Here is a 42515-nt window from a genome sequence, read left to right as displayed (position 1 = left end):
AAGTACACCATGACCCGGGCGGGCAGCATGCGGACGCGCTGTTGGGTTCGGCGGGTCAGCGACAGTACCTGGTCGACCAGGGCGGGAGTGACGAGCTGGGTGAGTTCACCCAGGTGTCCCGGGGCGAACACCCCGGCGCTGTCCGGTGGGGTGTGGGGCATGACAGACTGGTATGGCAACGGAGTTCCCGAACAGAGTGATCTTGGTCGACACTCGTTCTACAGGAACTCCGTTGTCTGCTTTTCAACCCCCTCAGACGCACCTCGCCCACCACCTCTTGACGCCGGCCACCAACACCTAACTTCCCGGCATTGCTTTGCAAAGTCGACTCGCGAGAGTGGGGGTCAGGTGGCGGGGGCGGGGGTGGGGTCGGTGGTGGCGGGGCGGTGGCCGAGGCGGCGGGCCAGCGGGATCAGCGCGATGGCCACGGCGCCGATCAGGCCGGCGACGGCGAAGGCGGTGAAACCCCAGCTCTGGTTGCCCGCCGACACCAGCAGGCCGCCCAGCCACGGGCCGAACACCGCGCCGAGGCGGCCCACCCCGGCCGCCCAGCCCAGACCGGTGGCGCGCTGCGCCGGCCGGTACACCGTGTCCAGCGCCGCGTAGGCCATCACCTGCGCGCTGAACAGGAACACGCCGGTCAGGCCGACCACCGCGTAGGTGATGGCTAGCGGCAGGTGCGCGCCCATCAGCAGGGCACCGACCCCGGTGACCGCGAACCAGATCGCCGCCACCCGCACCGCGCCGAACCGGGTCGCGGTCCGGCCGGCCACGAACATGCCCACGATGCCACCGGCGTTGATCACCAGCAGGAAGCTCACCGACGAGGTCAGCCCGTAGCCGGAGGCGCGCATCAGCTGCGGCAGCCACGTGCTCACCCCGTAGACCAGCAGCAGCCCGCAGAACGAGGCCAGCCACAGCAGCGGGGTCGACCACCGGAACTCCGGGCGGAACAGCGACAGCACCGCCTGCCACCGGCCGCCGGCCCCCGCCTTGGGCACCTCCCTCGGCACCGGCGGCTCCAGCCCGTGCCGCCGCGCCACCGCGTTCGCCTCGGCCACCCGGCCCTTGGCCAGCAGCACCACCGGTGACTCCGGCAGGTGGCGCAGCACCAGCGGCACGGCCAGGACCAGCGGGATCACGCCGGCCCAGAACACCCAGCGCCACCCGGCCGCCGGCGCCAGGGACAGGCCGAGGCCGGTGGCCAGCATGCCGCCCGCGTGGTAGGAGGTCATCATCACCGCCGAGGCCAGCGCGCGGCGGCGCGGCGCGCTGAACTCCATGACGATCGCCAGGCAGGTGGGCATCAGCCCGCCGAGGCCGAGCCCGGCGACCAGGCGCCCCGCCCCGAACAGGCCGGGGTCCGGTGCGATCGCGCACACCGCCGAGCCCAGCGAGAACACCGCCAGGCAGCACGACACCACCGAGCGGCGGCCCAGCCAGTCGGTGAGCGTGCCCGCGACGAGCGCGCCGAGCAGCATGCCGAACGTGGTCCAGCTGCCGATGGTGCCTGCGGTCGCCGTGGTCAGGCCGAACCCGTGGTCGTCGATCATGTGCGGCATGACCGCGCCGTAGATGTTGACGTCCATGCCGTCGAAGAAGACGGCGAGCCAGCACAGGGCGATGACGACCGCGACCCGGCGGCGCACCGCGGGATCGGCGGTCACCGCCTGCTCGGGGGAATCGCTGGGGGACATGGGGCCGCCTCTCAGGAGTGTGGTGGCCGCGGCGCTGCGGCCGGACAAGGGGCGCCGAATAAATCCACTGTGGATGGTTGGAAGTGCTGGTGGTGCGGGGAAAGCGGCTAGCCGATCGGCAGGCCGGTGTAGTTCTCGGCCAGTTCGGCGGCCGCGGTGGTGGCGCTGGCGATGCGGTCGAGTTGGGCCAGTTGCAACCGGGTGTCGAACTCGCTCTGCTCGGGATCGGTGTGCAGGGTGGTGGTCATGGAGTACGAGAAGTGCTCGGCCCGCCAGACACGGCGCAGGCAGGTGTCCGAGTAGGCGTCGAGCAGGTCGGTGGCACCGGTGGCGTACCGGTGCACCAGGGCGCGGGCCAGCACCACCACGTCGGCGACGGCGAGGTTGAGGCCCTTGGCCCCGGTCGGCGGCACGATGTGCGCGGCGTCGCCGGCCAGGAACACCCGGCCGTACCGCATGGGCTCGGTCACGAAGCTGCGCATCGGCAGCACGGACTTGGCGGTGATCGGGCCGCGCTCCAGCGTCCAGTCACCGTCCACGGCGAAGCGCTGGTCCAGTTCGTCCCAGACGCGCTCGTCCGGCCAGTCCGCGGGGTCCGCGCCGTTGGGCACCTGCAGGTACAGCCGGCTGACCGTGCGGCTGCGCATGCTGTGCAGGGCGAAACCGCGCGGCGAGTGCGCGTAGATCAGCTCGTCGCAGGAGGGCGGCACGTCGGCGAGCACGCCCAGCCAGGAGTACGGGTAGGTCCGCTCGTAGGTGCGCCGCACCGCCTCGGGCACGGCCGCGCGCGCCACCCCGTGGAAGCCGTCGCAGCCGACCACGTAGTCGCAGGTCAGCGTGTGCTCACGGCCCTGGTGGGTGAAGTGGACGACGGGCTGGTCGGTGTCCGCGCCGCTGATCCCGCTCACCCGTGCCTCGAACAGCAGTGGGGCGTTGTCGGCCAGGCGCAGCGCGATCAGGTCCTTGACCACCTCGGTCTGCGCGTAGACCATCACGGTGCGCCCGCCGGTCAGGGCCGGGAAGTCGACGCGGTGCGCGCGGCGGTCGAAGCGCAGTTCGATGCCCTCGTGGACCAGGCCCTCCCGGTCCATCCGCGCGCCGGCACCGCACTCGCGCAGCACCTCGACCGTGCCCTGTTCCAGGATGCCGGCCCGCTGGCGTCCCTCCACATAGGACCGGTCGCGGCTTTCCAGCACCACGCAGTCGATGCCGGCGTTGTGCAGCAGTCGGGCGAGCAGCAGTCCGGCGGGTCCGCCGCCGACAATGCCCACGGTGGTGCGCATCAGTTCCTCCCGACCGAGTCGTCGGTGTCCGAGCCGTCACCGGCCCCATCGCCGAGCGGCTGTCCGCTGCTGATTTGTCCATTGTGGATCGCTCCGGCCTCGCGCAGCACCCGGTCGGCCACGGCGAACGCGGCGTTGGCCGCGGGCACCCCGCAGTACACCGCGGTCTGCAGCAGGACCTCCTGGATCTCCTCGGCGGTGAGGCCGTTGCGCAGCGCGGCCCGCACGTGCATGGCCAGCTCGTCCAGGTGGCCGCGGGCGACCAGCGCGGTCAGCGTGACGCAGCTGCGGGTGTGCCGGCTCAACCCCGGCCGGGTCCAGATCTCGCCCCAGGCGTAGCGGGTGATGAAGTCCTGGAACGGCGCGGTGAACGCGTTGGCGCGGGCGATCGCCCGGTCCACGTGGTCGTCGCCGAGCACGGCCCGGCGCACGTCCGTGCCGGCCGCGCGCCGCGCGTCGTCACCAGCGGGTGGTGGCGGCGGTGCTACCGACTCCACAGTGGACAGGTGGTCGAGCAGCGCGGACAGCACCGGTTCGGGGCGTTCGACCGGGGCGAGGTGCGCGGCACCGGCGAGTTCGACCAGGCTGGCGCCGGGGATGCCGTCGACCAGTTCCCGGCCGTGCGCCGGCGGGGTGGCCGGGTCGTCGCGGCCGGCGATCACCAGGGTGGGCGCGCTGATCCTGGGCAGGTCCGCGCGCAGGTCGTAGCCGGCGAGCGCGTCGCAGCAGGCCGCGTAGCCGGCCGGGTCGGCGGCGCGCAGGTCGGCCAGGCGCGCGCGGGCGGCCGGTGTCCCGGCGAAGCCCGGGGTGAACCAGCGGGTGGGTGTGGCCGCCAGCAGCGCGTCGGTGCCCTGGCCGCGCACCAGTTCGGCTCGTTCGTGCCAGGCCGCGGGCGCACCGAACCGGGCCGACGAGCAGACCATGACCAGCGCGCTGATCCGGTCGGGGTGGTGCACGGCCAGCCAGGCGCCGACCGCGCCGCCCAGCGAGATGCCGGCGTGGGCGAAGCGGTCGATGCCCAGTGCGTCGGCCAGGTCGAGCACCAGCCGGCCCAGGTCGGCCACGGTGGTGGCGCCGGGCCCGCCGGGCAGCACGTCGGCCGGGGTGGCGCCGTGGCCGGGCAGGTCCCAGCGCACCACCCGGTGGTGCCGGGCCAGCGCCGGCACCTGGGCCTGCCACACCGCCAGTGACGTGCCCAGGGACGGTCCGAGCAGCAGCGGGGCCGCGCCGTCCGGGCCGTCGACCCGGTGGTGGAGCAGCCGCCGGGCCCCGCCCTGTTCAGCGAAACTCAAGGAACACGGTCTCCTCGTGCGGGCCGCCCTCGGCGGCTTGGAGGCGGATGTCGAACCGGTACACGCCGGGTCGCTCGGGCTGGGCGACGAGGGTGGCCCTGCGGGCCGGCGGCAGCTGGGCGAGCAGCGGGTCAGCCGCGTTGGCCTCGGCGTGTTCGGGCAGGTAGACGCGGGTGTACAGGTGGTGCAGCAGGCCGCGGGCGAACACGCACACGGCCAGGTGCGGTGCGGCGTCCGGCCGGCTGGCCGGCGGCACCGGTGGCAGGGTGCGCAGCACGTAGCCGCCGTCGGCGTCGGTGGCGACCCGGGCGAAGCCGGTGAAGTCCACGCCGGTGCGGCCGAGCACCGCGCCGGTCACCGGGTCGCGGCGCAGCGAGCCGGGCGCGCCGGTGAGGCTGCCGTCCGGGCCGGCCTGCCAGAACTCCAGCAGCGCGTCCGGGATGGGCGCGCCAGCCCCGTCGTAGACGGTGCCGCGCACGGTGATGGCGTCCGGGTGGCCGACCGGGGCCAGCTCGCCGCCGCCGGGAAACGGCAGGGCGTAGCCGTAGAACGGGCCGACCGTCTGCGACGGGGTGGGCGCCAGTTCGGTCATCGGCCCTCCTCGATCCAGGTGGCGCTGGGGCCGTCGAGCACGATGTCCCAGGTGTAGCCGAGCGACCACTCGGGGCTGGACAGGTCGTGCTGGTAGTCGGCGATCAGCCGCTGGCGGGCCCGGTCGTCCGGGATGGAGTTGAAGATCGGGTCGTGGCGGAACAGCGGGTCGTTCGGGAAGTACATCTGGGTGACCAGCCGCTGGGTGAACGCGGTGCCGAACAGGGAGAAGTGGATGTGCGCCGGACGCCACGCGTTGAGGTGGTTGCGCCACGGGTAGGCGCCGGGCTTGATCGTGGTGAAGTGGTAGCGGCCCTCGTCGTCGGTGAGGCAGCGGCCCACGCCGGTGAAGTTGGGGTCCAGCGGCGCCGGGTGCTGGTCGCGCTGGTGGGCGTACCGGCCCGAGGCGTTGGCCTGCCAGATCTCCACGAGCTGGCCGCGCACGGGCCGGCCGTCGCGGTCGAGCACCCGCCCGGACACGGTGATCCGCTCGCCAAGCGGCTCGCCAAGGTGCTGCCGGGTGAGGTCGGCGTCCAGCGCGGTCACGTCGGTGACGCCGAAGACCGGGCCGTGCAGCTCGACCGCGTCCGGGTCACCGCCCACCGCGACCAGCGGCTGCCTGGGGTGGCGCAGCAGGCTGCTGCGGTAGGGGGCGTAGTCGCGGGGCGGGTGGTGCAGCACGGCTCCGGCGCTGATCCGCTGCTGGGCGGCGGCGTGCAGCTCGGCCATCTCCCGGTCGATGTCGGCCTGGGTGAGCGGGGCGGGTGCGGTGACCGGCGACGGCACGGCCGCGCTGGGCTGGGCGGACGGCGGTCGAGCGGCTGCCGGCTGGACCGGGGTCTGGAACGACGCGGATCGGTCAGCGTGCTGACCGAGAGCCTCAGATGACGCAGCTCGGTCAGCGTGCTGACCGAGAGCCTGGAACGACGAGGTCATGGGGTCTCCCACGGGTGCTGCGCACGGCGGTGTGCTCACAAACCGAGCTGTGTTCGCCTGGTGAACTTTCGTTCATAATGTGGCAACAGAGTGTGGACCCGGCCGGCGGGAGTGTCAACGGTCACGTGGTTACCGTTAGCGCCTGACCAGCCAGAACCCCGTGGAGTCACGCATGCCGCACACCGCCCCCGCCGCCGCCCAGGACGAGGCGGTGGGCCCGCTGGTGCGCGGGCTGGCCGTGCTGCGCGCGCTGGTCGGCGCCGGCGGCCAGGCCAGCCCGGGCGAGTTGGTGCGCGGCACCGGCCTGGCCCGCTCCACCGTGGACCGGGTGCTGAGCACCCTGGCGCGCGTCGGCTACCTGCGGCTGACCGGGCGGGACGCGGAACTCACGCCCCGGCTGATGGAACTGGGCAACGCCTACCTGGCGGCCTGTCGGCTGCCGGACACCCTCGGCCCGCTGGCCGAGCGCCTCGGCGCGGACCTGGACGAGTCGGTGTCGCTGGCCGTGCCGGACGGCACCGGCGCCCGGTTCGTCTACCAGTCGCCGCGGCGCCGCACCATGTCCCTGGTCTTCCACATCGGCGACCTGCTGCCGGCCGACCGGGGCGCGCCGGGTGCGCTGTTCGCGGTGCACTGGGGTGAGGCCGACTGGCGGCGCTGGCGCGAGCGGGCCGACGACGAGTCCGGCTACGCCGTGCCGCCCGCCCCCGAGCACACCCGGTTCGCCGAGCGCGTGGCCCAGGCCCGCCAGGCCGGTGTGGCCGTGGACGACCAGGTGGTCGAGCCCGGACTGCTCGCCGTGGCCGTGCCAGTGCGCGACCCGGCCGGACGGGTGGTGAGCGCGTTGAGCGCGGTCAGCCACACCAGCCGGCACGACGCGGCCTCGCTGGTCAGCACGGCGTTACCGGGTCTGCGGCAGACCGTGGCGGCCATGGAGCCGGCGCTGGCCGCCGCACTGGCCGAGCCCGCCGCGCCGGCACCCGCCCAGCCGACGGGGGCGGCCGCCGCCAGCCAGCCGCCCGAAGTGGCTGCCGCCACCTGGCTGCGCGCGTCCAAGCAGGAGTTGGGGCCGGAGTTCGTCGAGTCGCTGGGTCGGGGGCTGGCCGTGCTCACCGCGTTCGACGAGCACCGCCCGGCGCTGTCGCTGTCCGCCGTGGCCGAGGCGACCGGCCTGGCCAGGGCCACCGCGCGGCGCGCCCTGCTCACCTTGGCGCAGCTGGGTTACGTGACCCAGCACGGCCGGCTGTTCCGGCCCACGCCCCGGGTGTTGGACCTGGGCTTCGCCCGGCTGTCCACGCTCACCCTGGCCCAGATCGCCCAGCCGCACCTGGCCGAACTGGTGGCGCGGGTGCACGACTCGGCGTCCATGGCGGTGCTGGCCGGCGACGACATCCGGTACGTGGCCCGGGTGCACACCGTGCGGATCATGAGCGTGTCCATCACCCTGGGCACCCGGTTCCCCGCGTACGCCACCGCGCTGGGCCGGGTGCTGCTGGCCGGCCTGCCCGAGGCCGAGCGGGCGCGGCGGCTGGCCGCGCTGCGTCCACAGCCGCTGACCAGGCACACGGTCACCGACACCGCGCGGTTGGCGGAGATCCTGGCCGAGGTGGACCGCGCCGGCTACGCCCTGGTCGACCAGGAGCTGGAGGACGGGCTGCGGTCGATCGCCGTGCCCGTGCGCGACCGCGCCGGCCGGGTGGTGGCCGCGATCAACGTGTCCCTGCACGCCGCCCGCCAGTCCGCCGAGGCGTCCAGGGCCGACCTGCTGCCGGCGCTGCGCCGCACCGCCGAGCGCGTCACCGCCGACCTGGCCGTGGCCAGCCGATTCGCCCGGATCAACCCGGCGTGAGCCGCGGCCGCGACGCGGGCGAGAGCCGCAATGGGCACCGCGTAGCCGGCGGATCGGCCGCGCCCGCGCGGACGAGAGCCGCAACAGACACTGATCACGCTCAGGAGGCTGTGCAGCGGGTGCCCTCGGCCGGCAGCTGCAGGTCGATCAGGTACTTGGTGCCGGCGTCGTCCACGCACTTGTTGCCCATCAGGAACGCGGTGTGCTGGGTGCCCTCGTAGGTGAGCATGCCGCCGTTCAACGCCTTGGCCAGGTCAACGCCGGCCTGGTACGGGGTGGCCGGGTCACCGGTGGTGGACACCACCAGCACGGGCGGCAGCCCCTGCACCGACGGCTGGTGCGGCTGGCTGGTGTTGGGCACCGGCCAGAACGCGCACGCGTCCAGCACCGCGGCCGGCTGCTGGCCGTCGTCGAGGAACGGGGCGGCCTGCTGGTAGCGGCGGGCCGCCTCCAGCAGCACGTTCCGGTCGGTCAGCCGCGGGTCGTCCACGCAGCGCACCGCGTTGAACGCGTCCATGATCGACGAGTAGTGCCCGTCCAGGCCGCGCCCGTAGTAGCTGTCGGCGAGCAGCAGCAGGGTGTTGCCGGTGCCCTCGCGCAGCTCGCCCAGGCCGGTGTTCAGGTACTGCCACAGCTCCTGCGCGTACATGGCCTGGATCGCGGCGGTGCTGGCGTCGGAGTAGGACAGCTGGCGGTTGCCCACCCGCACCGGGTTGTCGATCAGCGGGCGGGTCAGGTCCTGGAACGCCTTGGTGGCGCCGGCCGGGTCGTGGCCGAGCGCGCACTCCTCCTGCTTGGCGCACCACGCGGAGAAGTCCTCGAACGCCTTCTGGAACCCGGCGCCCTGGGCGACCAGCTCGTCCACCGGGTTCTGCAGCGGGTCCACGGCCCCGTCCAGCACCAACGCGCGCACGTTGTTCGGGAACGCCTCGGCGTAGGCGGTGCCGATCCGGGTGCCGTAGGAGAAGCCCGCGTAGGTCAGCTTCTCGTCGCCCAGGGCCGAGCGCAGCACGTCCATGTCCCTGGCCACGTCCCGGGTGCCCACGTTGGCCAGCACGTCGGTGCCGGTCCGCTCGGCGCACTTGGCCGCGTAGTCCTTGTTCTCCTGCTCGGTCTGGGCCACCCCCTCGGGTGAGGTGTCCACGTCGTTGTCCTGCCGGTCGGCGTCGCGCTCGGCGTCGGTCAGGCAGTTGACCGCCGGCTGGCTGGCGCCGATCCCGCGCGGGTCGAACCCGACCAGGTCGAACCGCTTGCCCAGGTCGTTCTTGCGGACCTGGTCGGTCCAGCCGGCGGCGGCCTGCATGCCGGAGCCGCCCGGCCCACCCGGGTTGACGATGAGCGAGCCGATCCGCTGCGCCGGGTCGGTGGCCTTGGCGCGCAGCAGGCCGATGGTGGCGGTCCTGCCGTCGGGGTTGGCGTAGTCCAGCGGCACGGTCAGCCGGGCGCAGTCGAACTTCTTGTCCCGGTCGCCCTTGGCGAAGGTCGCCTTGGCGTCGTTGGTGGTGCCGTACGGCTCGCACGCGCCCCAGCTCAGCGCCTGCCCGTAGAACCGCTCCAGACCGGGGGGCACGGACCCGGCCGGGCCGCGCTGTTCCTGGGTGACGGCGGGCGTGGCCGTGCCGGGCTGGGTGGCGGTGCAGGCGGTGGTGATCCCCACCAGCCCGACGCAGGCGGCGGCGACCAGGCGGACCAGCGCGGGGCGCGAACGAAACGGGTGCACCCCCCGATGGTGCCATCAGCGGCCGACATCTCGGTCAGGCCGCACCCCGCTCACCCGTCCGCACGCGCGCCCCACCAGGCACAGCCACCCCGAGTGCACCAGCTACCTGCCGTTCCGGCCGGCCGTGCGACGGACCTGGCCATTCGTGTGGCTCATCCGTCACACAGATCCCACGGCTCCCGCGTCCTGGGAGAAGATGTAGGCATGCCGCAACTGCGCCTAGCCCTGGCCCAGGTCAACGCGAGAGTCGGTGACCTGGCAGGCAACGCTGACCTGATCGTGGAGTGGGCAGGCCGGGCCGCGCGCTCCGACGCCCATCTCGTGGTCTTCCCGGAGATGGTGCTCACCGGCTACCCCGTGGAGGACCTGGCCCTGCGGGTGTCCTTCGCCAAGGCGTCCAGGCAGGCCCTGCAGGACCTGGCCACCCGGCTGGTCGAGGCGGGCGCCGGCGAGGTCGCCGCCTTCGTCGGCTACCTGGACATCGACGAGGACGGCCCGCGCAACGCCGCGGCCGTGCTCTACCGCGGCGAGGTGGTGGCCACCCAGTACAAGCACCACCTGCCCAACTACGGGGTGTTCGACGAGCGCCGCTACTTCAAGCCGGGGCGGACCCTGGACGTGGTGCGCCTGCACGGCGTGGACATCGGCATGGTGATCTGCGAGGACCTGTGGCAGGACGGCGGACCGGTCGCCGCGCTCGGCCAGCTCGGCGTGGACCTGGTCGTCTCCCCCAACGCCTCGCCCTACGAGCGCAACAAGGACGACGTGCGGCTGCCGCTGGTGGCCGGCCGGGCCAGGGAGGCGGGCGCGCCACTGGCCTACGTCAACCTGGTCGGCGGCCAGGACGAGCTGGTCTTCGACGGTGACTCCATGCTGGTCGGCGCGGACGGCACGCTGCTCACCCGGGCCGCCCAGTTCGTGGAGCAGCTGCTCGTGGTCGACCTGGACCTGCCTGGCACGGCCGAGCCGAGCCAGGCCACCGCCGCCGACCACTTCACCGTGCGCCGCGTGGTGCTCTCCGAGGCGCCGCTGCCCGCCTACGAGCCGCAGCCGGTGCCGCCGCCGGCCGAGCCGCTGTCCGACGAGGCCGAGGTGTGGACCGCGCTGGTGCTGGGCCTGCGCGACTACGTGCGCAAGAACGGGTTCCGCTCGGTGGTGCTCGGCCTGTCCGGTGGAATCGACTCGGCCGTGGTGGCCGCGCTTGCCGTGGACGCGCTGGGCGCGGACGCCGTGCACGGGGTGTCCATGCCGTCCAGCTACTCCTCGGAGCACTCCCGCTCGGACGCGGCCGACTCGGCCAGCCGCACCGGCCTGCACTACCAGGTGCAGCCGATCGCCGACATGGTTGAGGTGTTCGTCAACCAGCTCGGGCTGACCGGTCTCGCCGAGGAGAACGTGCAGGCGCGCTGCCGCGGCGTGATCCTCATGGGACTGTCCAACCAGTACGGACACCTGGTGTTGACCACCGGCAACAAGACCGAGTTGGCGGTGGGTTACTCCACCATCTACGGCGACTCGGTCGGCGGCTACGCGCCGATCAAGGACGTGCCCAAGACCCTGGTGTGGGCGCTGGCGCGGTGGCGCAACGCCGAGGCGGAGAAGCGCGGCGAGGTGCCGCCGATCCCGGAGAACTCGATCACCAAGCCGCCGTCGGCGGAGCTGCGGCCGGGCCAGCTGGACACCGACTCGCTGCCCGACTACGAGCTGCTGGACGTGGTGGTGGACAACTACGTCGAGGGCGACAAGGGCTACCACGACCTGCTGGCCGCCGGTTTCGACCGCGAACTGGTGGAGCGGGTGCTGCGCATGATCGACCTGGCCGAGTACAAGCGGCGGCAGTACCCGCCGGGCACCAAGATCACCTTCAAGGCGTTCGGCCGGGACCGCCGGCTGCCCATCACCAACGCCTGGCGCGAGGGCTGACCTCGGCGCGCCCCGGGGTGGGGGCTGGAATGTGTGACCCTGCTTTCACCCCGGCGGCGCGGCCGGCGCGACAGTGCCACGCTCGACGGTGACACCATCCGCGAAAGTCCCAGGGACCCGCCCGGCGCGGGCCTTGAGGAAGGAAGGTCCACCGTGGCAACGACGCCAACCCCCGGGCAGAGCCCTGCCCACACCACCGCTCCCGCCGAGGAGCCCGCCCCCTACGGCACCGGCCCGTCCGCCCCGGCCTCGGCCCTCGGTTCCGCGAGGCCGACCGGCGCCCCCAAGCGGGTCCGCGTCCACCACCTGCGGGAACTCAAGGAACGCGGCGAGCCGTGGCCCATGCTCACCGCCTACGACATGTACACCGCGGAACTGTTCGACCAGGCCGGCATCCCGGTGCTGCTGGTCGGCGACTCGGCCGCGAACAACGTGTTCGGCTACGACACCTCCCTGCCGGTGACCCTCGACGAACTGGTGCCGCTGGTGCGCGCGGTGACCCGGTCGGTGCGCCGCGCCCTGGTCGTGGCCGACCTGCCGTTCGGCAGCTACCAGGTGTCGGTGGAACAGGCCGTGGCCTCGGCTGTGCGGCTGATGAAGGAGGGCCGCGCGCACGCCGTGAAACTGGAGGGCGGCCGGCGGTTCGCCCCGCACGTCAACGCCCTGACCACCGCGGGCATCCCGGTGATGGGCCACATCGGGTTCACCCCGCAGAGCGAGCACAACCTGGGCGGCTACCGCGTCCAGGGCCGCGGCGACGCGGCCGACACCCTGCTCGACGACGCCCTGTCGCTGCAGGCGGCCGGCGCGTTCGCCGTGGTCATGGAGATGGTCCCGGCCGAGGCGGCCAAGCGCGTCACCCACGAACTGCGCATCCCCACCGTGGGCATCGGCGCCGGCCCGGACTGCGACGCCCAGGTGCTGGTCTGGCAGGACATGGCCGGCCTGCGCCGGGGCAAGGCCCCCCGGTTCGTCAAGCGCTACGCCGACCTGGCCGGCACCCTGACCGACGCGGCCACCGCCTTCGCCGACGAGGTCCGCGCCCGCCAGTTCCCCGGCCCGGAACACTCCTTCCACTGAGGCACCACGAGGTGACGCCCGGCCACCGGTCGGGCGTCACCAGCGCCTGCCGGGCTCAGCGGAACTCGACGCCGAGGTGGTCGTCGGCCGTGCCGGAGAACACCAGGCCGAGTTCGTAGGCGCGCACCACGGCCTGGGTGCGGTCCCGTGCCTGGAGCTTCGCCAACAGGTTTCGCACGTGCGTCTTGACCGTCTCGCGGGAGACGACGAGCGCGGCGGCGATCTCGCCGTTGGACAGCCCCCGCGCGAGCAGCCGGAGCACATCGGACTCCCTGGCCGTGAGGTCGACCGCGGACCGCGGGGCGGCGGCGTGGGCGTGTCGCGCGGCGATGCGGCGGACCGCGTCCGGGAACAACACCGATTCCCTGGCGTGCGCCACCCTGATCGCGTTGACCAGGGTCTCGACGGGTGAGCGCTTGAGCACGAATCCGGCCGCGCCCGCCCGCAGCGCGCCCCAGACGAGCTGGTCGTGCTCGAAGGTGGTGACGACGACAACCCGGGTGTCCGGCGCGAGCGCGGTCAGTTCCCGGGTCGCGGCCAGACCGTCCACGCCGGGCATCCGGATGTCCATCAACACGACGTCGGCGCGTGCCCCCAGGGCGACCGCCTGGCGACCGTCCTCGGCCTCACCGACGACGGTGATGTCCGGGTGGATCGACAGCATGGTCGCCCACCCCGACCGGATCAGCTTCTCGTCATCGGCCAGCACCACCCGGATCGCGTCCTGGCCAGGGGCAGCCTCGCCCGGATTCGCCACTGTCGGCCCCCCTTCTCGATTTCGCAGGCACCACCGACCAGTTTCGCGCGCAGCCGCATGCCGGTGAGGCCGCGGCCCGTCCGCCTCGACTCGCCCACCGGGTCACCCGCCACGGCGTTGCACACCGTGATCACCAGGTCGTCGCCCACCTCGACGCGCAGTCCCGGCCGTCCCGCACCGTGCCGGAGCGCGTTGGTCAGCGCCTCACGCGCGATCGCGTAGCCCACGCGGGAGATCCGCGCGGGAACCGCGTCAACCGGGTCGCAGTGCCAGGTCACGTCCATGCCGCTGACGAGGGACTCCAGCGCCGCCAGCGTGGGCGTGTGCGCGTCGTCCCCGGAGTCGAGCACGCCCAGCAGGACGTCGAGTTCCTCCTGGGTGTCGTGCGCGGTGGTGATCAGCTGGGCGAGCGACCGCTCGGCCGCGCCCGGGTCGCCGCGCAGCGCCGATCGCGCCGCCATGGCCTGGACGAGCACGACGCTGAGCGCGTGACCGACCGAGTCGTGCAGTTCGAGCGCGAGTGCCTGCCGGTGCCCCAGCTCCTCGATCAGCCGGCTCGGGTCGGCGCGCAGCAACCGCTCGGCGAGCCACCGCTGCGCGCTACCGGCGGCGGTGGTCACCAGCCCGGCCGCGACCACCACGACGCCGGGGAACACCAGGGCCGACGGCTCGCCCCAGGACTGTCCGATGTGGAGGAACGCGGGCAGCACCGCGAGCACCGCGCCACCGGGGACGGCCCCGGCGAACAGGTGGGACGTGGTGAGCAGCCACAGGTAGAGGCGATTGGGGCGGCTTGGCACGTCGATGCCGAGCAGTCCGGCGAGCGCGGTGGCCTCGATCTGCCGCACGATCGGCAGTGCGGCGACAACCGCGGCCGCCGGCAGGCACACCGCCGCCAGCACCACCAGCCGTCCCAGGGAGCGTTCGGCGAGCAGCCACACGGCCAGCACGGCCACGGCGGGCGTCAACAACGCCGCGCCCAGCAACTGGTACACCCAGGTGGTCCAGATGCGACCGACCCAACTGGCCACCTCGCCCGCCTCCGTGTCGTCGTGCCCACGCCGTGTCCTCCCGGTTGCCCGCCGGACCGCGCCGTGACGCTACCCCGCCGGCTTCCCGCGAACCTCCCTCCCGGGAGGGAGGTGGGCCCCGCGCGTCCTGCCTAGCGTCGGAACCGGTCAGTCGCCGACTCAGCAGGGGAGCATCATGGGTGTGACAGCAGGCGTTCCGTCTTCTCGCGCCGAATTCGCGCGCGAGCCGTCAGCACCGGCACGGTGGCCGGAGGCGCTCGGGGTGGCGGTGTCGGCGGTGACAGCCGTCGTTGGCGCGCTGTGGTGGGCGCGCCCGTCCAGTTACCCGTTCGGGCCAGGGGACCGGGTCACCGTCACGCTCTCGCACTTCCTCGACCACGACGTCGCTGGACCGGTGGTGCTCCTGGCCGGACTGCTCGGACTGGTCGCGGCCGGCCTGGCACTGCGCCGGCCGGGCTCGCCGTGCTGGTTCCTCCGGGTGGTGGCTCTCCTCGAAGTCGGCCTGTTCGGGCTGGTGCTGTCCGACGCGGGCGTCATGTCCCTGTTCGGGTACCTGGCGGCCGTGGCGACACCCGCCGTCGTCCTCGCGGTCGTGGTGATGTCCTGTCTGAAGCGGCAGTGGCCCGGCCTGCTCGTGCTCAGTGTGGTGGCCGTGCTGATCGCGGTCGGCGTGACCACCGGGCTGCTCAGCGCGGACACGCTGGCCTCGTTCGCACACAACCTCGCGGCAGCCTTCAGCCTCTATCTGACGCGTCTGATGTGGACGGCGGCCAACGCCGTGGTGGCCGTGCACTGGCTGTTCCACGCGTTGCGCAGTTGGGGGGTGGGGCGGGGCCGGCGTGCCGCGCTGCCCGACTGGGCCACGCCCGGATCCGCGGCCCGGTGGGGTCGGATCGCGACGATCGGCGCCGCCCTGTGCCCGCTGCCCTACGCCCTGTACCGGTTGACCTGGCTGACGCCGTGGCCCGTTGGCGGAACCGAAGCGGGCCCCGCCGATCTGGGCACCCGGTTGCAGGGTTCCCTCATCGGTGTCGCCGCCCTGCTGGCGTGTGTGCCCATCCTCGGCCTGATCAGCAGGTGGGGTGAGGTGTTCCCCGGGTGGGTGCCGCGACTGCGCGGCCGACCGGTCCCGCCGATGCTGGCGGTCATCCCCGGTGGCGTGGTGGCGCTCGCGTGCTGCCTGTCGGCGCCCGGCGTCGTGGTCGGCAGTGTCCTGTCCGGTTCCCCGTTGGTACTGCTGTTCCCGTACCCGGTCTGGGGCCCGCTGCTCGGCGCGGCCGTGCTGGCCTACTGGCTGCGGCGGCGACAGGGCCCGGCGCCGGCGGTGCCCGGCGGTGCGGGGTAACGCACGGTCCACCTCCGCTGCCGGCTCAGCCGGTGCCGCCTGGCCGTCGGTCGGGCGGCACCGGCTTCTGCTCTCTCCGCCACGGCACCAGCAGTTCCACCGTTGAGTTTTCCTGCTCCGCCCGTGGGGCCGCCCCGGTTTCGCTATCCTCGTCCACCGTTGCGTGACGGGGGGATGACCGAGTGCGACGTGGGGCGAACCAGGCTGGCCGTGGCAGGTTACGGCTGGCCCCACTGTGGACGTTGATCGCGTTCGTGGCCGTTGCCGTGCTCAACGGCCTGATCCCGGACCTGGTCAAGGCCACCTTCGGCCAGACCACGCCCATCCTGGTGCTCGCCATCCTCGCCGCCGCCACGGTGTTCGGCGTCGTCGGCCCACTCCGCTCCCGCTCCCGACCACGCGGCATCGGCGTGGTGGTCAACCTGCGACCGGTGGGCGCGACCAACTGGAGCCAGCAGCGCGTGACCGCCGCGCAGGCCCAGGCCAACCAGCACGACGACCACTTCCAGGTGTCCCAGGAGATCCCGGCCGACCCCGATGCCCGCCGGGCAGCCCTGGACGCCGCCTACGCACAGTTCCACGCCAAACTCACCGAACGGGGCGCCGCTTCCGGGGCCACTCCGGTTTGCCTCTACCTGATCGCCCGCCTGCCCGACGCGTACGACTTCGCCCGCCGCCTCAAGTACGACGTCCACACCAACCTCGTGGTCATGCAGAAGCCCGAGAACTCATCCGTGTTCTACGAGGCAGTGCACCTCGGCGGCCACCTGCGAGGACCGCTGTCCCCAGCGGAGCGCCGTCAGGCGGAGAAGTTCCTCACCGCCCGCACCGAACCACTCGCACCGGACGCCCCCAACCGCGTGGCCCTGATCATCAGCCTCAGCCCGAGCAATCCGTCCATGGTGGCCAACGCCGTGCACGCGGCCCGCACCGGCCAGTCCACCGAGTACGCGGTCAGCCCCGACGACCGGTGCCGGGCGGCCCTGGTGATCAGCGCGTCGAGCCCGCTGCCCGACGACCGGGCCACCTTCGAGTTGACCACCCGCCACATCCACCAGCAGTGGGCGACCTGGCTGGCCACCTGGCACGACGACCCGGAACAACGCCTGTTCCTGGCCGCCCCGGCCACCATCGCCGCCGGCCTCGGCCACACCCTGGCCCGCAGCCCGATCAGGTTCGTCCCCCACACCCCGAACTGACCACGCCGCCCAGTGAAGATCACCCTTGATCGCATGCGCCGTAGTTCGCCTGCGACACGGGCTGCCCCAACGCGCCCAGTTGCGAGGTTCCGTGGTACAAAGAGGCGTCGGGAAGCGGTGGCCCAACAACCAGGAGCTCCCGGATAACACGAACGACAGTGACAACTAAACATGCTCTCAGCTCGTCATTCTCCCTCCTAGGGATCGCGGCAGCAATCGTTGGGCGATCTTCTTGCTGATGTTGCCCTCTCATCGCCCCTCAAGGGATCGAGAACCGGACCCACCCAATCCACGCGGCATTGGGTGGGTCTTGCTCGTAGTAGTGCAACAACCCATCCACTTGGGATGGGTCAGAAGACCAAGAGAGTCTGCCTCCTCTACTGATCCGAAGGATTGCCAGAGCCTCCTCAGGCTCCCGCATACCAGGGCAGAGTTGTTGCAGCTACAACCAAGCTTCCCGGACTGCACTTGTTCTACCCAGAGTGTCTTTCCGGGTCCACCCCCGTCGGGTCTCACACTGCGCTATGATCACGCCATGACGTAAAAGTCTCGCCATGACATCAGCAACAAGATCGACAACGATTGCAAACGCAAATCGTTAACGTAAGCTAACCGCCGGCATGGGAGCACTGTGGATCACCTTTCTTTAGGCACTGTCACCGTTGAGCAGCTCATCCTTGAGCTTGCCCTCTCGGCCCTGCAGCAGATCATCAATAACACGCCGACCAATGTCGCTACGGTTCTCGGCGTGGTTGTGCTGCTTGCCCTTCTCGTGGCTCTACTGATCACCTCTCGCAGGCCACACAGTGACTCAAGCGTGTGCTTGGCCTGTGATGAGAACGGACTACAGGAGCACACCGATCAGAACGGTCGCGCTACGGATGTCACAGCCAGGAGCCTGAACACCGACTCGACCATCATTTGGCGCGAGATTCGATTCCGAAGGTCACCGAAGCACGGTTACCGCCACCGCGGGACTCAAATCGAACTCACGTACAGCAAGCACTCACGCACCCGCAGGCGGCGATAGAGCACGCCCCTATGACCAGCTAGGATCGTTCTGACGCGAGCTATCGCGGCGATTCTCAGCTATGCACTGACCAAAACCAGTACGGGGCACTCTACTACGCCCCGTACTGGTTTCCAGCCAACTCTCATCGAGCACCACATCCGAGATTAATTCCAGGTTCCTGAGACATCAGACCGCGAGCATCTAATAAGCTCACCGGGGCGAGTCCGAAGTTTTTGGGCCCGTGATATTAATAGATGACAAAGGTGGGGATAGCATTCGGCTGACCTTACCAAAGAAAGACAGAACAGTCGTCGATCCTGCGGCTGCGGTTTGTTTTGCACACCAAGAACACCGCTGTTGCGTGATGCTGACGGCGATGCCGAAGTGGCACTCGCGCCCCCTGGGCGACCCGCTGGACATCCTGTCCGCCGAGTTGCCGTTTGTCGATAAGGCTCGCAACAAACTCGGCCTCTAGCTACCCGATTGGAGAACGCGCGATCTAGGATAACAGCCAAATGCATGCCGTCGATCGCAGCAACTCTTCGATGGCGCCATATCTCCAGTTCACAGGACTTATGACCACGTCCAGTAGGTCACAATAAGCACGTTCACCGCCTTGAAGTTCTCCAACGGCTCAATGACCACCCAACACTACCGGCGCCACCACCAGACGTTTTTCCAGGCACTGGTAGAACTACGAACATCGAGGTCGTACTAGCTTTGGGATCTAGCCGCGAAATTATGGCTGACTCGTCTCGCCAGACTACGTGGCACCAGCACATCACGAAGACATCGAGCATCTGAGGAGATGGAGGCAGTAGACGTGAACCTGGGCCATATTCCGACTGCTCGAGTTGAGGTCACGTGACCGACTTCGTCAACCCCTACACGTTCGTGCCGTTCCCTCAGGTCGATGACGCCTGGTTCCGCCACGCGCCCGCCGGCCACCACCGCCTGGGCACCGCTGCTGACGGTTCACCCCGCCTCATGGGCACCATCGAGGTCGAGTTGACCGCGCGCAGCCCACTCCTGATGAGCGACGGCACCGCGGACCAGCACGAAACCCACGGCTTCCCGCGACGCCGGTTTCCCGAGTTCGACGGCCCGGTGCCCTACCTCCCCGGTTCCAGCCTGGCGGGCGTGTTCCGCTCACTGCACGAGTCCGTTGCTGGCGGGTGCCTGCGCATCTTCGAGGACGAGTACCTGCCCAGCTACCGCGACGCCGTGGAACAGGCGCGATCCCTGCTCGACATCTGGACCCTCGCCCTGGTCAGCGAGGTTGACTCGGGAACCGGCCAGCCCAGGACGCTGCACCTGTGCACGGACCTCGTCCGCATCCGGCACGACGCCCTTAACAGGGCACTGGGCGGCCCTCGGAACATCGTCACCGGCACCCGCGTCGACATCTCGCCGCTACCGCCCGCGCCGGCGCGGGGCCTGCGCACGATCACCGATCCCACCAGCATCAGAAAGGGCGGCGACTGGGTGGTCCTGGTCACCGACGCCCGCACCCGCGAAGGCCGCCAGCACTACTACTACACCGCCGGCCTGGTCTCCTTCACCGACGAGAACACCTTCACCTGGAACGACAGTTGGCTGCCCGCGTGGCAGCAGTTCCAGCGGCTCATCGGTGACACCGACGACATGCGCCAGGCCCGCCAGAACACCCGGAGAACGTCGTCCTCCGGCGCTGCTGGTCCGGTCGAGAAAGAAGTGGTCTTCCTGCAGGGCAAGGGCAAGACCGAGATCCCGGTCGGCCGCAGGCACGCGGCCAGGCGGGAACTGTTCCCCGGCCAGGTGATCTGGGTCAAGCTCACGCCCGACGAGACCAGCGTTGCCGAGTTCGCCCTGTCCTCGGTCTGGCGGCACACCGGCACCGGCAAGGCCGGCGACCGCGTTCCGCCCGCGCTGTCTCCCTGCCAGGACCCGCGGCACCTCTGCCCGACCTGCCGCGTGTTCGGCGCGACCGACACCGCTCCCGCCGACCTCGTCCAAGCCGAGCAGCAGAGCTACCGAGGGCACCTGCGGTTTTCCGACGCCCGGCCCCTCGACGGCATCCCCCAGTTGGAACGGCGCGAACTGCCCATGCTCAGCCGGCCCCGCCCCGGCGCCGGCCAGTTCTACCTGGAGTACGACGCGCGCACGCACAACGTGCAGCCCCGGTACAAGGACGTGCCGTTGCGCGAGTGGGGATCACCGTTGGACGCCAAGGAGAACCGTCAACTCCGGGGCCGCAAGCACTACTGGCTGACCGGCCGGTACCAGGAGCGCCCCTATTTCCGGCTGGCCAAGGGGTCGCTGGGCGACAAGCTGGAACGCGTTGCCCAGTCCGTGCCGGCCAACACCCGGTTCGGTTTCACCGTGCGGTTCGCCAACCTGGACCTGGCCGAACTGGGGGCGCTGCTCGCCGCGTTGTCGCCCGGTTCCGTGCTGCACAGCCAGTTGCGCGGCGGCGGCGAGATCGGCTTCGCCGTCGGTGGCGGACGCCCACTCGGTTTCGGCACCTGCACCAGCCAGATCACCGCACTGACCGTGCACACCGCCGACACCTGGTACGGCAGCCAGCAACCCGTCCCGGTCACCGCGGCCGAGGCGGTCGCCGCGTTCACCCAGTCCGTCCACAGTGGAGTGCGTGTCACCTGGCCGGCCCTGGCCGCCGCGCTGCACCTGGACCACGTCCCACCCGACAAGGTCTGGTACCCGCCGGAAAAACCGATCCCGGACGGCGAGTTGACCGGCGACGACCTGGAGCCGGGGTACGACTTCTGGCAGGAGACGCGCGGCTACGCCACCAAGAACACGGCGGTCAAGATGCTGCCACTGCCCCACGTCCTGGCCGCCGACCAGCACCTCAAGGTCATTCGGAAGAAAGGAAAGCGCTGATGCCGCTGTACATCGACGTGGCAGCGGTGCGCATCCAGCGCTACCTGTCCCGAACGCCATCCCTGCGGGGCAGGCGGGGTGCGAGCGCCGCCCTGGTCGCGGCCACCACTTTCAACGAGGGCACCGAGGACGACAAGGACAAGAACAGGGACAGCGACAGGGATCGAGTCCTGCGCGGCCGTGCCGACCTCAATGACGCTGCCGGCGAGGTAGACGGCGTGCTCAGCCTCGTGGTCAACGACCCTCGCGTGCTCGATGATCGTCGTGAGATCGACAAACTCATCCGTGACGTGCTGGTCTACCTGAGGCAGAAACTGCCCGGTGCGGAGTTCCAGGTCGCCCAGGGCAAAGGCGACACCTACCTGGAAGCCCGAATCAACGAGATCAACCCGAACATCGAGCGGGGCAAGGTTGTCCTCGACATGCCCACGGTTTCCGAGTTCCCGCTCACCGCGTGGTGCGGCGTCTGCCGCATCGATCCGGCGGTGACATCCGTCGATCTCCGCAATGACGATGGTGTTCGCGACTTGTGCGCCGACTGCGCCATGCGGCACTCCAACAAGATTCGTCTGCTGGGACGCACCGCGGAAGAGCGCCTGGCCATCGCGATCGGCGCGCCGCCACCGGACTTGAAAGCCAGCCTCAACAAGCTCGCCGAACTCGGTGACCAGAAGTCCGGCGGAACGCACCTCGCCACCATCCACGCAGACGGCAACAGCATGGGGCAGTTCTTCACAACTCTGGCCGGCACCCCCGGCGTTGACCGGGCCGAGGTGGTCAAGGAATTCACCACATGCACGTTTGAAACACTGGCCGCTGCGACCTGCGAGGTCCGCCGCCCCAAGGATTCCATGCTGTGCGTGGTGCCGCACGTGCTCGGTGGTGACGACGTCCTGGTGACCCTGCCCGCGGACCGAGCCTGGGAATTCATCGTGTTCTTTCTGCACGACTTCAACAAGCGCGCTGAACGGCTTGTTCGCAAGCTTGGTTTGGACACCCACTCCAGCCTGACGATCCCCACCATGTCGGCCGGCCTGGTGTTCGCCCGCCGCGACTTCCCCTTCTCCCTCGTGGTCGAGCAGGCGGAGATCTCGCTGCGCCAAGCCAAGAGCGCCGGTGCCGGTCAGGAGGCGATGGTGCAGTTCGTGGACATCACCTCGGACGGGCCAACCCCGCCGGGACAGGCCATCAGCCTCGCCGCACTCAAAGCCAACCAGCAGGCGCTGAACGGCCTGGTCCGGCTGCCCCGGGCGCACCAGGCCCGGCTCGGCGAAAAACTCCGTACAGGGGGGCCAGCCGCCGCGAAGACGCTCGCGCAGCGGGTGGGCACCGCCGCGAGCATCACGCCGTTCCTGTCGGACACCTTCCAGGGCGATGAGTTCATCAGCCTGGACGACGCGCTGCGCATTGCGAGGTGGTGGCGGGCATGAGGCTGGAACTCACCTTCCACGGGCCGTTTCGCGTCAGCACCGGTGACGCCCGCAGCGGCGTGGCCGGAACCGTGAACCGCGACGACCTGATTCCGGCGTCCTCGCTCAAGGGGCTCATGCGCGCCTCGGCCGCGCTGCTGCTGCCCCACCACGAGGACCTGATCGCCGAGATCTTCGGTGGCAGGACGACAACCGGTCGCCGCCACGCGTCGCCGTGGCACTGGGCGCCGGTCAGGTTCGCCGAGCCGCCGAAGATCAGGCAACGGGCACGCATCGCGGTGGACCCCGACACCGGTGCCGTCAAACCGGATTTCCTCGCGCTCAACGACGAGGTGTGGGCCACGACCGGCAGTTTCGAGATCGTCCGCCACCGTCCACTCAGTACTGGCGCACACGCCAGGCACGTGACGGTCCTGGCTTGCGCCGCGGCCGGGGTGCACGCCCTGGGCGCGGACCGCCGCCGTGGCCTCGGCTGGGTGAGCGTGCGCCCGGTCGACCCGCCGATGGACGAATCCCTGCTGGCCGCGTTCGAGCAGATCGTCGCGGAGTCGGCTCCCACTGCCTCCGGAGGATCACGTGCTTGATGTCGTTGTCACCGCCCAACAACCCCTTGCGCTGGGGCGCGGCACCAGTGCCGGCGCGTCAGCACCCACGCATCGGCACATTCCCGGCTCGGTGCTGCGCGGCGCGTTGGCCGCGGCCTGGATCGCCGAGCACGGCGAGCCGACCAGGGAGTCCGGTCTGCGCGACGAGTTCGTGGCCCTGTTCGAGCGCAACGTGCGGTTCGGTCCGCTGTTCGCGCCCGGGTCCACGGTCGTTCCGCTCTCGGTGCTGCGCTGCAAGTACCAGCGGGACAACAGTTGCGCCCAGATCTGGCACGACGAGGCGTTCAGCGATGAGGAGATCACGGAAGAGGTCAAGGAAAAGACCAGGGTGTGCGAGTCCTGTGGCGGACCACTGGCACGCGGACGCAGTGAGGTGGAGTTCCTTCCCGGGGACGCGATCGTCCGCAGCACCCGCGTCGCCCTGACCGCCGAGGGAACCGCTCAGGATGGCGCCCTGTACACCAGGGATGAGCTGGCGCACCGGGACACCACCGGTGCGCCCCGCCAGTTCGTCGGCCGCATTGTCGGTGACGCCCCCTGGCTGGCCCAGGCACGCACACTGTTTCTCGGTGGGCGGCGCAGCACCTCCGGCGCCGTCACCTACCAGGCCGATCCAGCTGCCCCCAAACCAGTTCCACCGCTGACCGGGCGCACGCTCGTGCTGCGACTGCTGTCCCCGGCCGTGTTCGTGGACAAGGCCGGCCGACCAAGTTCCCAGCCGGACGAGCACGTGTTGACCGAACTGCTGGGTGTGACGGCCACCGTGGCGCACAGCTGGATTCGCTGGGACCGGGTTGGCGGCTGGCACGCTGCCGCTGACCTGCCCAAACCCGAGGAACACGTGATCGCCGCCGGCTCCACCTACAAGCTGAAGTTGGAGGGCGATCCCGACCCCGCCGCCCTGCAGCGGCTGCGCGACCACGGTGTGGGCCTGCGGCGGGCCGAGGGCTTCGGGTGGATCGAGTTGGGCCAGGCGGAACGGCCGCGCATCGCCGAAGTGCTGCCGGCGGACAGCACCGACCGGGTGGCGATGGGCATGTCGGACATGCTGCTCAAGCTCGACAACAACCTCGGTCGCTGGTTCCTCCGGGAACTCCGGCGCTACCACGCCTACCGGGTACAAGGCGGACCAGTTATCAAGGACCTGTTGAGTCGTCCCAAGCTGGAAATCCTCACCCCACAGCAACGTAAATATGTCGACTTGCTGTTGGAGTTCGACGTGCAACGCATCGGCCGTGTTGTCGACGCTTTGGAAGCCCGGCTTCGGGGGGTGCTGTGATGACCGCGTTCCTGTTGGCCAAGGTCACCCTGGAACTGCGCTCCCCCGGTGGCGTCGCCTCTCCTGAGCAGGACACGGGAAGCAGCGGGCACATCCCGTTGGCCCGCACCCCGGCCGGCGATCTCCACGTTCCGGCTACCTCACTGGCCGGCTCGTTCCGCGCCCACCTCGGTGACCGAGCAGTGGAGTTCATGGGCCGGGCCCCCGAGGACGAGCAGGTGTCGAGTTCCGCCCTGTGGTTTCTCGGCACCAGCCTGGTCGGGCCTGATCCCGTGGTCCGCGCCCGCACCGCCGTTGACCGCGTCCGCGGGTCGGCGGCCACGTCAATGCTGCGCCGCCACGAACACCTCGCGGTGGGCACGCGGGTGGTCGTGTACCTCCGGCTCACTGACATCGCCCTGCGCGACGAACTGTTGGCCGCGCTGGCCACCTGGGCGCCGGTCATCGGTGGTGGCCGCACCGCCGGCTTCGGCCGTGCTGCCGTGACCAAGGTCCAACACCAGACCGTCGACCTCGGCACGCCCGAAGGCCGACGGCTGTGGTTGACCAGTGGCGGCCCCGACATGTTCGCCGACGCGGGCATGGCGCTCGTCGACCTGCCAGAGCCGACCGAACCCACGCCCGTGGTGGATCTGGCCTGGTCGATCGTGGACGGCCTGCACATCGGCAACGGCGAGACGGTGAAACGCCAGGGTGCCAGCGACATCGCCACGGTCATCTGCGATCACGACAGTGTGCCGTTCGTGCCGGGCAGCACGTGGAAGGGCGTGTTGCGCTCCCGGTGTGAGTTCATCCTGCGTTCGTTGGGCGCGCCCGCCTGCTCGCCCAGCGGGTTGGACGGCAGCAAGGCGAATCCCTGTGGCAGCTGCCTGATCTGCCAGGCGTTCGGCTTCGTCAACGGCGACATCGAGCCGCCTGCCCGCCGTGGCCTGCTCGAATTCGCCGACTCACCCATCGCCGACGCCGATGTCGTCGCGCAACCGCATGTCGCCCTGGACCGGGTGTTCGGCGGCGCCCGCAAGAACGCGCTGTTCGCCCAGGAGGTTGTGCGCGGCGGACAACTCTCCCTCACCGTGCGCGCCACCGATGAGGTTCCCCCCGGAATCAGAGCCCTGCTACTCCTTGCCTGCTACGACATCCACTACGGTTTCGCTGGCATTGGCAAGTCGACCACGCGGGGGCTGGGTACGCTTCGCCTTCTCGACGACGATCCTGAAGAACTGCGGAAGCGACGCGCGGACGCGATCGACGTTCTCACCAGGGCACTGCGCTCGGCGAAGCCGGAGGAGGTTGCGGCGCAATGAGTTTGTGGAAGTTGGACGCGCTGGGCCGGCGCCCCTGGGCTGCGGTGCGCCAGGAGCTTGCGGGCTGCACCTGCGTGTGGCTCGACCTCGACGGGTTGAACCTCGGCGAGGCACCCGTTGAAGCGCCGATCGCCACCCACCTGTGGGGCTGGGCCGATGGCCGGTACGTGCGCGTCCGACTGGACGATGACCACGCCTACGTTGGCGTGCTGCGTGAGCCGGCCGCCCCAGAGCCCCCGGGCGAGGACGTCACCGTGCTCGTGCGCAGCGCGGTGATGCGCGGCAGTGAGCACGACGAGCAGCACCTGAAGGTCGAGCTGCTGGAAATCCCGGGTTCGGCCCCGGTGACCTTCGTCCGACCAGCCCGTTGACCTGAGCGGAGAGGAGATGTCCTCGTGCGGCTGCGCATCGAGGTGACGACCCAGGCATCCAGCATCCCGTGGGACAACCTCCTGCGGCCCGGCCGGGGCTTGATCTACAACCTGCTGTCCGAAGCCGCACCGGACCTCGCCACCCGTCTGCACGAGGAGGGGTGGGGGCGGCACCGCATTGTCCCGTTTGGACACGGTGCCCCCACCTTCCCCAAGGCCCGCCGGACGCCGGGGGTCTACGGCGCTGGTGGGCGCGGCTGGCTGGAACTCGGCAGCCCCCTGCCCGAGGTGGTCGAGGCGTGGCAACGGGCGCTGGCTGATCGCCAGGTGCTCGACTGGGGCGGTGTCGCACTCCAGGTGCGCAAGCTGGTTCCGGTCGAAGCTCCTGCCTTCGCCGACGGCAAGGCCGAGTTCCGCACGGCAACACCCGTGGTGCTCAAGGCCCCGGTGCTCGCCCCGGCCGGCGCGAGCGGGGGCGGCCGGCACCGGGAGCTGCTGCCGTATGAGGAGGGCTTCATGGAGGCGTTCCACCACAACCTGCGCCGCAAGGCCGAGACACTGGACCTCGACCCCGAAGTGACGGCCACCCGGACGTGGGTGGGCGCCAAGCGCTCGTTCACGGTCAAGTCGGGCCGCCGGGTCGGCGCCCCACTGGGCGTGGAACTGCAGGGCTCGCCGGCGTTACTCCGTGCCCTGTGGTCGTGGGGCCTCGGCCAGGCCAACCCGGCCGGCTTCGGCTGGATCGCCCCGTGATGACACCCGGCCCGAGGCTTTCGGTCCTCATCGCCCCTGCGGGGAACACCGTTAGAAGCACCGAGGCCCACCCGGTCACGCAGCGGACCGGGTGGGCCTCGTGTTGTCCAGGCATCAGCCTGTGAGCTGACCGGTCTTGATCGCGTTCAGGAACCCGGCAAGCTCTGGCTGCCTGAAAACTAAGACCGCGCCGCTCGGGCACTTGCTGTCCCGAACGGCTCCCACGTCACCGACGCGAGCCAGCTCGACGCATGCACCGTTGTTACCACCGCTGTAGCTCGACTTCCGCCACGTGGCCGCTGATAGGCCCGGAGGGTACATCTCCGCCTCCCACTCGCTGTCAGATCTGCTCCGCCACTCTAGCTATCAGCTCAGCGCTCTTCGCCCTGCTCAGCGCCGTCTTCGTCAACTGCCCGAAGATCACCTCGTAGCGCTTCACCTGTGGCGGTTTCTCCAGATAAGTGCCGCCGAGGTCATGTTCGAGATACACGAGGTCCAGATCGTCAGCCGCTTCGAAACGAAGCATGATGAACGGCGCGGTCATCGCCGGGTGAGCGCCTGACTCGAATGGGAGGACCTGTAGATGAACATTCGGGCGCTTCCCGACTTCAGCGAGGTGGCGCAACTGCTCTCGCATGACGTCCTTGCCGCCGACCTCACGGTGGAGAGCACCTTCGTTGATCACGCAGTGCAGGAGCGGAGGACGCGGACTTGACAGCCGTTCCTGCCTGGCTTGCCGAAACGCCACCGAACGTCGGAGATCATCCGCCGTGCTGCTCGGTTCCACCGCGCGCCGCAGCGCCTTGATGTAGTCGGCCGTTTGCAGCAGCCCGGGCAGCACCTCGCTCTCGTATTCCGCGATGACCGAGGCGTCTTCTTCCAATCCCACGAATCTTGCGAACCAGTCCGGCATCGTGTCGGCATAGCTGTCGAGCCTGCCCGGTTTCTCCGCTTCGACTGCTCGGACCAACAACCCTTCGGTTATCTGGTCCGAGACCCCGTAGAACTGGCAGAGCAGTCTGACGTTCGCCACGCGAATTCCCTGCTTGCCGTTTTCGATCTTGCTGACTGTGCCACCCTTGATGCCCGCGTACGCACCGGCTTCTATCGTCGTCTTGCCTGCCGCTTCCCTCAGCCTCTTCAGCTCCTTGCCGAGTTGACGGCGGAGAACGGTGCGGCCAAGTTCGTCGGCCATCGCAGCAACCTCCGGGTGACTCGTGGTCGAGGGCGTAGACAGTCTGCCTCTAGGGGTTCCTGCCCTCTCAGCGAGGATCACTCATTCGGGGCTACGACTGAGGAAGCTTCCTGAGCTAGTCTACTGACACTTGCTCGAAGCGCTCGGCAGCTATCAACTCCGCACCCAGTTCCTCGTTCGCCCTCGGAATGTGGGTGCGGTGGGCAACTGCCGCCAGAAGTTGCCCGGGAGTGGCAGGACGGGGCGCGCGGTCACGATCCCGTCCTGCCACTCACCCACCACACGTGGAGGTGTTGCGTGGTCACCGCGGCTTTCACCATCGGAGTTCTGCTCGGTTGCGCTGGCATGGCCAGACTCGTCTACACCGGACTGGACGCCGTCCTCAGGCCAGAGCAGGCCGGGTGACAGCGATGAGGACCTTCCGCTGGCTGCCGGTGGACGAACGCCGGCACGCCATCCCCGGCGACGTCCACGGCCACGGCGCTCCCGTCACCACCCTGTGCGGCCACGAGACCACGATTCCGGACCACGAGCCGACCAAGTACGAGTGGCTGTGGAAAACCTGCTGGGACTGCTACGAGAAGGCCCGCGACTTCGTCCACATCGGACTCGCACCGCTTCCTGGAGAACACCGGTGAGCCGCAACGACCACGTCTGGTGGCACGGCCCCGACGACAAGCAGAGCCACGCCTTCCGCACCGCGCACACCACCGATCCGACCCGAACCGTCTACCGGGCGGCCGGCGAGTGCGGGGTGACCGTTCAGGCGAACGAGGTGATCCGGGAGACCACCAAGACGCCGTGCACGCTGTGCCTGCTCGCCACCATGGTCGCCAACCTGCCGGTGCCAGCGCAGCCGGACGCCGCTCCCGTGATCAGTGACGCCGAACTCCGCCGCCGTTGCCCACTGCTCGCGGATCGGCTCACCGCGTTCTGCGTGAAGCTGCGCTCGTCGAGCCCGCCCAGTCTGCACGAGATGCGTGACCTGGCCAGATCAATGGTGCTGCTCGGCGGCTCGATGTACGACCGGGCCGACGCGGGCACGGCCATCACGGTGGCGGTGAACCACCTGGGCGAACTCGCGGACCGGTTCGCGCCGCGCGACGGCGACCAGGTCGAGGACTGAACCGCCTCGTCGGCCCATCCCGCCCGGCGTGGTCCACTAGGGTGTCGGTTGGGCGCGGTCCTCATCGCCCCTGCGGGGATCGCGACACGTCAGCCAGGCCGGGCACCAGGTTCCGCGAAAATCTCATCGACCCGGTACGGGATCGTGACTTGTGACAGAACTTGCGGCTGACGCCGCAGACCGCGCACTCTCATCGCCCCCGGCGGGGATCGCTCCTGGTCACGGCGTGGGGCCTGGCCGCGGGCTGGCCGGCTGACGTCGCCGCCCGGCTGGGCCCCGTGCCAACGACTGGGGGCAAGATCATTGGCATGGCAACTATTGAGCCCATCGAGCCGCGGCGGGCGGCGGTGCTGGCGCTGCACTGGCAGGTGAACGTGGTCAAGCCGGAGGGGTTCTTCGGCAACATGCTGGCCGAACCGGTGGCGCGGAGCGGAGTGGTGGACCGGGCAACGCGGTTCCACCAGGCGGCACAGGACGCCGGCGTGTTGGTGGCGTTCACCCGGTTCACCATCCCCGAGGGCGAGGGCCTGTTGGTGCGCAACACGCCGTTCATGCGGACGGTGGGCGACGCGCAGGAGGCGTTCCGGCCGGACGCGCGGGCGGCGGGGATCATCCCGGAGATGGCGGCGCTGGCGCAGGCCGGACTGGTGGTGGACAACCAGAAGCTGTCCGGGCTCGCCGGCAACGACCTCGCCGACCAGCTGCGGGAGCGGGGCATCGACACGGTGTTCATCACCGGGGTGGCCACGAACCTCACCGTGGAGCAGACCGCGCGCCACGCCACGGACCTGGGGTTCACCGTGCACGTGGTGAGCGACTGCGTGACCACGTTCCGGGATGAGGTGCACGCCGCGTCGCTGGCCAACCTGGACCTGGCGACCGCCGGCTGCGTGACGGCCGAGGAGGCGCTGGCCCGGCTGCGTCCCGCGGACTGAGGTTCCGCGACAGCCGCACGGGCACGCGCGGCGGTGCGGGGGGACGGCGACCGGGGCCCGTGTCGCGCGGTCACCGGAAACCGTCCTTTGCGGTCAGTTCGCTCGCGCTGACCCCGAGGTGCGCTCCCACGGCCTCGTGGAACATCACCACGGCGGCGCTGAGTTCCCTGCCGAGGCCAACGCCGCGCGCCGTCTTGTCCGCCGCGGCTGGCGCTCGGGGTGCTCGCCCTGGCGTGGCGGACGTTGGCAGAGCCTGGTCTGGCAGGTGGTGCTCCTCGGGGTCGCGACGCTGGTCTTCGACGCCGGCCTGGGGCAGTTCGGGGCCGGGCTGTTCCCCGCCACCGCCCAGGACACCCACCTGGGCGTGTTGCTGTTCGTGAAGAATCCGACGACCATCGCGTTGACCTTCGTCCTGGTCGTGGGCATCGTCCGGCAACTGCTCTCGACCGAGACGACTCCCGCGGTCGCTGAGCACCCCGAGCAAGGCGCGGTGGCGACCCGCCGACGCGGAGCGCAGCGGTCCGGTAGCGACGTCGTCCGGTCAGGCCGGTGACGACCCGGCACCGGTCTGGGGTGTTTCAGCGGTCGGGTGCGGCGGACGGCGACAGCGTCTCCAGGTGGTGTCTGATCAGCTCCCTCGCCCGCTCCGGCGGCATCCGGGGAGCATCGGTCACCAGGTGCAGCGCCAGGCCGTCGAACAGCACGCGCAACCGGTCGACCTCCAGGTCCAGGTCGATGGCTGGGGACACCCGACCGGCCGCGACCAGCCGCTGGAGCTGATCGCGGAACACCTCCGCGAGCCACTCGTTGCTGGCGGCGTTGAAGGCGCCCGCCTCGGCGTCGACCAGGACCCGGGACAGGAAGGCCACCCACACCTCGTTCGCGGTCCGGGCGTCCGGGTCCAGCGGCAGCAGCCTGTCGAACAGGGCGAGTGCGGCCTCGTGGGGGTCGGCCGGCAGGTGCGCCGGGTCCGCCCGGCGTTCGGTCTCGTCGGCGATCACCCGCATGGCGAAGTTGAGCAGTTCCGCTTGGGTCGAGAAGTAGTACTGGACCGAACTGGGCGACCACCCCGCGCGTTGCGCCACGGCGCGCACGGACGCGCCGGCCACCCCGCGCTCGCGGATGACCTGCCACACCGCGCGGGCGAGTTCTCGCCGCCTGGCGTCGTGATCGACGATCTTGGGCACCGCATCTCCCTCGGGCTGTCGGCCGCCGTCATGATCCCACCCCGTTTTTTCTGTACAGTTGACCGAAATAAAGGCGGTCACCTGGGGGAGTTCATGGACGCAGTCACCGTCCAACCGGTTCGCACCACCCTGCGCACCTGCTGGAGCCGGGCCGTGCTCGGCGCGGCCTCGATGGCGCTCGGCCTCGGCACGGCCGCTGCCCTGAGCGACGCCGCGCACCACCGGCTCGGCGTCGACGGTCTCGCCCGACAAGCGCTCACCGCGGTGGTCTGCGTGGTGATCACCGCGTCGCTGATCGTGCTGCTGCGGCGGGGCGTGGACCGCCGGCCGATGGCCGGCCTCGGACTGGCCTGGCGGGGCGGACCTCGGGCCTTCGGGCTCGGCGTGCTCGTCACGGGCGGTGCCGCCGCGGCGGTGTTCGGGCTGGGCACCGCCGCGGGTTGGTTGCGCTGGGGTGTCGTGGACTGGCCGGCGCTGGTCACCTTCCTGCTGGTCAACTCGGTGATCGCGGTCGCGCTGGAGGCACTGCCCGAGGAGTTGGCCTTTCGCGGCTACGTCTACCGAACGCTCAGCACGCGGCTGCGCAGGTGGACGGCGGCCCTGGTGACCACCGGGCTCTTCCTGGTCACCCCGGCCGCCGCCAACGCGGTGCAGGCGGCGGTCAGCACCTTGCTCGGCGAGCCCGCGCCGCCGGTGAGCTTCGCACCGGCCGGCGAGGACCCGGTCTCCTACGCGATCCTCCTGGCGGTTTTCGGGACCACCCTGGTCGTCACCCGGGTCGCCACGGGTTCAGTGTGGACCTGCGTGGCGCTGCACCTGACCTTCCTGACCGTCAACCGGGTCGCGTTGTTCGGTGACGTGCGCGGGGCTGGCTGGTCCGCCACGATGACCACCCCGGACGCTGTGCTTCTCGTGCCCGGTTACCTCGTGCTGACCGCGCTCAGCTTCGTCGTGCTGTCCCGGATTCGGGGCCGCCGCCTCGGCTGGCGTGAACGGGCCCCCGAACCGGCTGACGAAGCGTGACCCCACGAGGACCGGGCAACGCGGTTCCACCAGGCGGGGACGGCGGCGTGGCCGCGAACCAGACCGTGCAGCGGACCGGTGGGTTCGCGCTGGTGGTGGGATACTTCCGCGGGTGAGCCGCATGTTGTGCCTTGCCCAGGACGAGAGCGCCGACCAGCTCCTCTCCAGCAGCCCGCTGGCCCTGCTGTTCGGCATGCTGCTCGATCAGCAGATCCCGATGGAGAAGGCGTTCAAGGGTCCTCGGGACATCGCCGAGCGGATGGGCGGGCTGGACGTGCACCGGATCGCCGAGGCCGACCCGGACGAGTTCGCCGCGGTCGTGGCGGAGAAACCCGCGATCCACCGGTTCCCCGGCGCGATGGCCAAACGGCTGCAGACGCTGGCCCAGTACCTGGTGGAGCACTACGACGGCCAGGTCGAGGCGATCTGGACACGCGACGACCCGAACGGCCGCGAGGTGCTGCGCCGGCTGCTGGCGCTGCCCGGGTTCGGCGAGCAGAAGGCGAAGATCTTCCTGGCCCTGCTCGGCAAGCAGCTCGACATCCGGCCGGACGGCTGGCGCGCGGCGGCCGGGGTCTACGGCGAGGACGGGTCACGGCGCAGCGTGGCCGACGTGACCGACGCGCACACCCTGGCCGAGGTGCGCGCGTTCAAGAAGCAGGCCAAGGCCGCCGCCAAGGGCTGATCACACCGCCGGCGGTGGGGTGCCGGTGCCGAACGGGCTGCCGCCCAGGGCTTCGCGGCCGTGGGGGGTGTGCCAGCCGGACTCGTCCGGGCCGAGGGGCACGATGCCGCTCGGGTTGAGCTGCTCGTGGGTGCCGTAGTAGTGGCGCTTGATGTGGTCGAAGTCGACGGTGTCGCCGAACCCGGGCGTCTGGAACAGGTCCCTGGCGTAGGCCCACAGCACCGGCATCTCGGTGAGCTTCTGCCTGTTGCACTTGAAGTGTCCGTGGTAGACGGCGTCGAAGCGGACCAGGGTGGTGAACAGGCGGATGTCGGCCTCGGTGATGGTGTCACCGACCAGGTAGCGCTGGGTGGCCAGCCGGTCGCTGAGCCGGTCCAGTTCGCCGAACAGGTCGTGGAACGCCTCCTCGTACGCCTGCTGGCTGGCCGCGAAACCGCACCGGTACACGCCGTTGTTGACGTTGCGGAAGATCGGTTCGATGACCGCGTCGATCTCCGCGCGCAGCGGTTCGGGGTAGAGGTCGGGTGCGCCGTCGCGGTGGAACTCGCGCCACTGCGTGGACAGGTCCAGGGTGATCCGCGGGTAGTCGTTGGTGGCCACCTGTCCGGTGTGGACGTCCACAATGGCCGGAACGGTGTACCGGCCGGTGAAGGACGGGTCGGTGGCCAGGTAGGCCTCGGACAGGAACTCGATGCCCAGCACCGGATCGCGGCCGCCCTCGTCCAGGCTGAACCGCCAGCCCCGGGCGTCGCGGATCGGGTCGACCACGGCCAGGGACAGCGCGTCCTCCAGGCCGAGCAGCCGGCGGACGATGACCGAGCGGTGCGCCCACGGGCACGCCAGGCTCACCACCAGCCGGTAGCGGCCGGGCTCGACCGGCCAGTCCGATGAGCCGTCGGCGGTGATCCGCTGGGTGAACCGGTTCGCCTGGCGGACGAACTCACCCCGGCCGGAGGTCTCCGCCGTGAACTGCGCGGGTGTCATACCCCGACCCTACGACTCCGGCCGGACCGTGGCACTGGGTCCGGCCGGAGTGGTCGGGGGCTGGCGGCCCCGGAGCGGCGGGCAGCCGAGCGGGCGGACGTGGACGTGGACCTCGGTCACCTGGTCCGGGTGGCGAAGATCGGGCCGAATATCTGGCTGTAGGCGTACTGGTCGATGTTCCACTGCTGGTCGCTGTCCGTGTCGCAGCGGTGCAGCGAGACCCGCCCGGCCGGCCCGCCGCGCTGGGTCAGCTCGCTCTGCAGGCAGCCGCCGAAGGCGGCGCTGACCAGCCGGATGCCGATCACGCCCTCGGGCGGGAACGTGGTGTTGAACGCTTCCACGTGCCACGTCTGGTTGCGACCGCCGTCGCAGCCGAGCACATACACGCTGTCCTCGTTGGTGTCCAGGCACCGCGGCTGGTCGCCGGCCGGGTTGCTGGCGGTGGTCACCACCCAGGTGTCCGGTGTGGCGTCGGGCGCCGGGGAGATCCGCCAGCGCGGGTCGGTCGCGTCGCCGGGGCAGGCGGTGGTGCCGCTGGCCGTGTCCGGGGTCAGGCACAGCTCGCTGCGCTGGTTGCGGATCACCACGGGTGGGCCGTCGGCCAGGGCCAGTGGCGCCAGGGTGATGCCGACGCCGGTCAGCGCACCGGTGGCCAGGAGAACACGTCCGTACCGCGCCCGCATGGTCAGCTCCTCACCGCAGCCGTGGTCAGTGCACGCACTGCCATCTTCGTTGCCCGCACCGGGTTGTGGGCTCAGCCGACGAACCGGTGGCGGATGTTCCCCCGCGGGGCGGGTGAGAAGCTGCCGCACGCCGGGAGTTCCCCGTTGCCGGCGGCGGCACGGGCGTCGCGGGCGTGGCGGCTGGCCCGGCGGGTGTGGCTGACGTGGCTGACGTGCGGCAGGCGCAGCCGCGCCACGTCCGCAGGTGGAGGGCTCGGGTCGTGGCGGACCGCCAGCCGCAGGTGGCGGGTGGTCGCGGTGTCGCGGTCGGTCGCATGGGTTCTGCTCCCATCGGTGTCGGTCGTGGCCCTGCCCGTCGAGGATGGCCGCCGGTGGTTGGAAGCCGATTGGAACCGGATTGGAGCGCCGGCCACCCGTGGCCTACCGGGCGGCGACGCCGCCTCCGGTCAGTTCGTCCAAACGGGACTGTGAGCGCTGCTGCCAGCGGACGCAGCCGAGTTCCCCGTTGTGGCGCACGGCGTTGCGCAGCATGGTGATGGCGAGGTCGCGGTCGCCGGCCACTTCCGCCAGTTCACCGAGGAAGTGGTCGACCGAGCCCCAGCAGATCACCGCCGAGCCGTTGGTGACCGTGCGGCCGGCGTACGGCAGCAGCCGGTCCAGCGCCCACCGGCAGGATTCCACGTCGCCGCACAGCACCCAGGCGTAGGCGCGCAGCACCATCTGCAGCAGCCACAGCCAGTCGCGGGGTGGTTCGGGCACCTGGGCGGCGGGCGGGCAGTACGCGCGGGCCTCGTCGATCCGCCCCTGCAGGGCCAGGATCAGGCCCAGGTGCTGCGGGGTGAGCGGGCCACCGGACGCCGCGGCCATGCCGGCCCGGATCACGGCTTCCATCTCCTGGTAGCGGCCCTCGTCGATGAGCCAGGACAGCCGGTGGCCGACCAGTGCCGGGCCCGGCCCCCACACGGTGTTGCGGTGCAGCTCGTAGGCCTTCATGGCCAGGGCCTCTGCCGTGCGCGGGTCGCCGGCCAGCCCGGCGCGCAGCGCCTCCCACCAGCGCAGGTGCACGTCGATCTCCAGCAGCCGCACCTTCTGGTTGGCGATGGCGCAGGCGTCGGCCGCGGCCTGGGCCTCGGCCATGTTGCCGGCCTCCAGCCACGTGGTGGACCGGCGCACCAGCGCCTTGGGCAACCAGTCCGGGCTGACCCCCGGCTGGCTGGCCAGCTCGACCTGCTCCTCGGCCAGGGCCTGGCGCTCGGCCAGCGTGTCGGGGTGGCGGATGGCCTGCAACCGCACGTGCAGCGCGCGCAGCAGCAGTTCGGGGTCGCCCAGCCGGCGGGCCATGGCCACGGCCTCGGCGGACGGGTCGCGGCCGTGCTGGTCGCCGGCGCCGTGCGCGGCTGCCTCGAAGTAGCGCTCGGCGGCGAGCGCGGCCAGGGCCAGGCAGCGCAGCGGCGAGTCCGCCGTGGGCAGCAGCCGCAGGGCGTCGCGCAGCGCGTCGACCACGGTGTCGTCGCCGGACTGGTACTCCCGGGTCGGCTGGAGCAGTTCGGAGCTGTAGACGGTGGCGGCCACGGCCAGCGCGCTCGGGTCGTCCAGCTGCCTGGCCAGGCCGATGGCCCGGTTCAGCACGGTCCTGGCCTGCTCGTTGAGCCCGCCCCGGCAGCAGGCCCGGCCCAGGTCAACCAGCAGGTCGAACAGCCGGCGCGTGGCGGCTGGCGTGGTCGGCACCGCGTGCTGGTCGATCACCTCGATGGCGGCCGACCACAGCCGGGCCGCGTGCTGGTGGGCGTACATCCGCTCGGCGCGGCGGGCGGCGGCCACCGCGGCGGTGACGGCCGGTTCGGCGTGGCCGACGGGTGCGGCGGCCAGCCAGTGGAAGGCGATGGCGTCCAGCAGGTCACCGGGTGCGCGGGCGCCGCTGGCCGCCCGCTGTTCCAGTGCGGCGGCGACCCGGGCGTGCAGCCGGGCCAGCCGCACCCGGGAGATCGACTGGCGCAGGGTGTCGCGGACGAGCGCGTGGCTGAACCGGAACCGGCCGACCGGGCCTGCCTCGACCAGCAAGCCCCAGTCCACAGTGGACTCGACGAGTTCCAGCAGGGTGTCGGCGGGCACGTCGCTGGCGCTGGCCACCACCTCGAAGTCGAACTCCTCGCCGACCACGGCCGCGACCACCAGGACGGCCTCGGCGCCGTCGGGCAGCCGGCGCAGCCGGTGCCGGATGAGGTCGCGGGTGCCGGTGGGCAGTGCCTCGGCCAGCGACTCCGCCCCCACCTCCGGCACCAGCCTGGCCAGCTCGACCACGTGGAACGGGGTGCCGCCGCAGCGCTGGTGGATCACGCGCGCCAGGTGCTCGTCCACGGCCGGGCCGAACCGGTGCCGCAGGACCTGGGCCACCTCGGGTTCGGTGAGCCGGCGCAGCGGCAGGCGCCTGGTCCACACGCCGGTCAACTCGGCCATCAGCGCGGCCGGTGGGCCGTGCAGGTCGGCGCCGTCCCGGCTGGTGGCGAGCACCAGCAGCGGCAGGTCCGGCAGCAGGGTGGTCAGCACGCGCAGCACCCGCACCGAGTCCGGGTCGGCCCAGTGCAGGTCGTCCAGCGCCACCAGGAGAGGGCGTTCCCTGGCCGCGTGCGCGAGCAGTTCCACCATGGCTCTTGGCGTGTGGGCGGGCGGTTCCGGCGCGGTGGGTCCGGCGTCGGGGTCACCGGCCTGCTGCTGGCCGAGGTCGAGCAGCGCGGACAGGCCGATCTGGTCGGCCAGGCGCCGCAACGGCACACTGCCCTGGCGCACCACCGCGCGCAGCACGGACAGCCACGGCCACAGCGCGGGCGCGCCAGACTCGTCCGGGCAGCGGCCCACGGCCACGGCCAGCCCCAGTTCGGCGGCACGGCCGGCCGCGGCCTCGGCAACGCGGGTCTTGCCAATGCCCGGTTCGCCGGTGACCAGCAGCAGCCCGCCCCGGCCGCCGCCCGCCCCGACCAGTGCTTCGTCCACAGTGGACAGCACGTCGGCGCGGCCGGCCAGCGCGGAATCCGTTGCGGCACTGGGTTTCACCGACCGAACCCGGATGGCGGGTGGGTCCGGCTGCGGCGGGGGCGGCGCGGGCAGGTCCAGGTCGGGATCGTGGTGCAGCACGGCCTGTTCCAGCCGGCGCAGCCGGGGCCCTGGCTCGACGCCGAGGTTGTCGGCGAGCATGCGGCGGGCCTCGCGCAGCACGGCCAGTGACTCGGCCTGCCGGTCGCACCGGTAGAGCGCGAGCGCGAGCATCTCCCAGCGGTGCTCGCGCAACGGCTCGGCCGCGACCAGCGTGCGCAGCCCGGCGGCGGCCGACTCGGGCCGGCCGGCGGCCATCTCGGCTTCGGCACGCAGTTCCTGCGCGGTCAGCCGGGCCTCCTCCAGCCCGGCCGCGGCCAGGCTGGCGAAGGGCGCACCGGCGAACTCGCCGTAGGCCGGGCCCCGCCACAGGCTCAGCGCCTGGTCCAGGTCGGTGAGCGCGTCCTGGGGCCGGCCACCGGTCAGCCGGGAGCGGCCCGACTCGACCAGGGCGGTGAACCGCCCGGCGTCGACCTGGTCGGCGGGCACGCGCAGCAGGTAGCCGGCGGAGGAACTGACCAGCACGCTGCCCGCCGCCCTGGGCAGCCGGTCGGGTTCGAGCGCGCGCCGCAGGTTGGCCACGTAGGAGCGCAGCGTGCCCACGGCGGTGGCCGGCGGCGTCTCCCCCCACACGCAGTCGACCAGGCGCGACACCGGAACCACGCTGCCCACCCCGACCAGCAGCGCGGCCAGCACGGTCCGCTGCTTCACCCCGCCCAGCGCGACTTCCCGGCCGTCCACCAGGACCGCCAACGGACCCAACACCGCCCACCACACAGCAGGAAACGCTAGTGCGCCAAGGGAAGAACCTCAGTCGGGCGAATGCCCCTCACGTGCTCGGCGGATGCCCCACGGGTTGGGTGCGGCGGGTGGCACGGCGCTGGCCCGTTCGGTCCACCCGGGCGCGTCGGCGGCGGTTCGGCGGGTCCGGCGGCCGTTCGGCGGTGTTCCGTTGCGTTCGGCGGCGGTTCGGTGGCGGCCCGGCGGCGGTTTGGGAAGTTTTTTCCACTGTTTCGCCCAGCTCGTTGCTCTCGACCCGGCGGGGCGCGGTCCGGCACAGTGTCGGCCATGACTGACCTCTACCCGGAGATCGAGCCCTACGACCACGGCATGCTCGACGTGGGCGACGGCAACCTCGTGTACTGGGAGACCTGCGGCAACCCGAACGGCAAACCCGTGGTCTTCCTGCACGGCGGCCCGGGCGGTGGCTGCTCGGCCAACCAGCGGCGCCTGTTCGACCCGTCCGCCTACCGGATCGTCCTGTTCGACCAGCGCGGGTGTGGTCGCAGCACCCCGCACGCCAGCTCGCCGTTAGCCGACCTGAGCAGCAACACCACCTGGCACCTGGTGGCGGACATGGAGCGGCTGCGCGAGTTCCTCGGCATCGACCGCTGGCAGGTGTTCGGCGGCTCGTGGGGCAGCACCCTGGCCCTGGCCTACGCCGAAACCCATCCGGAGCGGGTCACCGAACTGCTCGTGCGCGGCGTGTTCACGCTGCGCGCCGGCGAACTGGAGTGGTACTACCAGGGCGGCGCGGCCTGGCTGTTCCCGGAGCGGTGGGAACGGGTGCTCGCCCAGGTGCCGGTGGCCGAGCGCGGCGACATCCTCACCGCCTACCACCGGCTGCTGCACGACCCCGACCCGGCCGTGCACGGTCCGGCCGCGGTGGCGTGGAGCACCTGGGAGGCCGCCACCATCACGCTGCTCCCGGACGAGGAGCTGATCACCTCGTTCGCCGATCCGACCTTCGCGCTGGCCTTCGCCCGCATCGAGAACCACTACTTCGTCAACCGGGGCTGGTTGGCGGAGGGCCAACTGCTGGCCAACGCCGACCGGCTCGCCGGCATCCCCGGCGTGATCGTGCAGGGCCGCTACGACGTGGCCACACCCCCGGCCACCGCGTGGGAGCTGCACCGGGCCTGGCCGGACGCGGAGCTGACGATGGTGCCCGACGCCGGCCACTCCGTGTCCGAACCGGGCATCAGGGCCGCGCTGATCAACGCGACCGACCGGTTCGCCCGCCGGTAGCCGGGCTCAGGCGAGCACGCGGTCCAGCGCCGAGGCCAACTCGTCCCTGGCGGCCACCAGGGACGGGCCGTACCAGGTGAGGTGGCGGCCGGACAGCAGCACGTGGCGGGCGTGCGGAAACGCCTCCGGGCCGTCCTCGGCGCTGAACGCGTACGGCTCGTCGGGCAGCACCACCAGGTCGGCCGCGCCCGAGTCCAGCTTCGCCACCAGTTCGGCCAGCGGCGGCCGGGGGTAGCGCTCCGGGTGGTCGGCATAGGCGTTGGCCACCCCCAGCCGCCGCAGCACGTCACCGGCGAAGGTGTCCCGGCCCAGCACCACCCAGGGGCGGCGCCACACCGGCACGACCGCGCGCGCCCGAACCGGCCGCACGTGCTGCCACACCTGCTGCGCCTGGACCAGCCAGTGCGGCGCGGGCGCGTCCAGTGCCGCGGTCAGCAGCCGGTGCACCGAGCCGAGTGCGGCCGGCACGCTGGCCGGCGCGGCGGTCACCCACACCGCCACGCCGTTGGCGCGCAACCGGTCCACGTCCTCGGCGCGGTTCTCCTCGGAGTTGGCCACCACCAGGTCGGGCCGCAGCGCCAGCACCTCGTCCACCGACGGGTACTTGCTCCCGCCCACCCGGGGCAACCCCAGGTCGGGCGGGTGCGTGCAGTAGTCGGTGACCCCGACCAGCACCTCGGGCAGGGTCACCGCGATGGCCTCGGTCAGCGACGGCACCAGGCTGACCACGCGGGGCGGCCGGTCGGTGGGCATGCGCTGGGGCAGCGGCTCCCCCAGGTCGTCGACGAGCATCGAGGCCCAGCGCACGGGTGGTCAACCTCCGGCCTGTTCGGCGAGCACGTCCGCGTGACAGGGTTCGGGCGCGCACCAACAGCCAAGGGCACGGCCGGTCAGCTCGCCAGCCCGCAACCGGCGCAACAGCTCCGGCTGGTCGGCCAGCCACTCGCGGTAGTGCTCGACCATGCGCACCCGGTCGGTGCGGGCCTCCCGGACGAACGGGTTGGCGAAATCCGATTCCGGCCAGGAGTGCCGGTTGCTGGCGTGCCCGACGTAGACCACCAGGTCCTGCTCGGTCAGCCAGGGCACCAGCCGGCGGTGCGGCCCGCCCTTGCGGACGTTGACCACCACGGTCCGGCCGGCGAGCACGTCCTCGGCGAGCGCCCGCTCGTCCGCGCTCCACTGCTCCGCCTCGGCGGGCAGGGCCGGCGGGTGCGCCTGCCGGGCCCGGCCAGCTCGGCCACCACCCATGGCCATCACCTCATCCCACAACGGGTTCGGTCACACGTCGGTCACCTTGATACCCGCGTGCGCCTTGTAGCGCCTGTTGATGGCGATGAGGTTGGCGGTGAACGCCTCGACCTGGTGAGCGTTGCGCAGCCGGCCGCCGAAGACTCCCCGCATGCCGGGCACGGTGTCGGCCAGGGCGCGCACCAGGTCGGTGGCCGCCCGGTCGTCGCCGAGCACCAGCACGTCGGTGTGCAGGTCGGTGACGCTCAGGTCGGCCAGCAGCACGGCCGACACGTGGTGGAACGCCGCCACCACCCGGGAGTCCGGCAGCAGCGCGGCGGCCTGCTGCGCGGCACTGCCCGCGGCCACGGGCAGCGCGAACGGCCCCTGCTTGTCAAAGCCGAGCGGGTTCACGCAGTCGATGACGATCTTGCCGGCCAGCGCGTCCCGCAGGCTCTCCAGCAGCTCGCCGTGCCCCTCCCACGGCACGGCCACCAGCACCACGTCCGCCTGGGTTGCGCAGGCCAGGTTGTCGGCGCCGCTGATGTGCTCCACCTCGGCGCTGGCGCGCAGCTCCTCGGCGGTGGCCTCGGCCCGGTCGGCCTTGCGCGAGCCGATCACGACCTTCAGCCCGGCCTTGGCCCAGCGCAGGGCCAACCCCTTGCCCTGCGGGCCGGTTCCGCCGAGCACCCCGATGGTGAGCTGCCTGATGTCGGCTACCTCGTCAGCCACGCCTGTCCCCTTTCGTTGTCCTGTGGTCCCGCTGTCCTGCTGGTCCTGGTGTTCTGCTGGTCCCGGTGTCCTGTGGTCCCGGTTTCTGCCGTCCCGGTTCCCGGTTGTGCTGTGGTGCCGTGTCGGCCTGCGGTTTCGGTGTTGCGGTTGCCGCAGTTGGTGCTGCTGGTCGGTGCGTGGGCCTGGCTCTGTTGAGCGGGCCCGCTGGCGTGACCGGCATCGGCCTTCTCGGTGCTCAAACAGTTCCCCCGACCGAACGATTCCCCCGTGGTCGCCCGGTCCAGCCAGCGACCGCTCTGGGCTGCCTGATCGCGCTGCCCTGGTCGGCCACCGCGCCCGGGGTGGATCGTTGTTCCGTCAGCTGGACAGGTTGGTCGCCTCGCCCGGCTCTGGCGGTTCCATCCTCGCCCCAAACCGCGCGGCCAGCCGAGCGTTTGTGGAAGATCGCCGTGCGTGCCGGCACTTACCACATTCCTGCCGACCCCAGTCCCGTTTCCCCCTTTCGGGTGCCCAGTTGTCCACAGCCACCCTGGTTGTCCACAGGGGACACCACGACCGTGTACCCCCAGGCAGAGCGTGGGTAGGCTGGAGCGGGGCACGCCCCCCGGTGAGGGTGGGGGCTGAGCTGGGTCGGTTTTCACATCAACCAGCAGCGGCTTTCCGGCCGTGCGGCGTGCCGGGTGTCGCCCGTTCAGGCCGTGGGACAGCGGCACGCCGCCGGCGACCCAGCAGTCCACCGGGGTTCGGCAGTCCACCAGAGCGCGGCAGTCCACCGGGGTGCGGCACGCCGCCGGCCTCCCAGCCCCCGCCATGTCCTGCCGCTCGGGCTCGTCAGCGCTCCCGCAGGTGCTCACCTCACCCTGGGTTCGCCGTGCCCGGGATGAGCGCACCGCCCCGACCACAGCAAACGGCGGCAACCCAGCCGACAGCAACCCAACCCCGCAGCCACCCAACCCGACAGAAACCCAACCCCGCGGCCACCCAACCCTGCGGCCACCCAACCCGACAGCGGCCCTAGCCCCACCACAGCCCAACCCCGGCAGCGGCCTACTCCGACAGCGCCACCGGCCCGGGTGAGCCCGCCTCCCCCAGCACGCGCCCACGCGCCGTCCCGAGTCGCGAGAACGACGACCACCCACACCTGGGCGGGCACCCACGCGCCCGACTGGGGCGCCACGGGTTTGGTCGGCAGCGCGCAACTGTGCGGCAGAGCGACGGCCCGGTGCCCCTGATCACCCGAATGGCCCTGCGTGAAGTGTCAACTCGGGGGGTTTGCAAAG

The 42515-nt window shown here is 71.2% G+C and carries 38 protein-coding genes and 1 pseudogene; 20 read left to right on the top strand and 19 right to left on the bottom strand.

Going from position 1 to position 42515, the window contains the following annotated elements; translation table 11 throughout:
- The 6 genes from LX83_RS36810 to pcaH all read right to left on the bottom strand — a co-directional run.
- Window positions 1-161, bottom strand: a 161-nt coding sequence (locus tag LX83_RS36810; RefSeq protein ID WP_253780616.1) for a transposase domain-containing protein, incomplete at its 3' end; no start/stop codon positions are given.
- Window positions 162-344: 183 nt separating this feature from the next.
- Entirely contained in the window at window positions 345-1697 is a 1353-nt protein-coding gene (locus LX83_RS36805; protein WP_253780601.1) for an MFS transporter, read from the bottom strand.
- A 107-nt stretch (window positions 1698-1804) separates the two neighbouring features.
- Window positions 1805-2980, bottom strand: a complete 1176-nt coding sequence (locus LX83_RS36800) for a 4-hydroxybenzoate 3-monooxygenase (protein ID WP_253780599.1) — start codon at window positions 2978-2980, stop codon at window positions 1805-1807.
- Window positions 2980-4272 carry a bifunctional 3-oxoadipate enol-lactonase/4-carboxymuconolactone decarboxylase PcaDC gene (gene pcaDC, locus LX83_RS38930; RefSeq protein ID WP_456356017.1) on the bottom strand — a complete coding sequence of 431 codons (1293 nt, stop codon included), beginning with the start codon at window positions 4270-4272 and terminating at the stop codon, window positions 2980-2982. Before pcaDC ends, LX83_RS36800 begins: the two co-directional genes overlap by 1 nt.
- Window positions 4259-4864: a protocatechuate 3,4-dioxygenase subunit alpha gene (gene pcaG / locus LX83_RS36785; RefSeq protein ID WP_253780596.1), complete on the bottom strand. Its 606-nt coding sequence runs from the start codon at window positions 4862-4864 to the stop codon at window positions 4259-4261. Before pcaG ends, pcaDC begins: the two co-directional genes overlap by 14 nt.
- Entirely contained in the window at window positions 4861-5592 is a 732-nt protein-coding gene (gene pcaH / locus LX83_RS36780; RefSeq protein ID WP_253780612.1) for a protocatechuate 3,4-dioxygenase subunit beta, read from the bottom strand. Before pcaH ends, pcaG begins: the two co-directional genes overlap by 4 nt.
- A 379-nt stretch (window positions 5593-5971) precedes the next feature.
- Here pcaH and LX83_RS38865 point away from each other — a divergent pair.
- Window positions 5972-6709: pseudogene (locus LX83_RS38865) on the top strand (IclR family transcriptional regulator); the annotation flags it as partial.
- A gap of 132 nt (window positions 6710-6841) precedes the next feature.
- Window positions 6842-7648 carry an IclR family transcriptional regulator domain-containing protein gene (locus LX83_RS38860; RefSeq protein WP_253780610.1) on the top strand — a complete coding sequence of 269 codons (807 nt, stop codon included), beginning with the start codon at window positions 6842-6844 and terminating at the stop codon, window positions 7646-7648.
- 100 nt (window positions 7649-7748) lie between these two features.
- On the opposite strand, the gene LX83_RS36765 is transcribed toward LX83_RS38860, so the two are convergent.
- Window positions 7749-9368 carry an alpha/beta hydrolase gene (locus LX83_RS36765; RefSeq protein WP_253780593.1) on the bottom strand — a complete coding sequence of 540 codons (1620 nt, stop codon included), beginning with the start codon at window positions 9366-9368 and terminating at the stop codon, window positions 7749-7751.
- A gap of 204 nt (window positions 9369-9572) precedes the next feature.
- Here LX83_RS36765 and LX83_RS36760 point away from each other — a divergent pair, with 204 nt between their 5' ends.
- Both LX83_RS36760 and panB read left to right on the top strand, forming a co-directional pair.
- A complete protein-coding gene (locus tag LX83_RS36760) occupies window positions 9573-11291 on the top strand; it encodes an NAD+ synthase (protein ID WP_253780590.1) in 1719 nt (572 codons plus the stop codon).
- 153 nt (window positions 11292-11444) lie between these two features.
- Complete coding sequence (gene panB / locus LX83_RS36755; protein ID WP_253780586.1) at window positions 11445-12371, top strand: 3-methyl-2-oxobutanoate hydroxymethyltransferase; 927 nt, start codon at window positions 11445-11447, stop codon at window positions 12369-12371.
- Window positions 12372-12426: 55 nt separating this feature from the next.
- Here the strand turns inward: panB and LX83_RS36750 are convergent, their stop codons facing one another.
- Complete coding sequence (locus LX83_RS36750; RefSeq protein ID WP_301329550.1) at window positions 12427-13035, bottom strand: response regulator transcription factor; 609 nt, start codon at window positions 13033-13035, stop codon at window positions 12427-12429.
- A 20-nt stretch (window positions 13036-13055) separates the two neighbouring features.
- Window positions 13056-14159: a sensor histidine kinase gene (locus LX83_RS38610; protein WP_253780580.1), complete on the bottom strand. Its 1104-nt coding sequence runs from the start codon at window positions 14157-14159 to the stop codon at window positions 13056-13058.
- Between the two features lie 277 nt (window positions 14160-14436).
- On the opposite strand from LX83_RS38610, the gene LX83_RS36740 reads away from it, so the two are divergent.
- From LX83_RS36740 to LX83_RS36700, 9 genes are all read left to right on the top strand, one after another.
- Window positions 14437-15504, top strand: a complete 1068-nt coding sequence (locus tag LX83_RS36740; RefSeq protein WP_253780577.1) for a hypothetical protein — start codon at window positions 14437-14439, stop codon at window positions 15502-15504.
- A 242-nt stretch (window positions 15505-15746) separates the two neighbouring features.
- Complete coding sequence (locus LX83_RS36735; RefSeq protein ID WP_253780574.1) at window positions 15747-16703, top strand: hypothetical protein; 957 nt, start codon at window positions 15747-15749, stop codon at window positions 16701-16703.
- 1876 nt (window positions 16704-18579) lie between these two features.
- Window positions 18580-20598, top strand: a complete 2019-nt coding sequence (locus LX83_RS36730; protein WP_253780571.1) for an RAMP superfamily CRISPR-associated protein — start codon at window positions 18580-18582, stop codon at window positions 20596-20598.
- Window positions 20598-22028 (top strand): Cas10/Cmr2 second palm domain-containing protein, encoded by a 1431-nt coding sequence (locus tag LX83_RS36725; RefSeq protein WP_253780568.1) that lies wholly within the window; start codon window positions 20598-20600, stop codon window positions 22026-22028. The genes LX83_RS36730 and LX83_RS36725 overlap by 1 nt, the downstream gene beginning before the upstream one ends.
- Entirely contained in the window at window positions 22025-22612 is a 588-nt protein-coding gene (locus tag LX83_RS36720; protein ID WP_253780564.1) for an RAMP superfamily CRISPR-associated protein, read from the top strand. Before LX83_RS36725 ends, LX83_RS36720 begins: the two co-directional genes overlap by 4 nt.
- On the top strand, window positions 22605-23912 hold the full coding sequence (locus LX83_RS36715) for a type III-B CRISPR module-associated Cmr3 family protein (RefSeq protein ID WP_253780561.1): 1308 nt from the start codon (window positions 22605-22607) through the stop codon (window positions 23910-23912). The genes LX83_RS36720 and LX83_RS36715 overlap by 8 nt, the downstream gene beginning before the upstream one ends.
- A gap of 191 nt (window positions 23913-24103) precedes the next feature.
- Window positions 24104-25216 (top strand): RAMP superfamily CRISPR-associated protein, encoded by a 1113-nt coding sequence (locus LX83_RS36710; RefSeq protein WP_253780608.1) that lies wholly within the window; start codon window positions 24104-24106, stop codon window positions 25214-25216.
- Window positions 25213-25587: a hypothetical protein gene (locus LX83_RS36705; protein ID WP_253780558.1), complete on the top strand. Its 375-nt coding sequence runs from the start codon at window positions 25213-25215 to the stop codon at window positions 25585-25587. Before LX83_RS36710 ends, LX83_RS36705 begins: the two co-directional genes overlap by 4 nt.
- 24 nt (window positions 25588-25611) lie before the next feature.
- A complete protein-coding gene (locus LX83_RS36700) occupies window positions 25612-26340 on the top strand; it encodes a CRISPR-associated endoribonuclease Cas6 (protein ID WP_253780555.1) in 729 nt (242 codons plus the stop codon).
- A gap of 114 nt (window positions 26341-26454) precedes the next feature.
- On the opposite strand, the gene LX83_RS36695 is transcribed toward LX83_RS36700, so the two are convergent.
- On the bottom strand, window positions 26455-26661 hold the full coding sequence (locus LX83_RS36695) for a DUF397 domain-containing protein (RefSeq protein ID WP_253780551.1): 207 nt from the start codon (window positions 26659-26661) through the stop codon (window positions 26455-26457).
- A 19-nt stretch (window positions 26662-26680) separates the two neighbouring features.
- Complete coding sequence (locus LX83_RS36690) at window positions 26681-27535, bottom strand: helix-turn-helix domain-containing protein (RefSeq protein WP_253780549.1); 855 nt, start codon at window positions 27533-27535, stop codon at window positions 26681-26683.
- 410 nt (window positions 27536-27945) lie between these two features.
- Between LX83_RS36690 and LX83_RS36685 the strand changes: the two genes are divergently transcribed.
- The 4 genes from LX83_RS36685 to LX83_RS36670 all read left to right on the top strand — a co-directional run bounded on the left by LX83_RS36685 (window position 27946) and on the right by LX83_RS36670 (window position 30149).
- Window positions 27946-28173 carry a zinc finger protein gene (locus LX83_RS36685; protein WP_253780607.1) on the top strand — a complete coding sequence of 76 codons (228 nt, stop codon included), beginning with the start codon at window positions 27946-27948 and terminating at the stop codon, window positions 28171-28173.
- The gene (locus tag LX83_RS36680; RefSeq protein ID WP_253780546.1) at window positions 28170-28661 is read left to right on the top strand and encodes a hypothetical protein; all 492 of its coding nucleotides are present in this window, start codon (window positions 28170-28172) and stop codon (window positions 28659-28661) included. Before LX83_RS36685 ends, LX83_RS36680 begins: the two co-directional genes overlap by 4 nt.
- A gap of 308 nt (window positions 28662-28969) precedes the next feature.
- A complete protein-coding gene (locus LX83_RS36675) occupies window positions 28970-29596 on the top strand; it encodes a cysteine hydrolase (protein WP_253780543.1) in 627 nt (208 codons plus the stop codon).
- 268 nt (window positions 29597-29864) lie between these two features.
- Entirely contained in the window at window positions 29865-30149 is a 285-nt protein-coding gene (locus LX83_RS36670) for a hypothetical protein (protein WP_253780541.1), read from the top strand.
- 25 nt (window positions 30150-30174) lie between these two features.
- On the opposite strand, the gene LX83_RS36665 is transcribed toward LX83_RS36670, so the two are convergent.
- On the bottom strand, window positions 30175-30783 hold the full coding sequence (locus LX83_RS36665; protein ID WP_253780539.1) for a TetR/AcrR family transcriptional regulator: 609 nt from the start codon (window positions 30781-30783) through the stop codon (window positions 30175-30177).
- Window positions 30784-30876: 93 nt separating this feature from the next.
- On the opposite strand from LX83_RS36665, the gene LX83_RS36660 reads away from it, so the two are divergent.
- Together LX83_RS36660 and LX83_RS36655 are read left to right on the top strand one after the other, a co-directional pair.
- A complete protein-coding gene (locus tag LX83_RS36660; protein WP_253780537.1) occupies window positions 30877-31806 on the top strand; it encodes a CPBP family intramembrane glutamic endopeptidase in 930 nt (309 codons plus the stop codon).
- A 121-nt stretch (window positions 31807-31927) separates the two neighbouring features.
- Window positions 31928-32491, top strand: a complete 564-nt coding sequence (locus LX83_RS36655) for an HhH-GPD-type base excision DNA repair protein (protein WP_253780605.1) — start codon at window positions 31928-31930, stop codon at window positions 32489-32491.
- Here LX83_RS36655 and LX83_RS36650 read toward each other — a convergent pair whose 3' ends face one another.
- The 4 genes from LX83_RS36650 to LX83_RS36635 form a co-directional block, all read right to left on the bottom strand.
- Complete coding sequence (locus LX83_RS36650; protein ID WP_253780535.1) at window positions 32492-33475, bottom strand: glutathione S-transferase family protein; 984 nt, start codon at window positions 33473-33475, stop codon at window positions 32492-32494.
- A gap of 116 nt (window positions 33476-33591) precedes the next feature.
- Entirely contained in the window at window positions 33592-34158 is a 567-nt protein-coding gene (locus tag LX83_RS36645) for an RICIN domain-containing protein (RefSeq protein ID WP_253780532.1), read from the bottom strand.
- A gap of 71 nt (window positions 34159-34229) precedes the next feature.
- Entirely contained in the window at window positions 34230-34394 is a 165-nt protein-coding gene (locus LX83_RS36640; RefSeq protein ID WP_253780529.1) for a hypothetical protein, read from the bottom strand.
- Window positions 34395-34578: 184 nt separating this feature from the next.
- The gene (locus LX83_RS36635; protein WP_253780526.1) at window positions 34579-38013 is read right to left on the bottom strand and encodes a BTAD domain-containing putative transcriptional regulator; all 3435 of its coding nucleotides are present in this window, start codon (window positions 38011-38013) and stop codon (window positions 34579-34581) included.
- 303 nt (window positions 38014-38316) lie between these two features.
- Between LX83_RS36635 and pip the strand changes: the two genes are divergently transcribed.
- Window positions 38317-39276, top strand: a complete 960-nt coding sequence (gene pip / locus LX83_RS36630; protein WP_253780524.1) for a prolyl aminopeptidase — start codon at window positions 38317-38319, stop codon at window positions 39274-39276.
- Window positions 39277-39282: 6 nt separating this feature from the next.
- Here the strand turns inward: pip and LX83_RS36625 are convergent, their stop codons facing one another.
- Genes LX83_RS36625 through npdG form a run of 3 tightly spaced genes read right to left on the bottom strand, consistent with a single transcriptional unit; the run spans window position 39283 to window position 41235 of the window.
- A complete protein-coding gene (locus LX83_RS36625) occupies window positions 39283-40068 on the bottom strand; it encodes a helical backbone metal receptor (protein WP_253780603.1) in 786 nt (261 codons plus the stop codon).
- Window positions 40069-40089: 21 nt separating this feature from the next.
- Window positions 40090-40524: a DUF4326 domain-containing protein gene (locus LX83_RS36620; RefSeq protein ID WP_253780521.1), complete on the bottom strand. Its 435-nt coding sequence runs from the start codon at window positions 40522-40524 to the stop codon at window positions 40090-40092.
- Between the two features lie 30 nt (window positions 40525-40554).
- Window positions 40555-41235, bottom strand: coding sequence for an NADPH-dependent F420 reductase (npdG, locus tag LX83_RS36615; RefSeq protein WP_253780518.1), 681 nt, complete (start codon window positions 41233-41235; stop codon window positions 40555-40557).
- Between the last annotated feature and the right edge of the window lie 1280 nt (window positions 41236-42515).

Origin of the sequence: Goodfellowiella coeruleoviolacea (assembly GCF_024171785.1) — a bacterium.
GTDB lineage: Bacteria > Actinomycetota > Actinomycetes > Mycobacteriales > Pseudonocardiaceae > Goodfellowiella > Goodfellowiella coeruleoviolacea.
This window is presented reverse-complemented; position numbering and strand designations above follow the sequence as displayed.

Excerpts from the sequence above, each read along its gene's own strand:
- LX83_RS36805 (WP_253780601.1), bottom strand. The coding sequence starts at position 1,697 with ATGTCCCCCAGCGATTCCCCCGAGCAGGCGGTGACCGCCGATCCCGCG.
- LX83_RS36800 (WP_253780599.1), bottom strand. The coding sequence starts at position 2,980 with ATGCGCACCACCGTGGGCATTGTCGGCGGCGGACCCGCCGGACTGCTG.
- pcaG (WP_253780596.1), bottom strand. The coding sequence starts at position 4,864 with ATGACCGAACTGGCGCCCACCCCGTCGCAGACGGTCGGCCCGTTCTAC.
- pcaH (WP_253780612.1), bottom strand. The coding sequence starts at position 5,592 with ATGGCCGAGCTGCACGCCGCCGCCCAGCAGCGGATCAGCGCCGGAGCC.
- LX83_RS36760 (WP_253780590.1), top strand. The coding sequence starts at position 9,573 with ATGCCGCAACTGCGCCTAGCCCTGGCCCAGGTCAACGCGAGAGTCGGT.
- LX83_RS36750 (WP_301329550.1), bottom strand. The coding sequence starts at position 13,035 with ATGCTGTCGATCCACCCGGACATCACCGTCGTCGGTGAGGCCGAGGAC.
- LX83_RS36725 (WP_253780568.1), top strand. The coding sequence starts at position 20,598 with ATGCCGCTGTACATCGACGTGGCAGCGGTGCGCATCCAGCGCTACCTG.
- LX83_RS36720 (WP_253780564.1), top strand. The coding sequence starts at position 22,025 with ATGAGGCTGGAACTCACCTTCCACGGGCCGTTTCGCGTCAGCACCGGT.
- LX83_RS36710 (WP_253780608.1), top strand. The coding sequence starts at position 24,104 with ATGGGCCGGGCCCCCGAGGACGAGCAGGTGTCGAGTTCCGCCCTGTGG.
- LX83_RS36705 (WP_253780558.1), top strand. The coding sequence starts at position 25,213 with ATGAGTTTGTGGAAGTTGGACGCGCTGGGCCGGCGCCCCTGGGCTGCG.
- LX83_RS36695 (WP_253780551.1), bottom strand. The coding sequence starts at position 26,661 with ATGTACCCTCCGGGCCTATCAGCGGCCACGTGGCGGAAGTCGAGCTAC.
- LX83_RS36690 (WP_253780549.1), bottom strand. The coding sequence starts at position 27,535 with ATGGCCGACGAACTTGGCCGCACCGTTCTCCGCCGTCAACTCGGCAAG.
- LX83_RS36685 (WP_253780607.1), top strand. The coding sequence starts at position 27,946 with ATGAGGACCTTCCGCTGGCTGCCGGTGGACGAACGCCGGCACGCCATC.
- LX83_RS36675 (WP_253780543.1), top strand. The coding sequence starts at position 28,970 with ATGGCAACTATTGAGCCCATCGAGCCGCGGCGGGCGGCGGTGCTGGCG.
- LX83_RS36660 (WP_253780537.1), top strand. The coding sequence starts at position 30,877 with ATGGACGCAGTCACCGTCCAACCGGTTCGCACCACCCTGCGCACCTGC.
- LX83_RS36655 (WP_253780605.1), top strand. The coding sequence starts at position 31,928 with ATGTTGTGCCTTGCCCAGGACGAGAGCGCCGACCAGCTCCTCTCCAGC.
- LX83_RS36650 (WP_253780535.1), bottom strand. The coding sequence starts at position 33,475 with ATGACACCCGCGCAGTTCACGGCGGAGACCTCCGGCCGGGGTGAGTTC.
- LX83_RS36645 (WP_253780532.1), bottom strand. The coding sequence starts at position 34,158 with ATGCGGGCGCGGTACGGACGTGTTCTCCTGGCCACCGGTGCGCTGACC.
- pip (WP_253780524.1), top strand. The coding sequence starts at position 38,317 with ATGACTGACCTCTACCCGGAGATCGAGCCCTACGACCACGGCATGCTC.
- LX83_RS36625 (WP_253780603.1), bottom strand. The coding sequence starts at position 40,068 with ATGCTCGTCGACGACCTGGGGGAGCCGCTGCCCCAGCGCATGCCCACC.
- LX83_RS36620 (WP_253780521.1), bottom strand. The coding sequence starts at position 40,524 with ATGGGTGGTGGCCGAGCTGGCCGGGCCCGGCAGGCGCACCCGCCGGCC.